Raw genomic sequence first — 57,671 nt, 5'->3', positions numbered from 1 at the left:
GTTCAGCATTGTCAATAGCTGTCCACCCCCCTGCTGGAGTGCTGTCTCATCACCATCTACCTTTAAATCGGAGAAGAGGAGTTCGATCTGATAGCCCTCGGCATTGGCTTCCTTCACATCGACATGCAGCTTACTTGTCACGTTGGCGGTCAGTGTTTTGCCTTGCATCATACTTGCCAAATCAATGTTTGCAGTATATTCATAGGTAGCTTTATCGCCCTTATTAAAGTTCGCTTTGATGAGCGTTTGCGCCTGTAAAGCTACTGCTGTGAATAAGAGAACGAATGTTAGAAATGTCTTTTTCATACGCTTTTGGTTTTTAGTGAATAGAATATTAATATTGTAAAAAGCAATTCTCTCCAACCCAAGAAGTTGATTCCTCGGATTGGAGACAATATTTTTTTAATATGATCTTGCGATGATAACGCGATATTTAGCAGGCTTTCCACTTACCATATCAACGCCCGGTGTCTGTTCAAACATGTATGGGACGCAACGGATAGTGGCTTGTGTATCCTCCTTGATCTTGGCTTCTGTCTCTTCAGTTCCATCCCAATGACAGAGGAAGAAACCGCCATCTTTCACCTTCTCCTTAAACTCTTCGTAGTTGTCGCATTCGTAGATATGCGAGTCACGGAACGCCTTTGCCTTATGGAAGATATTGTCTTGAATGTCTTCAAGAAGGGCTTTAACGCGCTCGACAATACCATCGAAACTAACGCTCTCCTTCTCTAATGTGTCACGACGCATGAGCTCGATTGTATTGTTCTCAAGGTCACGTCCACCCATTGCAAGGCGCACTGGAACACCTTTCAACTCATAGTCAGCGAACTTAAAGCCCGGTCGCTTGTTGTCAGTATCATCGTATTTAACAGTGATACCAAGCTCACGAAGACTATCAATGACGGGTTGTAGCTTTGCAGTTAACTCTTTCAACTGCTCTTCGCCTTTGAAGATTGGAACGATAACAACCTGTATTGGCGCAATCTTCGGTGGTAGAACGAGTCCGTTATCATCGGAGTGTGTCATAATGAGAGCACCGATCAAGCGTGTACTAACGCCCCATGAGGTAGCCCAAACATATTCTGGCTTGTTGTCTTTATTTAGGTAGGTAACATCGAAAGACTTAGCAAAGTTCTGACCAAGGAAGTGTGATGTACCACTCTGCAGGGCCTTTCCGTCTTGCATCATAGCCTCGATAGTGTAGGTGTCCAAAGCACCTGCAAAGCGTTCAGTCTCACTCTTTACACCCTGAACGACAGGCACGGCGAGCCACTTCTCAGCGAAGTCGGCATAGACATGAAGCATTGTTTGTGCCTCTTTCTCGGCCTCTTCACGGGTAGCGTGTGCCGTGTGTCCCTCTTGCCAAAGGAACTCGGATGTACGCAAGAAGGGGCGCGTGCGCATCTCCCAACGCATCACATTACACCACTGGTTACACATCAAGGGCAGGTCACGCCATGAGTGAATCCAGTTCTTATAGGTGTTCCAAATAATCGTTTCACTCGTTGGACGGATGATTAACTCCTCTTCCAACTTAGCATTAGGGTCAACTTCAACGGCATTACCATCGTCAGTTGCCTTCAAACGATAGTGTGTGACTACAGCGCACTCCTTAGCGAATCCCTTTACATGTTCAGCCTCTCTTGATAGGAAACTCTTAGGAATAAGGAGGGGGAAATAGGCATTCTGCACACCAGTCTCCTTGAACATCTTATCGAGTTGAGCCTGCATCTTCTCCCAAATAGCGTATCCGTAAGGCTTGATAACCATACATCCACGGACTGCAGATTGCTCTGCTAAGTCGGCTTTGATTACCAAGTCGTTGTACCATTGAGAGTAGTTTTCAGCTCTCTTGGTCATGTGTTTTAGTTCTTTTGCCATATATCTATAATCTTCAAAATGCTTGTTTTAGGGAAAAGCCACTTTCATTTAGGCATTTCCCCACCCTTTTAAGGAGTATAATGTCTATCTTTGTGCAAAATTACAAAAAATAGTTTGCAAAAGACCCAATACTGCAATAATTGTTTAACTTTGCATGGATTAAAGGAGAACTGACCATCAGATTAATTGCAGGAAAGGCAAAAGAGGATTATCACATTATAATATATATAGTTATGAAGAATATGAAAATGATGGCAGCAGGGCTGTGTGTGCTCTCTGTCGTAAGCTGTCAAACAAAGCAAGGAACAGGAACATTGATCGGTGGTGGTGCTGGTGCAGTACTCGGCGGCATCGTTGGTCAGATCATAGGAAAGAATGGTAAGAGTACAGCCATAGGTGCTGCTATTGGTGGCGCAGTAGGTGCTGGCGCTGGAGCTATCATCGGTCGCCACATGGATAAAGTGGCTCGTGAGGCTGCACAACAGCTTCCTAACGCCAGTGTTGACAAGGTTACGGATGCTAACGGACTTGAGTGTGTGAAGGTAACATTCGATTCTGGTATCCTATTCCCACTCAATGGTTCTGACTTGAATGCAGCTGCTAAGAACGATCTAACGAAGTTGGCAGGTCTTATGAAGCGTAATTCAAACTGTGACGTGGCTATCCAAGGTTACACAGATGCCTCTGGTAACGACAAGATTAACATCCCATTGTCTCAGCGTCGTGCGTCTTCTGTATCTTCTTACTTGCAGAATCAAGGTGTAACAAGCCGTCAGATTCGTTCGGTAGAAGGCTTCGGAAGCCAGAACCCTATCGAAAATAAAACTGTAAGTCAGAAGAACCGCCGTGTAGAAGTGTATCTATATGCATCCCAAGAGATGGTTCGCCAGGCAAACAACGGTACTCTGTAAATATTAAATCATTAGTTTGAACATAGGTTATTAGTGGTGGGAGCCATCACTAATAACCATTTTAAAACATAAACTATTCGATTAGAAAGCACCCGTTCGCAGGCGATTTCTATCGTTTTATAACCGATAGATAGGGCTTAGCTAATACGGAAGAATATCCTTTAAAAGAGTGATTTCCGATGTGAATAGCTAATAAAGCATAGTAGGAGAAGAACTGTTTTGTTCCCCTCCTACTTCTTTTCATTAAACCATTAAATAAGTAATGCGTCAGCTCTGGAAGCTGTAAATAATTAATACTATTAGATTCTAAACGATCTTATGGATTTTCCTTTAAGCGAAAGCAGTTACTTAAATATTTCTGTTGAAGTTATATAGGAAATCTATAATGAAACTACAATAAGTTTAAAAAACAGTTGCTGTCATTTTTAACACTTGATATAGTAGATTGATTTACAATAAGTTATAACATAAAAAGTGTGACGGGAGTGACAGCAAATAAAAAATAACTTGCGAAAGACTTGACAAGGGGTACTTCGGTTTTGTATCTTTGCAAGCAGATAACAGGAGGATAACGGCACGTCGGGTGTGAATTATTACAGACGGTCATCACTATCCTTTGTAACTTTAATTCTTTAAACTAATCTATGTATGTGTACAGATTTTTCTAACATGCCCAAAGATTGGGCAGTGTGCTTTATGCACGATTGTATTGTTAAAGAGCAGTGCCTGCGCTATCACACAGGTAAGGCTCTCCCGAGTGAATAACATGCAGCATTGACGATTCTCCCTGCCGCTCGTTCTGACAATAACTGTCAGGAGTTCCGTGCGATGAGAACGGAACAGTTAGCATGGGGCTTTTCTCATCTTTTCGACGATGTGAAGTGCGGTGACTATCGTCCTCTACGTCGCGCTCTGGAGGACTATTTCGGAAGTCGTTTTGTGTACTATCGTTATCATCGAGGCTTTAATAAATTGCATAAAGAAGAGCAACAATGGATAGACCAACTCTTCCAAAGTTATGGCTATTCTGCCCCACGTATGTATGAAAACTATCAAACGAGCTATGTGTTTGATGTATAGAAATAAGATGTGTTGAGCCTTGACACTACCTGTGTTTACTATGAACACTATTCGTTTTGAGGCATGACACAAGAGATTTCCTCGTAATTTGGAGTTGTAATTTAGTACTCTCTTTGTTAAACAAAATAATTATTATGAACTATGAAAAGTAAGAATCTTAAAAATGTAAAGGCTGAAAATCAGCGTAATCGAAAGGCGGATAAAATGAAACATGATGTTACCCGTCGGCTTCTTGACTATCTTGAGCGGAAGTATGAGATGCGATATAATACAGCTTTAGGATGTACTGAAATCCGAAAGGCTAACAGCAGCGAACCATTTGCGCCTGCTGATGATCGAGTACGCAATACTTTGGCTATCAAGGCACGCCTCGATGGTATTGATGTATGGGACAAGGATATACGAAGATACACAGAATCGAGATTTGTCAAGACTTTTAATCCCGTGGACGCCTTTCTCAAACGACTGAAAGGACAATGGGATGGGAAAGACCATATCGGTGCTTTGGCAGGCTGTGTGCCCAATGATAATGCACGATGGGGAGATTGGTTTCACACGTGGTTTCTTGCAATGGTAGCACAGTGGATGGGGCTGGACGCTACGCATGGGAACAGTGTGGCACTGCTACTCATCTCGCGACAGGGATATAAGAAGTCAACCTTCTGCAAACGTCTTCTACCTAAGGAGTTGCAGTGGGGATATAATGACAATCTTGTCATCAGTGAGAAACAGAATACGCTACGTGCTATGAGTCAGTCATTATTGATAAATATTGACGAATTTAATGCACTGTCTGCCAAGACGCAAGAGGGATTCTTGAAGAATATCATGCAGCTTGCAAACATCAAACTCCGCCAACCTTACCGTCAACAACAGGTTACGCTACCACGTGTTGCCTCTTTCATTGCTACAGCAAATGTCTCGGATGTCTTCAGTGATCCCAGTGGCTGCCGCCGTTTTATAGCCGTTACTTTGACAAGCCCTATTCGCCTGCCCGAGCATATAGACTATGAGCAGCTTTATGCACAGGCTGTTGCCGAACTGGAGAGTGGAATGCGGTATTGGTTTAATGCGGTTGATACCCAAGTAATTATGGAAAATAATGTACAGTATCAGCAACATACTCCTGTTGAAGCACTCTTTTTTGATAGTTTCACCATCCCTAAAGACCTTGCCAAGGGAGCTTATATGACTGCTTCTTCCATCTTCACCCTGCTTCGCCAGCGATATGGTAGTCAGTTAAGCCTAACGAGCCTTTCTCATTTTGGGCGTATGCTTGCCAATATTCCGAATCTCCACAGTAAACATTCTTCACACGGTACGGAGTATTTAGTGGCGATACGGGATAGTGCGAAGCTAACCTAAGGAGTGGGGAATGAATTTTGAAGTTGCTGTCACTGCTGTCATGTACTGTCACATTGTAAGTGGCTTATAATGTGGAGTTTACATGAAGTGTTAAAAGTGACAGCAACTAAAAACAAAACTAAAACTCTTCTATTGCTATCTGTGCAAAGTCTGATCATAGTCAATGTTCCGCAAGACAAGGCGGTGGCGAGCATTGTTAAAGTACGGAGAGATGAGATTTCGTTCTGCTTTATAGTCTTTTGTTTTTATTCCAGCTAAATAGAATAGTAGGTGCGGGAGGTCATCAGTCATAAACTTATTGTTTCGAGCTTGCAGAGTTTCTATGAAGATTTTATGATGTTTACGCCTGTAAGTTGTTGAGCACCATATCCAGAAGGGAATCTCAAACTCCTCGTGATACTTTTTGATATCGATTTGTTCGGCTTCAGTTAGTCTGCCTGCCATCTGCGCATCTTTACAATAACAATCTTCTCCATGGTCAGATAGATAGATAACAATAGCCTCCTTGTCTTTGAATAGTTCGATTATCTTACTTAATACATAATCATTGTAAAGGGTTGCATTATCGTAATCTGCAATGGTTTGTTTCTCTTCCTTTGTAAGATCAGTACGTGGGTAATCATTTGTTCCGAACCTCTTCATATTGCTTTTACAGCGTAATGAATATTGGAAATGCTGCCCTAAAAGATGAAAGATAATCAGTTGTGACTTCTCTTTAATACCTATGTTTTTATAGTCATTTAAGAGTTCCTCATCGTATTCATGGATATTAGTATTCCTGTAATCAAACATCTGCTTGTTCAGTTGTGGGTGGTTTAAGAAGAAGCCACCAGAAAGATTATTCGTCCAATCGGGTGTGTAGTTGATTCCATACGGGAATTGGTTTGATAAGAAACTGACGTGATAACCAGCTTTCTTAAATACTGCCGGGAAGAGAGTGTAGTTGCTCCAATCGCCTTTTACACCAACAGATTGTAAAGAAAATATCTGCTTGAATACTCTACTTGTTAGATTCCAAGGGGAGACAACATCGGTAAATACAGCTAATGAATCCTTTCCTTTCATCAGAGCAAGTTGGCGAGGTGTTGTTGAAAGAGGGTAGCCGTACAATTGAGAATGGTGCCGATTGGCACTCTCACCTATGATAAGTACGATGATGGGGGACGTAAATTCGCATGAATTTACCCTTATCTGTCTATTAGCCATAATCACTCCATCCACCTGCTTTGCTATTAAACGATTGGAGTAAAGCCCATATACAACGCGTTCAACAGGATGGTAAATGTGTGCAAAGCCGTTAGTTACAGCTGCTTCCAGTTCTGACAAGTTCTTAGAAGAATAGAGTTGTACTTTATCATAAACGCTTAGACATGCCCCTATTACAAGTGTTAACATCAAAGCTGAGGCGATGAAAGGTTGCTTTAGATAATAGATTGGAATCTTCACCTTCCTTATAACCATAACAGCATGGCAAACTGCGAGTAAGACGATTACGTCAGCTACAGAATATAACAGCTCTGGTTTAAGATATTGAGAGAAGAACTCTGTTGCCTCCCTACCAGTAGTTTCTTGAGCTAAAAGAACCATGGTCGGTGTAATAGGAGTATCGAAAAGGGTCTTGCAACAGGCATCTATTATGGCTATCACATAAACGATACAGCTCAACATTACCTGCAATCCGTGATGTAATACTCGTGGGGAAAGGTTCAACAAGAAGCAAATGAAATATACATCAGCCGTCAGTTCCACATAACCAAATATGTTACGATGGCTTACATTCATAATGGCTCCTACTAACAACATAAACACGAAGAAAAGAGAATTCCTTTCTATCGGCTTTATGAGATTATCTATTAAGGTGCGTTTCATACTTATTTTGCTTTGCTAAATCCCCTTATTATGATGCTCATATTGTTTACTAAGTGCAAAGGTACAAAATAGTAGCAGTATTTTCAAACAATCCGACGCCTCATCTATTTGCTTCAGAGGGATTTAGGGAGGCTTTGATCCGAACGTTGAAGGGTGTATTTTGAATTTAAAAAGAGCCTTAAAAAGAAAGGACACACTCGGTAGAATCTGAATGTATCCTTATTTTATTTAATTCCATTAAACGATGAGAAAGAGCTGGGAATATGATCTAAAGTAACAGTTGTACAAGCCAATAGAGCCTACAGTATAGCGCACCTCATCCTTAGCCATCCCATGGATGGTAGCATGGAGAGCGTCAGAACCTTTCTTCTTAGACGACTTCTCACGATAGAGAAAACGAGTAAATTAGCTCCCAATAATCATTGAGTTAAGCACCTATTAGCTTACTCGTTTGTCCTCTTCCATAGCCTTTAGGCATGCTGGACAGATTCCCTTATAATATAGTTGGGTATCGTCAATGCGGAAGCCTTTACCGATCTCACCCGTATAACGAGGCATTTCCATAGCTTCGAAGTCGAACACCTTTTCGCAACGCTTGCAGAAGAAGTGAGCATGAGGATCGGTCACTCCATCATAACAAACACGATGTTCATCGATGGTGATCATCGATGCGGCATGGCGTTCGGACAGCATACGAAGAGTATTGTAAACCGTTGTTCGACTTACAGTTGGGAGCTGCTTCTTCAACGCCAAGAACACATCTTCGACCGTAGGGTGTGTGTGATGAGCCTGCAAATACTTCATAATTGCAACGCGTTGGATAGATGGGCGAATGCCCAAAGCGATAAGTTTATTGTATGCAGAATCCACTTTCTTTGTCTTTATTAAATGATTATTAAATGAGAGGAAATCAGTCAGAAGCAATCTTTTTCATCGTCTCTTATAGTCTCCTATACGCTATTTGCAAAGGTAATAAAATTATCAGAACTGGCAAGCAATAGCATTGGAAAAGATACAAAATATAGTTTTCTATAACGTATATCATCGCTTATCTCCATTTCTTTTAATGCTTTTTTCACATCGAAGAGAGGCTTCCTTCAATATGAAGCAAGGCTCTTCTCGCATGGAGAAGAGCCTTGCTTTGATTTATAAGAATTATCCTATTAAATCATTAGAGGTTATTATTTTATCTATACTATACATGCTATATCGATTGAAAATAGGCATATATAATTTCTGATTGATAGGCTTATTTGAGCTAATTAGAAGCTATAACCAAGTCCAACGATTAGTCCATTAATGCCATAATGCTTAAAGGCTTGTCGATAAGCAATGTCCAGTTTGAAGCCAGCCCATTGTCCCCCAGCACCAAAGGTGAACGCATCCGACCCTTTGTCAGCATGCTGATAGCCTACACGGGCAGACACGATACGGTTGTAAGTGTACTCCAAACCAGTTCCCACGAGGGTTTCGTGCGCATCTTTCGGTGTGAAATAGCGATACGAGAGGGCGTAAGTAAGCGCATGTTTAGGTGCAACTCCTACGCTCCAATCGCCTCCTATGACAAGAGAAGTGGGCAGACTTTGAGGAATACCAGTGTTGTCAAACTTCACATCTTTGCCGAAGTCCATCAATCGTGCGCCCACTGTTAATTTCGTTGGCATATCCTTTGCGAGGTTGAAGTCCGTTTGATAAGCAGCTCCCACACTGAAAGCTAAAGCGTTAGCACTCGTTTCGGCATGGGTACGAGCATAGGTTGCTGTGGCATAGACAGCCACTTCCTTTGTTATAGGAAACGAATAACCGAGATCGAGCGCAAGGTCATAAGGCTTTATTTCTTTCAGTCCGCCCATTGCAGCTATCGGTTGTATGGTCAGTCCACCCATGTACCTCACACCCGCCATGAGTGCTGAATGGTTTTTAAACTGATACCCCGTAGCAAGGTTATATTGCATGAGTCGCCCCTCATCTGTCTTTGGCTGTCCTGCTATTGACGCATCAATGGAGAACTGCTTATCACCATAAGTGAAGGTAGCAGGGTTGGTATAAATGTGCATCTGGCTCGTGTTGCCAAGCAGTGCACCTCCCATCGCCTCCGTGCGAGCGTTCGGGTTGGATTCGAGTACAGGTATAATCCTACTCTGTGCGGCTGTCTTCATCGTCATACCCATACTCAAGACGAGAAGAACTATTGTTATCTTCTTCATAAGTTACCGATTATTTCTTTATAAAAACGTGCTTACTTGTTAGACGATCCGTCGTTAGCAAGAGGTAATAAGTACCCGGTGCGAGGCGGTCGATACCGATCGTTATTTCATGAGTTCGGCTATCCGGCGTCATCGTCTGATCGATGAGTTTCTGCCCATGAAGCGATGTTACGATGGCTTTAACCTTAGTTACATTACTGCGCATAAGGGCTTTGATGTAACTGTGTGCAGGGTTCGGATAGATGACGTGAACGTCCGGTGCGTTCTTATCAGTTACTCTCACGAGAGCCGAAGTGGTTGTTCGTCTGCCGCCATCAACGGCTGTGATGGTGAGTTTCGCAAGTCCTTTCTGTCCCGGGGTGACGGTTAACTTGGTTCCATTAACAGCCACCTTTGCCACTTGTTCATTGTCGGAAGTAACGGTGAAGTGCATTGCTTGTCCGCTTGAAGCAGTGAATACGTGAGCAAGATCAAGGTTGAGTGCTTCGCCATTCGCAAACAACGAGATGTCACCAATAGGTCTTGTAAGTTCGGGGGCAGTGTGAGCAACGATCTCATAAGCGATAGTTTGCGTTGTTTTACCACCCAGTTGATCGGTGAGCGTGATATCAAACTGATATTTACCCTGTGCTCCTACCTTGATGAGCAAGTCGAAAGTATCACCGATACGCTTTAGCTCTACGCCTTGAGGAAGTGCTGTTGTTGTGTACGTCCAAGTGTGCCCATCCTCATCTTTCACAGGTAACATCTTATGATAGAAAGCCTGTGTATCAAGTAAGCGAAGGTTCTTTTCAATCATATCTGTGAATATTGGAGCATGGTTCAGACGTGTTTTAAAGCTCGTTGATACCTCTGCCGAACGATTGTTGAAGCGGTCGCGAGCAATCATCTTAACGACATAATCCATGTCAGTCTCCAGTCCTGTAAACTCTTGCTGCATCTCTGTTCCGACAGACATGTTATAAGAGAAGCGTGTAAAAGACTGAACAGGAGTGCTCAAGTCTGACTTCTTGAAGAGTTGAATATCGTATGCAAAGGCTGTGTGCTCATCGTTTAGAGCATCATTATCAGCCGTCACATTCCATGCGATGTTAGCATCGTAATAACCCTTTGTAGCATGTGAAGAATAGTCGGTGACAGTGATAGTTGGAGCTTCAGGAGCCTCTGTCTCTGGGTCAGAAAGCGCATAGAGCGCATCGATGTAACCGAGCCCCATCTTTCCAGCTAAGTTCGCATCCGTCTTTACCTCATAGGGACTCTTGGCTTTAAGCGCACCTAAGATGCGACGCCGAAGATCCTCATTTGTGAAGTTAGGATTCGTCTTTCCGAACTTAGATACTACAAGAGCTGCAATGCCCGTAACGTGTGGTGTCGCCATAGATGTACCTTGCGCAAAGGCATACTTATGGTCAGAGGGCAGCGTAAAGTCAGTATTGGGATAAGGACCAGTCATGCCTGATTCATAGTCAATAGGCACCGTGCTCAATACGCCCTGATTGACTGATCCAGCATCAGTTGTACCACCGGGAGCAAGTACATCGACCCATGGTCCCTTGTTCATATAGGCTGTTGGCACACCGAGACTATTGATTGCTCCAACCGCTACTACACGATTATAAGAGGCCGGAATCATATCAATGTCATATTGAGAGTCATTACCCGAAGCAAAGAAGATGAGACCACCTTTCATATAAGCATCAGGTTTCTTCTTTCCGTCTTTATCGCATCCAGCAACGTCAGTAAAGTAATTGATGCCATCTTTCAGTAGGTCGAATTGATTCTTGAAGATGGTTTGGAAGTTCTCATTATTAAGGTATTTCTTACGGTCGAAAGCGTATCCCCAAGAACAGTTCATTACTGATGCACCATTCTCGGCAGCAAATTCAAACGCCTTAACAATGTACTTTGTCGTTGCAGTCTCCGTTGTTCCGTCATGCCCATAGATCTCACAACTCATCAAGCGGACGCCCGAATTGGCATCACCATTACCACCAGCAATACCGCAAACTCCGATTCCGTTGTTGTTGCGAGCGGCGATGGTACCAGCTACGTGGGTACCATGAGCACCTGCAATGATATGATTCGGATTGTCTTGACCGGTCTCTTCTGCCCAGAAGTTACGCCCATGGATGGTCTCTCCCGTTTTAGGGTCTTTACCTTGCCAAGCTGCTCCTTCAAGGTCTTCATGTGTGAAGTCTATACCCGAATCCATCACAGCTACGACTACATGTGGGTCTCCCGTTTCTTTCTGCCAAGCAGGGAAAAGGTCTATATCAGCCCCAGGTTGGAACATTTGATATTGTTCTATGGTCGTGCTGTAATGCCATTGATATTTCAAGTAAGGGTCACTGAAAGAGAGAGGACCTTGTCCGTCATTGGCATCACGAAGTCTTCTTGGATTGATAGGAGAGCGTGTAGCAGGAGTGTAAGTCACTTCTGAAGGGACAATAGGAATGCTTCCGTGTACCTTTTCAATTGCTGGGTCGCGCTTGAGTTCATTAATCACTTCGGCTACATCTTTATCTTTGTCGAACTTGACAACGAACCATCTATCCAAGCCACGAGCCCTCTTGAGGTTTGCATACTCATTCGTCATGTCAAACACCTGTTCGACTTTCACGGTTGCATCATCAAGTATGGCGGCACGTGTAACACTCTGAGTTGCTGTGCGTGTAGTGGGTGATACGCTTGCTTTTAACTTGATATAAGCCATGCCGGGTTCCCATGGGAAGCTGTCATCGGAGGGCTTTGTAGTTGTCTGTTGATTGCTTGACTCAAGCATATCATCGTGACAGGACGTACAGAGTCCAGCGATGAGAGCCATGCTAATAACCGTTAGATATATATTTCTAAACTTTTTCATTGTGCGTAAAGTCTAATAGTTAAGGTTCTTCTTAATTAAGTCTACATAGTGCTTACTCTTGTAGTAAGTGATGACAGTACGGCTCTCTTGCGGGCGAAGGTCTATCAGATTCTCACTGCCGCGATAGAAGGTTGCGAATCCACCACTTGCCTCTCTGAATAGGCTGTAACCCTTGTCTTCAACCGCACGGCGTGTGCTGAATGGTATAGAATATTCATACCAAGTATATACACCAGGCGTTCCTTGCTCCTCACGATTGTAGAAGACATCACCTCCCTGATAGAACACTTGACATGAACCAACAGTACCACTAAGGTCTTTATCTTTGACTAATCCAGCATCAATATCTTCTTCCGTGATACCTTGCCAATTAAAGAAGTAGATAACATAAGCTAATGTTCCGGGCTCGTAACTCTCGTTCTCTGGCACAAATATTAAGCGTGAGTAGCGACAGAGCGGATCCTCTGTTGTGGCTGTTACGTTCTCTGAATTAAACTGGTTGTTATAGTCTGGTTTCATACCACGTTGACGCTCGAACGCAACCACCTGATCGAGTTTGAACGCCTTATTATGTAGGTAATCAGAAGGGAAGACAGGGAATGTTTCGGCCTTACCATTACTATTGATTTTCAAGCTATTAGGCGTTTCGAGATACTTCATGCAGGCACTTCTAAAGATACCACCAGCCATCTTGAAGTTGTCAACAGAGTTATAAATCGTAATGAGACGAGTCTTATCTATCTCTTCATTAAAATACTGTGACTCTGTATCAAGGCGTTGCTTGTTACCTAATTTGAAGTTATTTTGCTTTAACCAAGGCTCGTATGAGTCTTGTTGGAATAGCTTACCTTTGGGTGCTTTAAGCCATGCGCAATACATATCCGTACCACTGTTCTTCTGCTGATAGAGGATGTGTGGAGCCTGTTCACCTGGTGAATGGAATACCGTAAACACCTTCTTTTGATCCTGATGATAGGGTAAGAGCGAGTCAATCTCAAATGCTTTATCACGGAGATTATGCCTTTCTGCCTCCATTGCTATTACCTTATTGATATCGAAGTTATCGAAATCCCACACTGGTAACTGGAACTGAACGTACCCATTCTGCATAATAGTTAACTCGTAATGCTTATTGCCATTGGATAGGAATAGCTTCTCACTTCGGCTGGTCTGTGCCCATTGGCTGTTACGCTCAATAGCGGTGAGGTTGAGTGTTAACTTGCGTTGCTTGAGGTCAACGTCATAGCTAAGCCAGTTGTTGGTAGCCTTGTCTAACTGTTCAACTGTCCAATTATCTGAATTGGAGATAACTTTTACCTCCACTCCTGTATGTGCCTCATGATTGAGGATCAGCGTACCATTACCGCCCTCAACAGCAATCGTTGGGTCTGTTCCGAATTGTGTCACAGTAATCGTCCGTTTGCTTGTTGGAGTCGCAATAGTAACCTCTGTGCGACGTTCGTCAGCATCATTATTGGCTGTAGCAGTTAACTCTAAGGTTGTTCCTCTTCGATTTGCTGTGAGCCAGGCATTGTGTGCCTCATTCTCAATCTGCCAATCATCGCCTAAAGAAGAGACATCAACAAGTTTCGTCTCACCCTCTTGTACAAGCGTTACTGCGGTTGATTCACCTAAGACAATACGCTCAGTCCCTCCTAAGACAAGATCCTTTTGGCATGCGACGGCTAAGACTGCTATTGCTAAGAATGCCCATATTTTTATTCTCTTATACATAGTGTTTCTTTTTTAATTATGCGTTATCTATTTATCTCCCCATCCTGGGTTAGGTAAGAGGTTGGTATTTATTAAGGTCTCATTCTTAGGTAATGGCCATACAAACATATAGTTGTCTGGTTGTATGTCGACCTTATATCCGCCTGCATAGAATGCTGCTGGTACCTTGTAATAATTCTCTCTTCCTTGGAAAGTACGCTTCTTTACGCCTTGTTTCCAGCGTCTCAAGTCCCAGAGGCGGAAGCCTTCATAAGCCAACTCACGTGCTCGCTCATTCTTTATCTCTTTATATAGAGCATCGCCAGTGAGGGTTGTTGGATCTAAACCACGTGATCTGCGCAATTGATTAAGATAGTTTTGTGCATCACTGATATTGCCTAAATCGTATGCAGCCTCAGCTACAATGAGATATTGTTCAGCAATTCGGAATGGCTTTGGAGCTTGATTCCCATTAGGCACATAACCACCCCAATGCGTGCTATTGAGTGTTGCGTAGTTAGGATTACCTTTAAACTTCGATATGACATAGAGCTGAGTTGAGGCATTCATATCATTGACTGTCGTATGGACGAACTCGAATAGAACCTGTGCACGGTGGTCGTTCTCGCCTGTAAAGAGATCGTTGATAACCTCCCGAGTTGGTACGTAGGCAGGCTTGTTGTAATCGCCTATCTTACTTGCATCATGTTGATTATCCCAATATGTGGCAGTAGACAAGTCAGCCCCGTAGAAACCTGTTGTTGTGGCAATCTCATTCTCTTTGTCCACGAAAGGTTGCCATATTTGTTCCATACCATTATCGTAGAACCACATCTGCGCAAAGGCATCTTTGCGTGGATCCACCTTATTGTTAGCATCCAATTGACCATAATAAGGAGTAATGAGAGGATATGTTCCGCGGTCGATTAGTTGCTTAGCCTCGGTATAAGCATTTGTCATGTCTCCCATATAAAGGTACACTCTTGCACGCAAAGCTTTAACTGCATCAGCACTAATCTCCGTATTTCCTTGTACAACGGCAACGTCATTTAGAAGAGAATCAGCCTTATGCAGGTCTGCAAGGATGAGCTTATAGGTATCTGCATTAGTAGCTCTTTTCGGTTTATCAATTGATCCAGGCTCTGTCTCCAATACCACTCCAAGATCCTTGTCAGCCGTATTTTTATCGTAAATCATACCCCAGCGTAAGGCTAAATTGAAGTGATAAAAGGCACGAGCAAAGTAGGCATCACCAAGAAAATGATTCCTTTGTACCTGTTCATCACTGCTCACCTCCATCTTTGGTAACAGCTTCAAGACAACGTTTGCATCGATGAGTGCTGCATAATAAGAGTGGTATAACTCCTGTAAAACAGCACTCTCTGGCTTGATAGTCCAGCCATGGAACTCACCATAAAGGTTGCCGAAAGCGGCGTGCGCATTAAGCATGTCTGCTTGAGCCTCTTGTGGAATAACATATCCACCACCGAACTTTCCACGTAGAGTTGAGTATATTCCATTATCCCACTTCTTGGCATCCTGCATGTTGCGATACGACTTTCCATAGTCTATGTAGTTAGCTGGATCACGATCCAAGTCGCATGCTTGCAACGTAAACAAGAGTGCGAATGCCCAAAATAATATCTTTGTTCTTTTCATATAGATACTCATTTTTTATGTTATTGTTAGAGACCAAGTTCCACTCCAACGCTCATCTGTTTTGTATTAGGGTTCACTCCATAAGAAACGTTGCGGTTTACTTCAGGGTCAATACCACGGAACTTCGTAAATGTTAATAGGTTACGACCTGTGAAGAATACCTTTGCTGAACGTATAACCTTTTGCTGTCCAAGTATTCTGCGAGGTAACTCATAGCCCAGAGTGAAGTTCTTTAAGCGCATGAAAGAAGCGTTTTCCAGCATCTTCGAGTCTAAATAAGTGCTCTGGTGTGAAGGGTCACGAACCCATGCAAGAGACGGAAATTCCGTCTTATCTCCTGGTTGTTTCCAATAGTCGAAGAGCCTTCTTGAACCATTGAAGTTATCTTTCTTGTCACGAACAAAGTAATCATTCTCATAGAACTGCTTATCCATTGAGATCATGTGTTTACCTAATGCAAAGAAGAAGTCAGCGTTCAGATAAAAGCCTTTCCAGTATGCAGAGATACCCCAACCACCAGTGAATGGAGTGTAAGCATCCACTCCAGTGTTCTGATTCAGCGAACTTGACCACTCGTTAACCACGTCCTTATCATCACGATGAGGCTTGTTTTTGTCTGCTCCCGGGCGATACCATTCAGGCACACCAGTATCAGGATTCACACCTTTATATAATGGTAAGACGAATTGAACAGGCTTTCCAACAACGTAAGAGAGCTGTCCACCTGGTTCTTGCCATGATTGCCTACCCTCGAAGAGTTCGAGAACTTTATCCTTATTATAGTTGAGGTTCGCATTAGCTGATACTCCCCAGTCGCGTCCACGTAGGATGTCTACATTCAACTGGAGGTCGATACCTTGGTTCAGATAGCGTCCTGCATTCTCGTAACGAGTAGGATAACCAGCACTACCAACTGTTAAACCAGATGTATAAGGTAGAGGAACTTCAAAGAGCATATCGCTTGTTACACGATTATAATACTCCACATTCAAGTCTAAACGATTGAGAATACGAGTCTTCACACCCACTGTGAACTTGCTTTGATGCTCCCATCCAAGGTCGGGATTACCCAGACTTATGAAGCCAAGACTCATGTCTCCCTTCTTCTGACCGACCTTTCCTGCATAAGCTGAAGTGCTATATGGCGGAATAGAAGAGTTACCTTGAGTACCGTAGCTCGCCTTTATGTCTAAGTCATTCAACCATGCCACATCTTGCAAGAACTTCTCTTTCTTTGCTTTCCATAACAATCCCAATGACCAGAAAAGACCGTTTCGCTTGTTCTTGCCGAAGCGTGAAGAGGCATCGTTACGTAGGACAAGATCAACGAAGTAACGCTCAGAGAAATCGTAAGATAACTGTGTGAAGAATGACAAGAAAGCGTATCCATTCGTGTCTTCACCGATATTCTTATTCTTAGTTGCATTGTTAAGCAAGTAGAGACGATCGTCCAGTATGCCTGAACCTGCAGCCGAGAAGCCATCATCCTTATAGTTGGTGTATTCATGTCCGAGCAGTGTTGTCAGGTGATGATCACCAAAGGTCATATTATACGAAGCCGTATTGGTGATGGTAATATTCGATGCCATTGAGAACGAACGTTCGGAACTTCCATTACCATAAGCACGATAATAGCTTGGAAGGGTACGTGAACGACTATTACCATAATCGAGCTCCAATCCTATTAAAGAGCGTAAGGTGAGGTTCTTAATAGGTGTAATAGTAAGATTACCATTGGTAGACAGGATGAAATTATTCGTCTTCGCAGGATTCGTAGAGATAACATGTGAAGGTGTGGCGATGTCTAATAAAGGAACGCGCACGAGTTCTTTGCCTGTATTAGGGTCGTAAGGTGAGGCAAAAGGAGCATTCATTGCTGCCAGTCCACCACCAACTGCATTGTTGTTACCAAAGGGAGATACGCGTGTAGCATCGTATGATACTTGGGTGTTAATATTGGCTCTTACCCAATCATTCAATTTCGCATCAAGGTTGATACGACCGAACACCTTTTTATAACTGGAGCCCATTCTCAAACCGTCCTGACTGAGTGCTCCACCTGAAAGATAGTATCTTACGCCCGTGTTTCCACCAGATACAGAGACATCAGCTGTGTACATTGGAGCTGATTGATAAACGTATTTATACCATTGAAAGTCGGTTTCTTTGAAGTATTTCTCTTTAAAGGTTGCAACCTCTTGAGGCGTATATATGCCTGTTTCTTCATAGTATCTTAGTAGTTCAGGTCCCGTCATCAACTGATCGAAGTAATCGGTATTTGCAAGTGAAGAGACCGCATATTGCGCACGAACATTTATACTGGGACGAGTCTCGGTGCGCCCTCTTTTCGTAGTTACATACATAACACCATTGGCAGCACGAGCACCATAGATAGAGGTTGCAGCAGCATCTTTGAGGAACTGCACGCTCTCGATATCATTAGGATTCATCGCTTGCAACACAGCCATACTGACCTGCATTCCATCCATGATAACCAATAGACCAGTACCCGCACCAAGCGATCCTTGCCCGTGAAGAGCCATAGATAAGCGTGCAGAAGGTTCACCAGAAGAGGAGAAGACTTGTAGTCCGCTCACCTTACCCTGCACGGCATCCAAGGGGTTAGCAACAGGTTTCATCTCAAGGTCTTTAGCACCAACTTTGATGACAGATGCCGATGTGTTTGCCACCTTCCGTTCCATGTAACCGACGACGACAACGTCATTCATCATTTGTTCAGTGGGCTCCATCTTGATATTCATTTGTGGAGCTGCGGTGCGTTCAACGCTGTTGTAGCCCACAAAACTGAATGTTAACTTCTCTCCACTACGCACGTTTAGGGTGAACGAACCGTCTATGTTCGACACAATACCCGACTTAGGTGCTGACTTAGGGATAATACTTACGCCCGGTAAGGCATCCCCATTCTCATCTACAATGTTACCCTTTACTGTTATAGACTGGGCTAAGGCAGAGCTTAATCCAGTGAACAGAAACAGGATAAACATCCACGTTCTTAGTTTCATAAATGTAATTATTCAGGTTGATTATTATCTTTGATACGACTTGGTTTGGCTATTAGAACGAGCTTAAAGCTTGCTTTCTTTGTGATATTGGATGGTTCTTAGTTTTCCTATGGAGGTTCATTACCACAGGTTAAACATGTTTGCAAATATAGGCATAATATTTGTTAAATAGGAAGTGAATGGTAATTTTTTTTTGATAAAACCGTATTTTTATTACTAATTGCATATATCTTTTATATATATACTTTATAGAAAGGATTTCAAAAAACCCCTATTTATTTTTAATTCAGTTTGCTGTCAGTTTTAACATTTACGTTATTTCATTCATTATCAATGGTTTATACACAGAAGCACAATGACAGTAGTGACAGCAAAAATAAAACTCCTCTCTATTCCGTAAACACTTTCTCATCCTGAGACTATTTCATCTTAACACTCTCCCCACTATCTTCCAGAATCTAAAATAACAGGAAAGAACCATGTGAGAAACCTCTATTCTACCTTTTTAAAGTTCTCTTTAGTATCAAAATAAACCAATAACAGCATAGCTCACAACTCTCAATAATAATCATAGCTATGGACTTTGAATGATGAATGATAAATTAATAATCTCCTTCTTGATGGTTATTATCATTAATTATTTATAACTTTGCAAATGATAGATATATAATGTTGAACAGATGATAACTATCTGGAGAAAGATAAAAAACAACTCTAACCAATTTTCAAGACCTATGAGAAAAGTCATTACTACCTTACTCCTCGCACTCTCCATGAGTACTGTTGCACAGGATTTCAACCATTACTTTGAGGATGCAACGCTGCGTTTGGATTACATCTTCGCTGGGAATGCGAAAGAGCAGACTATCGCTGTGGACGAACTATCACGTATCCCACATTGGTACGGCAAGCACGAACGACTCGCCGAAGTGCCTGTTGAGGGCAATGGACAGGTCATTGTGCGTGATCATCACACGCAGAAAGTGATCTATCGAAACTCTTTCTCCACCTTATTTCAGGAGTGGCTCACCTACGACGAGGCGCAGGGTGATAGCAAGAAATCGTTTGAGAATGTCTTTCTCGTACCTTATCCAAAGGACACGGCAGATGTAACTATCGAACTAAGGAACAACCGGCGCGAGGTTACTAACCGCATGACGCACACCGTTGCACCACGGGATATACTCATCCGGCACATCGGCGAGCGTAATGTCACACCTTATGAAACCTTGCAACAGGCTGCCGATCCTTCGCACTGCATACACATCGCATACATTGCGGAGGGTTACACCGAGACCGAGATGCCCACCTTTATAAAGGATTGTCGCATTGCGATGGAAGCCCTCTTCGCTCACGAGCCTTTCAAATCGCTGCGTTCTCGATTCAATATCGTGGCTGTCAAGGCCCCATCCGTTGATAGCGGGACGTCCGAACCATCGAAGGGTATATGGAAGAACACGGCTCTCCACTCACATTTCGACACTTTCTACAGCGACAGATACCTCACTACTCTCCACCTCAAAGACCTCCACAACTGGCTGGCGGGTACACCTTACGAGCACATCATCGTATTGGTAAACACGGAGAAGTACGGTGGTGGCGGTATTCTGAACTCTTACAACCTATCAATGACACATCACGCTTACTTTAAACCAGTGGTCGTTCATGAGTTTGGACACTCTTTTGCGGGTCTCGGCGATGAGTATGCTTATGCCAAAGAGGAGATTAACATGTATCCAAAAGACGTCGAACCGTGGGAACCGAACCTAACAACTCTGGTCGACTTCCACAACAAGTGGGAAGGAATGATCGATAAGAAGACTCCATTACCGACGCCCGAACCAACCGACTTAGATAAGCCGAACGCACGTAGAGATAAGTGGAAAGTGGGTGCATACGAGCCTGCTGGCTATGCTCAACACGGTGTTTACCGTGCTTACCCAGACTGTCGTATGCGCACAAATGCCCATCCCGAGTTCTGTCCGGCATGCACCCAAGCCATCACCCGATTGATTAAATTCTATACAGGAGAGGCTCCTCTTTAATTCAAAATTATGATCAGTTCTATTGTTGAAAAGCGTCAATAAGTTCTTTGCTGGGACATTTTTAACACGGAATACACGGATGGCACGAAGCCTAAAGGCGACACAGAGTTCCTTACGGAACACGAGATTCCACAGAAGCTCACGCCTACGTGTAATTCAAAATTCATAATTCACAATTCAAAATTATGATTAGGTAGAGTTGACGAGTGGACTGGTTGACAAGTAAACGAGTTGTTAGTTCTGTGGGAAATGGCACTATCTGCTCCCTCCTCTCCATTGGGAGAGGGGCGGGGGAGAGGCTTCACAGTAGGGACAGACGCCCTCGTCTGGAAACCCCACCCAGCCTCCCCCAAGGGGAGGAGTGCCTAATGGTAATCTATTTGAATGGTTCTTTCTATCCAAAGGGATGCCACAGAGTAGGGACAGACGCCCTCGTCTGTCCGTCAAAACACAGCTAATAAAAGCCTTCCCAAGCCCCTCCGACGGAGGGGATGTTGCTTAACGGGATGTCATGAAAGGGTAGATGGGCGGACAGACGAGGGCGTCTGTCCCTACTGTGTGGTATTATCTTTAATTAGCGGAACGCCCCTTTCAAAACGAAGGGGGCGTTTCTTTGTTTCGAAGGAAGCCTCTCTTGACAATGAAGAAACGCCCCCGTTGTCTGATGGTGAGTCTTCAAAGTAGGGACAGACGCCCTCGTCAGTCCGCATAAAGACAAGCAATAAAAGCCTTCCCCAACCCCTCCAAAGGAGGGGATGTCGCTTAATGGGATGTCATGAAAGAGTAGATGGGCGGACAGACGAGGGCGTCTGTCCCTACTCTGTGGCATTATCTTTAATTAAAGGAACGCCCCTTTCAAAACGAAGGGGGCGTTCCTTTGTTTCGAAGGAAGCCTCTCTTGACAATGAAGAAACGCCCCCGTTGTCTGATGGTGAGGCTTCAAAGTAGGGACAGACGCCCTCGTCTGTCCGCCAGAACACAGCTAATAAAAGCCTTCCCAAGCCTCTCAGAAGGAGGGGATGTCGCCTAACGGGATGTCATGAAAGGGTAGATGGGCAAGACAGACGAGGGCGTCTGTCCCTACAGGTTGGCATTATCTTTAATTAAAGAAACGCCCCTTTCAAAACAAAGAAGGCATTCCGTTGATACGAAGAGGGCGTTTCCTTGCAATGAAAAGGGCGTCTCTTCACATCGAAGAAACGCCCTCTTTGTTAGCAGATGGTACTATTCACGCCCCTCTCCATTCGGAGAGGGGACGGGGGAGAGGCTGTAGAGGGGACGTAGTGAGGCTCCTTGTACAGTCATACCAACCTCCATCAGCATTGCTAAAAACAAAAGAAGGTATGTCTCACGACATACCTTCTCTATTGTTCTTAGCCATTTTATCTATTCGAGCCTCTTGTCGGATTCGAACCAACGACCCCGAGATTACAAATCACGTGCTCTGGCCAACTGAGCTAAAGAGGCAGGTGGACAAGCGATTCCTATCGCACCGCTACAACCTTCTACCCTTGCTTTGTTCCCAACCTGGGGGATTTGAAGGGAGCTGGTCGTAGGAGACTTGTCCGTATGAAACGTTCTCCTTGCTTGGAGAAAGCGGTGCAAAGGTACACAATTAATTTATAACTACGAAAAGAAAGGACGCCTTTTTCGCATTTTAACAAATAATCTTAATTTTGATAAAGACGCACCTTTATATAATAAATAATCCGTAATTTTGCAGTATGACACACGATGAGATCAAACAGTTATCGGCGTATTCTCGATACGACGGGTTCTATCTTGCAATCCTTTGGGTTGCCAGTTTTGTTTGTTTGTTATATACGACTTACGTTCCTTTCCTAGGTCAGGTCTATACGATATTGCTCTTTTCTACACCTTTCTTCGTGGCTTATCGCTTTAAAAAGTTCCGTGAGGAAGGTCGCAATGGGGTAATTTCTTTTAAGCGCGGGTTGTTTTATTGCCTTCGAGTTCACTTCAATGCGGCGTTGATCTTCAGCCTTCTTCAATGGTTGTATATGAACTATGTTGACAACGGGAGACTGTTAGCTGTCTTCACAACCATCTATTCCACGCCCGAAGCAAAGCAGATGTACAGTCAGTTGAATGTATCTTACAACGATGTAATTCGGCTCCTTTCAATGATGACGGAACCGACTGTCTTGGCTGCAAATAGCTTTATAACAGCAGTGTTATCGGGCGTTGTTTTCTCATTAATCATTGCTGCGTTAATGATGAAGCAAGTACGCACCTCTAATTCAAAACAATATTAATTTGAACATACGCAATGGATATTTCCGTTATAGTTCCTCTATTCAATGAGGAAGAGAGTCTGCCTGAATTGCACGCATGGATACAACGCGTGATGAATGCCAACGGCTTTTCTTATGAAATAATATTTGTTAATGACGGTTCAACCGACAATAGTTGGGGAATCATCGAGGAGCTTCATCACAAGGACGAGCACGTTCACGGCATTAAATTCCGCCGTAACTATGGTAAGAGTCCAGCCCTTTATTGTGGCTTCAAAGCGGCTAAAGGCGATGTTGTCATTACAATGGATGCAGACCTGCAAGACTCTCCTGACGAGATACCAGGGCTTTACCAAATGATCACGGAGGATAAGTTTGACCTCGTAAGTGGCTATAAGCAGAAGCGGTACGACCCGTTATCTAAGACCTTGCCTACTAAACTTTTCAATGCCACGGCACGTAAGATCAGTGGTGTACATAACCTCCATGACTTTAATTGCGGACTGAAGGCTTACCGCCGGGATGTGGTGAAGAACATCGAAGTCTATGGTGAGATGCATCGCTATATACCTTATCTTGCCAAGGAAGCAGGCTTCGCTCGTATCGGAGAGAAGGTGGTTCACCATCAGGCACGCAAGTATGGTAAGTCGAAATTCGGTATTAATCGCTTCTTTAATGGCTATCTCGACCTACTCACCTTATGGTTCTTGACCAACTTTGGAAAGAAGCCTATGCACGTCTTCGGACTGCTTGGTTCATTCGTATTCTTCATTGGTTTCATCGCTCTTATTACTTTATTCGTCGAGAAGATGATAATGTTGTACAATGGAGAATATGGTGATCTCTTGTCGAATCATGCCTCTTTTTATATCGCTCTGACCGCTATTCTCTTGGGTACACAACTCTTCCTTGCAGGCTTCATAGGCGATTTGATCAGTCGGAGTAACCCTCGACGCAATGATTACCAGATAGAGAAAGAACTGTAAATAAGTAACTTATAAAGTGTAAATAATGACTAATAACGAATGATATGAGGCGTAAGACGATAAGCCGAAGAGGGCTGATAAAATATGTCTTAGGCGTTTTCAGCTGTTTTACCATAGGTTCACTCCTTGCTTTGACAGGCTGCTCTGACCTTGATTGTGGCGTTCACAATCCTGTAATGGCTAATTATGTCATACAGGGCGATAGTCTTCGTGATACTCTGACTATCAGTGCCATCCGTGGTAGCAAGCCCGACACTGTACTCGTCAACCGCCTTATTAAGACCACAAAATTCAGTCTGCCGATGAGCTACGGAGGTGCGCAAGACCGCCTGCGGTTCGTCCTCACCAATGCAGCTGGGCGTTCTGTCGTTGACACGATAACGATTAGTAAGACCAATGTGAGCCACTTTGAAAGTGTTGATTGTGCGCCCGCTTTCTTCCATAAACTCACTGCCGTGAGTACAACGGGACGCGGAATTAGTCAGATAAGTATCAACAATCCCAACGTAGACTACGATGGAACGAAAGAGAATATACACATTCGTATTACTCGCCCTTAGTCTTCTTCTGTTGCAGCCAACGGCTCTTCGGGCACAACAGAAGCGTAAGGCACAACCCGTACAGGCTGATACTGTATCGTTCTTCAGGGGCGTTGCAGTTGGAGTAGACGTCGTCGGACCCACTATGAAGGCTCTTTCTGCCTACGGACAATACGAAGCCTTATTGCGAGTGAACATCCGCGACAAGTATTATCCAGTGCTGGAACTCGGTGTGGGACAGGCTGATAAGACCGCTGATGAGACCTCGACACAGTATAAAACACGTGCCCCATACGGTCGTGTGGGTATGGACTTCAATGTACTCAAGGACAAGCACGATGTCTATCGCGTCTTGGTTGGCGGCAGGGTGGGCTATACCAGCTTCAAATATGACGTCAATGCGCCTGCCGTGAAAGACCCCATTTGGGGCGGATTAGTGCCCTTTGGCGGTACTGACGTGCGTTCGCACCTGCTTTGGTTAGAGGCTTCTTTCGGTGTAGATGCCAAAATCTGGGGACCAATACGTATGGGTTGGAGCGTGAGATATAAGATTCGTGCGCATCAGAAAAGCAATGACTTGGGCGAACCTTGGTATGTGCCGGGATACGGAAGGGGCGGTTCCTCAACGCTCGGAGCCACATTTAACGTTCTTCTCGAACTATAACCACTCATCTAACAAACATCCCTTTCCATCACTAAAATGACCAGATTACGATAATGAAGAATAAGAAACTCTATTGGCAAATACCCTTTCTTTTGGTGCTGCTCATTGGTTCTATCGCCATTGTGAGGTGTCAGCACGATATGCCGTATCAGCATAATACGGGCTTTATCTTCGGTACTGTCTATCACATCACGTACCAGAGTGATGAAGACCTGCAGCCCGAGATTGATGCAGAACTTAAACGCGTCAACCAGACCTTCTCTACTTTTGAGCCGTCATCGGTCATTTCGTTGATCAATCAGAACAAACCCGTCAAGGTGAATGAGATGTTTGATGAGGTGTTTACACTCGCTCAACAGGTATCGAAAGAGACCAATGGTGCGTTCGACATCACGGTTGCACCAATGGTAAACCTGTGGGGCTTCGGCTTCAAAACGGGTGTTCATCCATCGAAAGAGAAGATTGATAGCTTGCGACAAATCGTTGGTTTTAATAAGGTGAAACTGGTTGGTAACACCATTCGCAAGCAAGATCCGCGCGTTATGTTAGACTGTTCTGCGATTGCAAAGGGCTATGGTTCCGATTGCGTAGCACGTTTGCTGCAAAGCAAGGGAGTAACGAATTTCATGATAGAGATAGGTGGTGAGATCGTAACCAAGGGCAACAGCGAAAAGAGATTGCCCTGGCGTATTGGTGTGACAAAGCCTACGGACGACAGTGTGAACGTCAATCAAGATTATGAGGCGGTGCTGAATGTGACCGACCGAGCTATGGCGACGAGTGGAAACTATCGTAACTTCTATTATAAAGGAGGTAAGAAATATGCGCACACCATCAACCCTAAGACAGGATACCCCGTCCAACACTCCCTTCTTTCGGCTACTGTTCTTGCCAAGAACTGCGCCACTGCGGATGCATACGCCACCTCCTTCATGGTAATGGGCATAGAGAAAGCCAAGCAGTTACTCGATCGTCACCCCGAGTTGATGGCGTATTTTATTTATTCAGATAGCAAGGGGAAGCTAAGAGTTTGGTATAGTAAAGGCCTCACCCCCGCCCAATAAAAGCCTCACCCCCGCCCCCTCTCCGAATGGAGAGGGGAGTAGATAGTACTGTAAATGAAGATTAGGAAGTCTTGAACAAACCATTTTCTTTCTATCTATTCACTCCCCTCTCCATTCGGAGAGGGGGCGGGGGTGAGGCTTTTTTTTCGCTTATGTTACAACTTCACAACGACCTTCTCCGCCTCCCACTCTTCCTCGGAATAGGCACAGATGAGCTTTCCGAGATTGTTGGACACACCAAGTTTGGATTCCATAAACTGTCGGCAGGGCAGCTACTAGCGGCAGAAGGCGACCGATGTACACAACTCTTCTTTCTCATGGCAGGCTCACTGAGTGTGGAGAGTCATGCTGATAACCATCGATACAGTATCATCGAAGAGTTATCAGCACCAGCTGTCATACAACCAGAACACCTCTTCGGACTCATGTCGAGATACTCCCGTACATTCTCTGCAAAGACCGATTGCAGCTTACTGGCACTCAGTAAGGAGGAGATTCTCTGCCTCCTTGATTCCTACCTCATCTTCCGTTTGAATTTTCTCAACATCCTTTCCATGCAAGCGCAACGGCAGGGTCGCATTCCATGGAGGCAGAATCCGAGTGAAATTCGCCAACAATTCTTTGCCTTCTTACGCCTCCGTTGTATCACGCAAGCTGGTAAGAAAGTACTCAAAATAAAGATGGAAACACTCGGACATGAGCTTCATCAAAGTCGTCTGAACGTCTCCCGTATGCTCAACCAGCTACAGGCAGAAGGTATGATAACCATCAGTCGTGGTGTTATCATCGTCCCCCAGCTGGAGTTGTTGCGGTAGGGATAGCCCCTCCCAACCTCTCTGAATACCCCACCCAACCTCCCCCAAGGGGAGGAGTGCCTAACGGAAGTTATTTAGGAGATGCCTCACCCACACCATCTCTCCTATTGGAGAGGGGAGTGAATAGTACTATTTGCATACGAAGATAATACCTCACTGTAGGGACAGATGCCCTCGTCTGTCCGCCCATCTACCCTTTCATGACATCCTGTTAGGCAACATCCCCTCCTTCGGAGGGGCTTGGGAAGGCTTTTCTTAGCTGTGTTTTGACGGACAGACGAGGGCGTCTGTCCCTACTTGTGGATATGTCCTTCATTTAAAGAGGGCGTTCCTTCACATCGAAGAGACGCCCTTTTCATGATGAAGAAACGCCCTCTTCAAAACGAAGAGGGCGTTCCTTTATTTTTAGTTCTGCTGCTCCAGCTAACGAGGCATTGCCTCACTACACCCCGACTATACACCACTTTATAAGCAAACAACTCTGTTTACGCCCCTCTCCATTCTGAGAGGGGACGGGGGTGAGGCTTTATCTAACTGGCTCCCGTTAGGCACTCCTCCCCTTGGGGGAGGCTGGGTGGGGTTTTAACTACGCCCCACAGAAGAACAGCACGATGATTTGTGCGGTGAAAATACGCAAGAACATGCTTAAAGGATATACCGTTGAATAACCAATGGCAGGGGCTTCTCCATTACAGATGGAGTTCGCGTATGCCAGTGCTGGTGGGTCGGTATAGGTTCCGGCAAGCATTCCCATGATCGTAAAATAGTTGAATTTATACTTCATGCGAGCGATAGTACCAACGATGAGGATCGGTATGATCGTGATGAGGAAACCTGTATATACATACTTCAAACCGTCTCCCTGCACCACAGTATTCCAGAAACCTGCGCCTGCTTTAATGCCTACTGAAGCAAGAAACAAGGCTAATCCGAACTCGCGTAACATCATGTTTGCGGAGGTCGTGGTATAGGTGACGAGGTGCATGCGATAGCCAAATCGCCCAATGAGGATGGCTATGATCAATGGACCACCAGCCAAACCGAGCTTCAATGGCACGGGCATGTGTGGTATAGTGAATGGTAAGCTACCGAAGAGGATGCCCACGATAATGCCGATAAAAATGGTTGCGATATTCGGAGTATTTAGGCGTTTTTCAGAGTTACCCATTAGTTCGGCAACACGATTAACATTCTCTTCTGGACCTACAACCATAATGCGGTCGCCCACATTAAAGTGGTGGTTACGACTTGCGAAGAGGTCCATTCCCTGACGACTAATGCGCGTTACATTCACACCATACACTGAGCTGAAGTGCATCTTAGCCAGTGTTTTACCATTCATAGCACTGTTGGTGATGATAATACGCTTGCTGACCATCTTCTTGGGTTGGTCTTCTTCATGCCAATCAACCTCAATCTCCGGACCAATGAATGCCTGAATAGCCTTTGCATCGACCTCTGCTGAAACGATGATCACCTCATCGTCCAACTCAAGAATTGTATCACGAGTAGGCACAGAAATCACTCCGTTCTTCATAATACGTGTACAAACAATGTCGCGATTAAGGAACTCTGAGATCTCTTGCAATGTACGTCCTGCAATGTAAGCATTGGCTACCTTGAGTGACATAATGTGTGGTTTGGCATTCGGATTCTCCCCTTCTTCTTCCATCAACTTGTCGTTCTCCGCTTGAAGATTAACCTTGCAGATGTAGCGAACAGCGATAGTTGCACCGATGATACCCACTACTCCCAATGGATAAGCACATGCGTAACCATTGGCAATATCGAAGTTCATGTTATCTTTGAAGACACTATGCAAGGCTTCGGTGGCTGCACCAAGACCCGGGGTGTTGGTTACGGCACCATAAAGCGTACCTACCATCATAGGCAGATTGCTGCTGTTTGAGGTGTCAAAGAAGATGTAGTAGCATGCAAACATCATCAAGATGTTCAGCAGAATGGCTACTGACGAGAGGATATTAAGCTTCAATCCACCTTTACCGAAGCTCTCAAAGAATCCCGGACCAACCTGTAGACCAATCATAAAGACGAAGAGTATCAGTCCAAAGTCTTGTAGGAAGTTCAATACAGGGCGTGGTCCTGTGAAGTTAATGTGCCCTGCGAGGATGCCAACAAAGAGTACGAAGGTGACGCCGAGGGATATTCCTCCAATCTTAATCTTACCTAAGTAGACACCAAGAGCAATGACAATAGAATACAGTAACACGATGTGTGCTACCGAGTCTTGTGTTTGGAATAAATTTATTAACCAGTCCATAAGTATTAATATATCGCCTACAAAGTTAGACTTAATATTTTACTCCTGCAAATTTAATGCTTAGAAAAGGGAAAGAAGTAGCCTCACCCCCGTCCAACTACAGCCTCTCCCCCGGCCCCTCTCCGAATGGAGAGGGGTGTAAATAGAGTTGTTTGCTTATAAAGTGGTGTATAGTCGGGGTGTAGTGAGGCAATGCCTCGTTAGCAGGAGCAGCAGAACTAAAAACAAAGGAACGCCCTCTTCAAAATGAAGAGGGCGTTCCTTCATCATGAAAAGGGCGTCTCTTCGATGTGAAGGAACGCCCTCTTTAAATGAAGGACATATCCACAAGTAGGGACAGACGCCCTCGTCTGGAAACCCCTCCCAGCCTCCCCCAAGGGGAGGAGTGCCTAATGGTAATCTATTTGAATAGTTCTTTCTATCCAAAGGGATGCCACAAAGTAGGGACAGACGCCCTCGTCTGTCCGCCAAAACACAGCTAAGAAAAGCCTCCCCAAGCCCCTTCGGGGGATGGGATGTTGCCTAACGGGATGTCATGAAAGGATAGATGGGCGGACAGACGAGGGCGTCTGTCCCTACAGTGTGGCATTATCTTTAATGAAAGGAACACCCCTTTCAAAACGAAGAAGGCGTTCCGTTGATACGAAGAGGGCGTTTCCTTGCAATGAAAAGGGCGTCTCTTCACATCGAAGAAACGCCCTCTTTGAATTAAAGTAAGCTTTCCCTAACTGGCTTCCGTTAGGCACTCCTCTCCTTGGGGGAGGCAGGGTGGGGTTATTCCATTCGGAGAGGGGACGGGGGAGTGGCTGTAGATGGGATGTGGTGAGGCTGGTTGTGAGGTTTTGCTAGGCTTCCTTTTCTCCCTTCTTACCCAACAATCTCCTTGATCATAGCGATGAGTTTCTTCTCACCTAAGCCTGAACGCTCACCAGCGGAAGCAATAGTTGCCTTCTTGAGGATGAGCTTTCCGAGTGGAGAATTTAGCATTTTGAAAGGGGTGTAGCGTGCTGCAAGTTCCTTCTTCAGTGTCGGATAAGCTGCAAAAAGGTCTTTCAGCTGCGTCTCGGAAGTGATGGTAATAGGTTTCTTTGCCGTCTCTTCGGTTAAATTTGGGCTTTCATCAGGAGCGTTGGGGGTGTTTCCCTTTTTGTTACCAGTGGGTGATGTCTGCTCCTGATTAGCCCATGTAAGTAGTGTTTGCGAGCCTGTTAGCGAACGAATATGCGTACAATCCTGCATCATTTCGAGTACACCGCGGAAGTTACCGGCGTCATCGTGCACTGCAAAATAGACGATGTAGAGGAACACCTCAGGCTTGTTAATCCAAAATTCAGCCTTATCCTGCTCCCCATTACGGAACTTCTCGACAATCTCCTTAACGATATGCACACTCTTGCGAGGGTGACAGTTAGAGACCTCGCGACCAATGACATTCTTCGAACGAGGAAATATTCGATGGTCAGTGTCCGAATAGAATTTCACCAATTCATGCTCATCTACGAAAGAGATGTCTACTGGTAAGTGCTTATAAATAAGGTTGATTTGCTCCAAAGTGAGCTTTCCTGTAGTCACGTCTAACTCTTGATCGCTGCCAACGGAATAGCCATGTTTCTTCAAAAGAGCCTGTAAGTCAGCCGCAAATGAGCTATCATCAGCGGTGGACGTTGTGGCAGTCTTGGGCGTTTCTTCATGCTTAACATCGAAGAAAGCAAAGCCTATCTCTTGATCTCCTGACTTCATATCCTCAAATTCGGCAGGGCTGATTAATGCCAAGGAAGTGGGGTAGAGGATGCGTTCCTCCTTATCCATAAGGTCGCGCGCAAGGGCTATCATCTCCTTTTGAGCAGCTATAAACTCATCGTCCTTACCGTCTTCGAGGAGTTGATAACAGCGTTTGATCTCATCCCGAACGATGTCATCAAAGTTCCACATCGTTGTTGTTGGGCGATCAAAACCTTTCTTCTCCAATAGCGGATAGAGCTGGTTTTGCTTGCGATGATAGTGCTTTGGGTATTGACGGAACTGATCGTACAATTCGAGCCATTGGTTCTTTATGACGGGATATTGCACCAAGTCCTCCGCAGCGAGCAGCAGTTTGCGCATCTCATCATTCTCTTTATAATAATGTGTAAGCGGATGGTCGGCTGGTAACTCTGGTCGGCTCGTATCCATGAAGCCCTCCAGTAGCTCGTTCACCTTGCGCATATCCACACGTACACACTCATCTTCTGCACCATCTTTAAGCGTCTGCTCCATGTAAGCAATGTGATAGGGGCGAATCTTCCCCACCTTTGTTCGCATGATCTCGCGTGCTTCCTCAAGTGTTATCTTACCTGTTTCGTAACGCTCCTCAACGTCAAGAAGCGTCTTCATCTTATCCATTTCTATCTCTGGGAGATAGTCTTTCATCTTGTTAACCATAGCTTGTTACTGCTTAAAAATTCATCTGCTGCAAAGGTACTCATCGTTAGTTGCGCTTGAGATAACATTTGTTACCTAAGGATGTTAAATCCTTTTGGCTTTTGGTTAAATAATGTTTTAAATAATAGAAGCCACTACTTTGTAGTCGAAAAAACCAATGTTAGTATCGCTTAGAATGCCTCTCCCGTCAGAACCTCATCCACTTTTAAGTCCGTTGTTTCGGTTGGGATGTGTGCAAAGAACTGAAAGGAGAAGCAGACAGCGAGCTTATAAGCACGGCTTATCAGCGGTAGGAAGCGATCGTAATAGCCTCTTCCACGTCCGAGGCGATTACATTCAGCATCGAAAGCCATGCCCGGAATAAGGGCAAATTCAATGCTTTCATAATCATCGAAGTAGTTACCAGTGGGTTCCATGATTCCAAATGAACTGCATTCCATTGCTTCCCACCCCCGAAAGAGACGCAGTTCCATCTCCGTCGGACTCACTACTACGGGGAGCAGTATGCGCTTCCCGTCATCGTAGAGTTGCTGAATAAGCCCGTGTGTATTGACTTCGTCGGGCATTGAGGTATATAAGAAAATGGTATTAGCAACCCTTAATTGCGGATGAGCCTGCACCTTATTTATAATGAGGTGTGACTGTTCTGTGAGTTCTTCAGCCGTAAACTGCTGTTTGAGCAGTCGTACATAACGGCGCAACTCAGGCTTCGTTTTTCCCCTAACGTCCTCTTCCCATGTGGGAGAGGAGGGCTTAGGAGACAGGTTGTATGTCATTATTTTCTTACATTAGGACGGACTTGTCTGTGCGAAACAGACGTATCCCGTGCATGAGTTTGAGGTTTTAGAAGAAGGCTCTGGGGCATCTTGAAGACGCTTAAAGCCCGCTTTACGGTTTCGTCCGTGAGGTTAGCATACTCGTAAAGAGCCTGCTCGTCAAGGATATTATAGATGATTCTACTGTTGAGGTAATCCTCCAGTAGGGTGTGCGAACGCATGATCATGAGGTTACGACGGCGTAGCCCGTTGCGGTCGGCATAGTTAGCAAAATCGCTGACAAGGTTCTGCTTGCCCAGATAAGCAGCCAGTGGGCGCATCTCTGTGTAGGTACTTAACTTCTTACGATACTTGTCCGTGTAATTGAAGCAATACTGCATCATCAGTCCACTAAGCACCGCCTCTTTGAAATAAGACGTCACCTTCGATGTGTCTTCGGGCACGAATATATCAGGCGTAATGCCTCCTCCACCGTAAACGGTGCGCCCGTTATGAGTGTGATAGGCTGGTCCTTTATGCTTGATACTATCCTGTGAGAAGAATTCCCCATTCTTGTAACGTGTGAGGATGTCGTTCTCATAGTCGATGTTATCGCCTGGCTTGAATGGTTTCTGTATGCATCTGCCTGACGGAGTGTAGTATCTTGCTATTGTAAGGCGTATCATGCTGCCATCAGGGAACTGTATTTGCTGTTGTACAAGACCCTTTCCAAACGACCTGCGACCCACTATCAAGGCTCGATCATTGTCCTGCATTGCCCCCGCGAAGATCTCTGCTGCGGACGCAGAGTTCTCGTTTGTGAGTACAACCATTGGTATATGCTGATAGCTTCCACGCCCATCACTGCGGTAATCAACCCTTGGGCTCTTCCTTCCTTGTGTATATACAATGAGCCTATTCTTCGGTAGGAACTCATTAGCCATTTGTACGGCGGCATCAAGAATGCCCCCTCCATTGTCGCGAAGGTCGATTACCAGCTGCTTAGCTCCTTGTATATTCAATGACTGCAGAGCGGCAAGCATCTCCGCATAAGTGCGTTCGCCGAAGTTCTTAACACGTATATATCCAGTGGAGTCATTCAACATGTAAGCTGCTGAAATACTCTTAACTGAGATGTCACCACGCGTTACTGTGAACACTCTCGGTTGATGATCTCCATAGCGCAAAATGCCTATCTTGACCTTAGAGTCTTTAGGTCCTTTGAGCCTGCGCATGGCTTCTTCGTTCGTAGCCGACTTCCCCACGAAGGGCTTACCACCGATACTCACGACCTTATCACCAGCCAGAATGCCAGCCTTGTCGGCTGGTCCATTCTTGATAACGTTCTGTACTCTCAATGTGTCGTTACGTATGATAAACTCAATGCCAACGCCCGAGAACGATCCTTTTAAGTCATCTGTAGCAGCTTGAACATCCTTTGCGCTGATGTAAACAGAGTGTGGGTCAAGCTCCGAAAGGATCTCTGGTATAGCCTTTTCGACCAGTTCGTCGATGTTGACCGAATCGACATATTGATCGTCAATAATATGTAGTAAGTTGTTCAATCGATTGCTTCCACTGTTGATGATGTTCAATCGGTTACCCGAGAAGTGATTGGCATAAAAGGTGCCAATGAGGATTCCGACGACTACTGAAGCAGCCATCAACAATGGAACGAAACGATTTTTTCTATCTTGATTCATAAACATTTAAATTGTCAACGGGCATTCCTACACCTTATTATATTAGTCCTGTCCGTCCTCCAAAGCCTTATATTCAACCTTTACACCAGCCTTCTCCAGCAAGTCGACACCATCAGTTAGGCGATACTTCTCGGCATATACGACCCGACGGATGCCTGCTTGGATAATCAGTTTAGAGCATTCAATACATGGAGAAGCCGTCACGTAAAGTGTTGCACCATCACTGTTATTACTGCTTCTTGCCAGTTTCGTGATAGCGTTGGCCTCGGCATGCAAGACGTAAGGAAACGTCGTTCCGGACTCGTCCTCACAGATGTTTTCGAATCCACTTGGCGTACCATTGTACCCGTCACTAATGATCATCTTGTCCTTAACCACTAATGCCCCGACCTGTCGCCGACGGCAGTATGAGTTCTCCGCCCATATCCTCGCCATCCGTAGATAACGGTAGTCAAGAAGAGATTGCTTGGTGTTCATGCCTCGAGCTGCTTGTTGTTTTTAATGCCATCACGCTCCATCAGCGCCTTTATCGTTGGTTCTTGACCGCGGAAACGCTTATAGAGTTCCATTGGATGTTCCGTCCCTCCGCGAGAGAGAATATTGTCGCGGAAACGTTGCGCAGTGCTTTGGTTAAAGATTCCTTCGTGTTTGAACACACTGAAAGCATCGGCATCCAGCACCTCAGCCCACTTGTAGCTATAGTATCCGGCAGCGTATCCTCCCGCCATGATATGCGAGAATTGCACCGTCATACACGTGTCCTTGCGTTGTTCACCGATAATCGCCTTTGCCCAAGCCTGCTTCTCGAAAGGAATGATATCATCGGTAAACTCATCCTTTTGTGTATAGTACGCCATATCAAGCAAACCGAATGTAACTTGTCTTAAACAGGCTGTTGCAGCACCGAAGTTACGACTGGCAACGATCTTGTCAATCAGTTCATCGGGCATCGGTTCACCTGTTTGATAATGGAAAGCAAAGGTCTTTAGGAAGCCTTTCTCTACTGCGAAGTTCTCCATGAATTGCGAGGGTAGCTCCACAAAGTCCCACCAGACGTTGGTACCAGACATGCTTTCAAAGCGCGTGTTAGCGAACATTCCATGTAGAGAATGCCCAAACTCATGCAGGAAAGTCTCGACTTCTCCCAATCGAAGTAACGCTGGTTTGTCCTCCGTTGGCTTAGATAGGTTCATCACTAAAGACGCATGCGGGCGCACGTTCTTGCCGTCTTTATCGATCCACTGACCCTGAAACTCGGTCATCCAAGCACCATCCCTCTTGCCTTTACGAGGGTAGAAATCGACATAGAGAACCGCTAAGTAGCTGCCGTCCTTGTCGTAGACTTCGTATGGCTTAACGTCTGGATGATACACCGGAATTGCCTTATTCTCCTTGAAAGTAATACCATAAAGGCGAGTGGCAAGCCCGAATACACCTTTAATGACATTATTTACTTCAAAGTAGGGACGTAACATCTCGGGGTCAAGATCATACTTCTTCATCTTCAGCTTATGCGTATAATAAGCTGTATCCCATGGCTCCATCTTGAAGTCATCGCCCTCCATTTCCTTTGCCAAAGCCTCTACTTCCGCATGTTCAGATAGTGCAGTAGGCTTGTAAGCAGTTATGAGATCGTTAAGCAGTTTATAGACATTCTCCACCGAAGAAGCCATGCGATATTTCATGACATAATCAGCGTATGTATCGTAACCAAGCAACTGTGCCATCTCACGACGTAGGTTCACGAGACGCTTGCAGACCTCAAGATTATTCGTATCATTGTCCTTTATGCACAGAGTATTGCGTGCCATGTATAATTCCTGACGCAAGTCTCTTTGCGTACTGTACATCATGAATGGTCCATAACTCGGTGCATCGAGTGTGAACACCCACCCTTCAAGCTCGCGTTCTTTGGCTGCTTCGCGTGCTGCCTCACGTGCTGTATCAGGTAAACCATCGAGTTGCTGCTCGTCAATAATATGTAAGGTGTAAGCCTTATTCTCCTTGAGAAGGTTCTGCGAGAACTGCAATGAGAGCATAGAAGCCTCTTCGGTGAGTTGGCGGAGGCGGTTTTTTCCATCCTCATCAAGCAACGCACCACTACGAACAAAGCCGTCATAGCTATTCTCCAGTAGTCTGGCTTCCTCTGGTGTCAGCTCCCGATGGTGCTCATGCACACGTTTGATCCGTTCGAACACCTTAGGGTTCAGACTCACATCATTGCTATGCTTCGTGAGAATAGGGCTCATCTTCTGTGCCAGAGCATCCATCTCATCGTTCGTTTCAGCACTTAGCATATTAAAGAAAACAGCCTCCACACGATTCAACAAATCGTAGTAGTGCTTTCGTCCCTGTACATCATCTTCGGGTATGATAGTATTCTCGAAGGTTGGTTCTTCAGGGTTATTAACGATCTTCTCTATTTGTTCATCCTCACGACGAATGCCCTCCATCATAGCTTCCTCATAGTCTTCTATGCGAATGCGATCGAATGGCACCGTCTCATGCGGTGTATCGTATGGTAGAAAGAAAGGATTTTTGTGTGTCCCTTCTGTTGGTGTTTTATCTGTCATATTATATCTCTCAATCTTATCAATGTACAAAGGTAAACAAAAAAAAGGACTTTCCTCTTATTGAGGAGATAATTAACGGAAATTTTTAAAAAACCTTGTGTAATTTAAAATTGTGATTACTTCGAGTTGACGAGTTGACTGGTTGACAAGTAAACGGGTTGTTTGTTTTGTGGGAAATGGTACTATCTACTCCCCCTCTCCATCGGAGAGATGTTGGGGGTGAGACATATCTTTACACGGAATACATAGATGACACGAAGCCGCAAGGCGACACAGAGTTCCTAAAGAAACATGGGAATCCACAGAAGTTGACGCCCACGTGTAATTCAAAATTCAAAGTTCACAATTCAAAATTATGATTAGGTAGAGTTGACGAGTGGACTGGTTGACAAGTAAACGAGTTGTTAGTTCTGTGGGAAATGGTACTATCTACTCCCCTCTCCATTCGGAGAGGGGGTGGGGGTGAGGCTTCACAGTAGGGACAGACGCCCTCGTCTGTCCGCTCCAACATTCCACCTTACATAACAAGCAGCTTCCCCTATGCGGACAGACGAGGGCGTCTGTCCCTACAGGTTGGCATTATCATTAATTAAAGGAACGCCCCTTTCAAAACAAAGAAGGCGTTCCGTTGATACGAAGAGGGCGTTCCTTCGATGCAAGGAAAGCCTCTCTTCGATATGAAGAAACGCCCTTCTTTATTTGAGTAGGACGTTTCTTTCTTTTTGCCTTTTTGTCCCTTGCTAACAAGACACAGCCTCATTACACTGAAACTATATGATACAAGCATTTCAGCAAAGCCTTACTTCAAACAGAAGTAATCATAATTTTGAATTGTGAACTTTGAATTTTGAATTAAAGAAGAGGGGTGGGGGGAGTTTTTGGGGAGGCTGGATTGACTTCTGTTCATCTGTTACTCTGTCTTTAAAAACCTATTACTCTGTCTTACCAAACAGGTAAAAAATGTTTAAAAATAGCTTTTTAACATACAATCATTTGCTTTTTACTTTTATTTTGTCTATCTTTGTACATGTCATTTAACAACGATTCGACATACAATTTACTAATTAATCTAATTTACGGAGGTAATTACAATGAAAGAGATTAAGACCTTAGATTTCTTCGATGACTACAACTTCGAGAATCAGAGCAATCAGGAGAGCACCAATGCAGAGCATCTGCTTGGTGGTGAGATTTGGTATAATTAGTGTTAAGGTAATGTTTTGATTTTTATTAGGCGATTACTTTAATAATAAAGTAGCCCTGAGGGTTCTCTTAAGAGAACCCTCAGGGTTTTTCTTATTATCGATTGTTTCGATAAGAGAGGGATAATATTCTCATAGTCAGGTAATTGATAGACTGCTGTCGAAGAGACGCCCTCTTTAAATAGAGGAAACGCCTTTCTTGATGAAAAGAAAGGCTCTTCTTCAATCGAAGGGAGGCTTTCTTTAAAATTAAATTGTCGTGGTGGATAGGATTGGCGAGGCTTTTATAGGGCGATAGGGAAGTGCGCAGCCGAATGTGAAAAGGTCGTGATGAGAAAGGTGCGGAGTATTAGTTAACTGTGAAGATAATATCATAATGATTAATCTGAAATATATTTTATGCTTGAATGGTTGCTTTTCTCATATATTCTTGTTACTTTTGTGAAAGAAATCAGACTATTGAGTACATTTATCAAAGTCACATTATGAGAAAGGTTTTGACAATTCTTTGCCTATTGCTAACGTGTCAATGCATTCAAGCACAGTACTCCGATCGCAACTCGATGATGCGTAAAGAGTTCGTGAGTTACCATCGCAACGGACTGGGATACTATGAGGTTGTGACGAATAGGATGGTGCGTGAGGTCAATGATATCGTTGAGAACTATGCTTATGATAAATCGACTAATTGCCTATATGTGCTTACGAACAACAGTAATGTTGCTATTGTTTTGGAAAAGGAGTTCGCTAAGTATATCAGGAAAAGCAAGGATATCCCACATTTGTCGGGCTCTGCTCTGACGCAAGCCATCGATAAACGCAACCGACAGTTAGCTGATAAATATTATATGTTGAACCAACGTCGTGGTCAGGAGATTGCTGATTCCACAGCCAAAGCGCAACAGGACTCGCTTGATGAGGTATTGCGTCGACAAATGGCAGAGATTGATGAGGCTAATCAAAGGGAGCAGTATCGGCGCACCCATTCGGCTCATCGTGTGGATCTAAGCAATTATTCCTTGTCTTGTTCAATCTGCGATGAGTTGATAGACGGCTTGAATGTGACGGAAGTAATCGGTATTAAAAACGATTCCATCTACTTCTTTACGGAAGAGGAGGGCGATCTCGGCTTAGAATATAAGGTGCCACATCAGGCAGAGATAACCGAAGATATGCGTGAAGACTCCGCTTTCATGTATCATTGGAAAGCCTTTCAGCGAGAGCTTGCAATGAATGAGCAGAAGGGAGTTAATGCCATGGCAGACTTTGCGGATAGGTATGCGAGTTATATCACAAGACTCCGTGAGATTGCACCTTACGGCTACGTGAAGGATTGGGATTGGGATGATAAGGACGGAAAGATCACTATGAGCCTTTCATTTGTCAATACCCGCAAGAGTACAATACGCTATATTCACTTCCATTTCGTTGTTTTGAATGATGTTGGTGATGTATGTTCTCAAGGTGTATTTAGGGCTACTGGTCCTGTAGAAGAGTTCGAATCGGGTTCGTGGGAGTGGAACAACTCTTATTATTATACGTATGGCGATGCAACGACAATGAAGTTTACTAAGATCGTAATAACCTATATGAATGGCACTCAAAAGGTGCTTATGGGTGGGAACGTTGTCATAGATGATTAAGAATATATCGTTGATTCCCACCTACTTTCCTATTTAATGAGAGTCCACCAGACCTCCGAAAGCCTTCCTCAACTCCTCCGAAAGGAGGGGAGAGAGTCTAACGGAAACCAGTAAGGATAAGACATCCTTAATACAAAGAGGGCGTTTCTTCACATCGAAGAAACGCCCTTTTCATTGCAAGGAAACGCCCTCTTCGTATCAACGGAACGCCTTCTTTGTTTTGAAAGGGGCGTTCCTTTAATTAAAGATAATGCCAACCTGTAGGGACAGACGCCCTCGTCTGTCCGCCAGAACACAGGAAATAGGAAGCCTCCCCAAGCCTCTCCCAAGGAGGGGATGTTGCCTAACGGGGTGTTACAAAGGGCTTGAAAGGCGGACAGACGAGGGCGTCTGTCCCTACTTAAGAAGCCTCACCCCCGACCCCTCTCCAAATGGAGAGGGGAGTAGATAGTATTGTTTCCCACAGAACAAACAACTCGTCAACTCGTTAACCCATCCACTCGTCAACTCTACCTAATCATAATTTTGAATTATGAACTTTGAATTTTGAATTACACGAGGGCGTCAGCTTCTGTGGATTCCCATGTTCCGTAAGGAACTCTGTGTCGCCTTGCGGCTTCGTGCCATCCGTGTCATCCGTGTTAAAAATGCTATAGCAAAGAACTTATTGACGCTTTTCAACAACGGAACTAATCACTCGTCAACTTGTCAACCAGCTAACTCATCAACTCTACCTAATCATAATTTTGAATTATGAATTGTGCATTTTGAATTAAGCAAGGGCTCTTCTCCTTTTCTCGGAACCGATTACAACCTTTTTTATTGAGGCTCTTTGTTATGTCAAAGGTTTGTATTATCTTTGTAAAATAATGATTGACAGACCAACAGTAGATCGAATAATGGATGCTACGAATATCGTTGAAGTCATCAGCGATTTCGTATCTCTTCGCAAGGCAGGAACGAGCTTTAAGGGGTTATGTCCATTCCATGACGACCGCACACCATCGTTTTCTGTAAGCCCCGTAAAGGGAGTTTACAAGTGTTTCGCATGTGGGGCGGCGGGCAATGCAGTGAAGTTTATCATGGAGCATGAGCAGATGACCTATGTAGAAGCATTGAAGTGGCTTGCGAATAAATACCATATTGAAGTACACGAACGCGAACTCTCTGCTGAAGAAAAGCAACAGGAGAACGAGCGCGAATCGATGTTTCTGGTAAACGAGTGGGCAGCGAAGTATTTTGAAAACATCCTCCACAATGACGTGGATGGTACTGCTATAGGCTTGCAGTACTTTCGTAGCCGTGGTTTCAGGGATGATATCATCCGCAAGTTCAAGTTAGGTTTCTGCCTATCACGCCGCAATGCCTTCTCTGAAGCAGCCTTGCAAGCTGGGTACAAACGTGAGTTTCTGGTGAAGACGGGACTTTGTTTTGAACGAGAGAATGGCGAATTGATTGATAGATTCAATGGTCGTGTGATGTTCCCATGGGTTGGCGTGAGTGGAAAAGTAACCGCTTTCGGTGGTAGACTATTGGATGAACGCACCAAGGGAGTGGCTCAGAAGTATGTAAACTCGCCCGATAGCATTATATACCACAAGGAGCGTGAGCTTTACGGGATATTCCAATCGAAGAAAGCAATAGCCAAACACGACCTTGTCTACATGGTGGAAGGATACACGGATGTGCTTTCTATGCACCAATCAGGCATTGAGAACGTTGTAGCTAACAGTGGTACAGCATTGTCGGTGTACCAGATTCGTATGTTACACCGCTTTACTTCGAACATAGTTCTGCTCTATGACGGTGACGCCGCAGGTCAACATGCAGCCTTGCGAGGTACTGATATGCTGCTTGCCGAGCGTATGAACGTGAAGGTTCTGCTGCTTCCTGACGGGAAAGACCCCGATGAGTTCGCCCGAACTCATAGTGCGGAGGCATTCAGACAATATGTTGAAGAGAACCAAACAGACTTCATTGTCTTTAAAATTAACCTCCTGCTTAAAGGCGTAACAGACCCTATTAAACGTTCGGAAGCCATCAGCTCCATCGTTCAGAGTATATCGGTGATCAAAGACCCTATACTCCGTGACACTTATATTCGTGAGTGTTCCAATCGCACGGGAGTGTCCGAACGCACGTTGATGGAGCAGATGAACCGCAATATACATCAGTATCGTGAGCAGCAGACACGCGAACAGCAAATCCAAAAGGAGGCTGCTATTCGTGAGCAACAAGCCGTTGCGCAACCTGCTGCGAGCACTGTTTTGCAGGTGTCGAAGGTGGAACGAATGATCATGCAAACCATTGTGAAAGATGGAGATAAGATCATTTTGCGTGACATCAAAGATGAGTCTACGGGGCAATTACTCAATATTACAGTGGCTCAATATATAGCTTATACATTGATGGAGAACGGTCTTTCGCTTACCAATCCACTGTATGTTAAGATGCTGCAAGAGGCTGTTGAACATTGTGCCGACCCACAGTTCAAAGCCGAAGAATACTTCACTCAACATGTGGACATCGATATTGCCAATGAAGCGGTACGCCTAAGTGTTGACCGATTCCAGCTCTCTGAGAGTCTACAAGTTAAGGAAACGGAGCACAGTCTGCGTGAGCGTGTGTTGCACATTATGACCGATTACCTGTTAGACTACTATGACTCGCATCTCAAAGAACTTGTTGCAAGGATGAAGCAAACCAAAGATACGGACGAGATGATGGGTATGTTGAAGGAAATTAACGCTATGCAAAACAAGAGGAATATCCTCGCTAAACGCTTAGGAAGCGATATTTTGATATGATTGAGAAGATAAAACGACTCTTTACACAGCCCCTCTCACTGGGCGATATTACCTCCGATACTAACAAACAGATGGTGACTAAGGCGCTCAAGGAGCTTAATTGTGAGGTGGAATGGACTCAAGAAAAGTCTGGAGTGCGGTTCGTTCAGTACGACTTCCAGCGTGGGCACTTCGGAATCCACCTCTTTCCGGGTACGAAGATGATAGAGTTAACCTATCTCTATATCGCTGATACAGATTTAGCTAACGTGCATCTTGTTCGCCAACTGTGTAATGAGATGAACATAAACTCTGATGGTCCGCGCTTCTGTTACACGCTGAATGAAGCGAAGAACAACGTTGATATTCACCTATTCTTTGACCTTCTCTTAGACAGCGATCGTGCGAAAGATATTCTGTCGACGGCTATGTCGAATCTATTTGGGAGTCAGAACGCTTTCTGCCAACGCTTTAATACGGTGGAAAAGGAGGCTAAAGAGAACGAAACAGACGACTTGGAAGCTGCAAAAAGCGATGTGGAGAGAAGCTGTTACATGATTCGTGAACAAGAGCTAACGCATCAGAAGATTGCACCGGGATGGCGACAGAATGATAATAAACCTGCTTCTCTAATACAGTGGATGGATGTCGCCTTTGGCATGGCAAACTTTGTTCCGTCTGAATTAACCATTGTCACGAATGAAATTCATCACTTGGCTGATAGGCAGGCGATCGAAGTGTTCGACCTCTCCACACCACTGATTGAAGGTGGAAAGTTCGTGCGACAACATGCGATGTTAGACCTGATTTTCTTCCTTCCATCGGCTCCTGACACCCGACAACGCATGACTATCAGCTTGCAACAAGTAGGGAAAGCGAAGGACATATTATATTACAGGATTACAGGAACGCTGCTCCCATTGCCTGCAACGCCCTCTCGTTCATTGTCATCTGTCGAAACCAACGTTCGCATGGAGAGTGCTCTTGTAGCTTACGACTTGCGTACAGACAAGCAACTCAACGATGAGTTCATCTACACATGGAAAGAGGCTCAAAGCAAACTCGCCAATAGTCAGGAGGGAGAACTTACTGATGAAGAACGCTTACTGGCTACTGTTCTGTTGCAACCAGTGGCTTCTTATCTCTATCGAGGGCGTCGGCTCTATCTTCAAAAGCGTTACGTGGAGGCGATACCACACTTGTTTAATGCGTTCTATCGGCTCTTTTACGACTTTACAACGCTGAATAACAGTGCCAAAGAGACGTTCCTTGAAATCTGTTTTATGCTCGGTTCCTGTCACATGGAGATGCTGCAATATGACAGGGCATTCTTCTTTCTATCGTTCACAGTGGGTCGGAATAGCATAAGATACGCCGAAACGTATATCAACTGCTTAGTGAATATGAATGATTTTCGTGCTCTTGTGACTATTGAGGATATGCTGAATGACGTGTATAACAGCCTCCGTGATATCGAAGATGACCAAGTGGAAGAGCCCTTGCAGGGCTTTCGTCGCTTCTTATTACGCCGTAAGTCGTATGTTCTCATTGGTCTGCAACGACTCAATGAGGCTGAAAAACTACTGCGAGAGATGCTGAAGAATCAAGAAGATATGGAATACGCGAAACAGGAACTGGCATATATTCAATACTTGCGAACTGCTAACCAGAATGAAAAAAAGGCATCTGACACATCGCAGGAGGCACCTATATAATAAGGTGAAAAATAACGTTAAGAGGCGAAACGATGCTGAATACAAAAAGATAATACAACGATGATATACGTACACTGGCTCTTCCTCGTAGCTTACTCCATCATTGTTATCATGGCAATGGTTCGAGTTCTAATGGACAACCGGCAGCCTGCCAAGACCATGGCATGGATGTTGGTGCTGATGTTCGTACCCCTTTTAGGAATCGTTCTGTATATCTTCTTCGGTCAGAATACACGCAAGGAACGCAAGATATGGCAGCAGAGTCTCGACCAGTTAACGAAGCGTTCTATGCTGGAGTTCGTCGAACAGAAGGACTTCAATATACCTGAAGAATACCGCAACATCAGTAACCTCTTTATGAATCAAAGCCTCGCCTTGCCCTTCAAGAACAATGAGGTTGAGATCTACACAAGCGGTTATGACTTCTTTCCCTCACTACTGATGGAGATTGGAAAAGCCGAACATCACATCCATCTCGATACGTTTATTATCTCTGACGACCCACTCGGTCGAATCGTTGCCGATGCTCTTATCGACAAAGCAAGACAAGGAGTTGAGGTGCGACTCATCTATGATGACGTAGGTTCATGGCGTACCCCTAACAGCTTCTTCACACGTATGCGCAACGAAGGAGTGGAGGTTTATGCCTTTATGCCAGTGCGTTTTCCTGCCTTCACAAGTAGAGTGAATTATCGAAACCATCGTAAGATTTGTGTCATTGATGGAGAGGTTGGCTTCATCGGAGGTATGAACATCGCCCGACGATACGTCCAAGGGACTGTGCGACAGCCGTGGCGTGATACGCATGTGAAGATCACGGGTTCCGCAGTCTACGGTCTGCAACGTGCCTTCTTGGTAGACTGGTACTTCGTATCGAAGATTCTTATCACCGAACGGAGCTATTATCCGGAGATCATCATAGGGCAGAATGACAACTTGGTGCAGGTGGTTACGAGTAGTCCAACAAGTCTTTGGCCAGAGATCGAACAAGGGTATGTGCGCATACTAACCAATGCGAAGCATTATGTCTACATGCAAACGCCTTACTTCCTACCAACAAATCCCATCCTCTTTGCCATGCGTGTGGCAGCGTTGTCGGGTGTTGATGTGCGCCTGATGATACCTTATGAGACCGATACAAAGGTTGTTGAGTGGGCATCGAGGTCGTATGTTATGGAGGCAGCAAAGGCTGGTGTGAAAATACTTCTGTATCGCGAGGGCTTTAATCATTCGAAACTTCTGGTCTCAGATGACGCCATGGCGACCATAGGATCTACCAACGTCGACTTCAGGAGCTTTGAGAATGACTTTGAGGCAAACGCTTTCTTCTATGATAAAGAGATCGCTCTGCGTGTGAAAGAAGTATTTTTAAAGGATCAATCCGGCAGCCTTGACTTAGAAGATGTGCGCCGTTTGATCAAGAGACCTTTCTTGCAACGATTGTGGGAGTCGGTTGTTCGCCTGCTTAGTCCGCTGTTGTAAAACCCCTCCCAGCCTCCCCCAAGGGGGGGAGTGCCTAACGGAAGCAAGTTAGGGGAGGCTTTTCTTTAATTCAAAATTCAAAGTTCACAATTCAAAATTATGATTAGGTAGAGTGGATAAGTAGACTGGTTAACAAGTTGACGAGTTGCTTGTTCTGTGGAAAACAATACTATTTACTCCCCTCTCCATTCGGAGAGGGGGCGGGGGAGAGGCTTTCCTTAACACGGAATACATGGATGACACGAAGCCGCAAGGCGACACAGAGTTCCTAAAGGAACATTGGAATCCACAGAAGCTGACGCCCAAGTGTAATTCAAAATTATGATTAGTTCGAGTTGACGAGTTGATAGTTGACAAGTAAACGAGTTGTTTGTTCTGTGCTATAGATCACCACAAAGTAGGGACAGACGCCCTCGTCTGTCCGCTCCAACATTCCACCTTACATAACAAGCAGCTTCCCCTATGCGGACAGACGAGGGCGTCTGTTCCTACAGTGTGGCATTATCTTTAATTAAAGGAACGCCCCTTTCAAAACAAAGAAACGCCTTCTTCGCTTTGAAGAGGGCGTTTCCTTGCAATGAAAAGGGCGTCTCTTCACATCGAAGAAACGCCCTCTTTGAATTAAAGAGACTTTTCCCTAACTAACTCCCGCTAGGCACTCCCCTCCTTGGGAGGGGTGGGGGGAGGTTTTAACATTCGGAGAGGGGCTGGGGGTGAGGCTGGTTGTGGTTAGGGGTGAGGCTCCTTTTCTCCCCTTGGGGGAGGCTAGGTAGAGTCTAAAAATTACTTACGATCGCCTAACTTGCTATCGATGTGTGCAATAGCATGGCTTGACAAGTGAGAGAAGGAATCGAGTATGTCTTGTACATTACGCTCCTCTTCAACCTGCTCATCGATGTATTTTGCGATGAAGTTCTGCGATGCGCGATCCTTTTCCTCATCTGCTACATCAGCCAAGCGATTGATAGATTCAGTTACTTTCTGCTCATGTGCCAATGTGTCAACGAATACTTCTTTAGGATCAGACCAGCTTGTCTTGACTGCATCTATCGCTGTCAACACAACCTCACCACCACGATGTAGAACGAACTGAGCCATGTCCATGGCATGTGAACGCTCCTCTTCTGCCTGCTTGTACATCCAACTGGAGAAGCCCTTCCAGCCCTCTTTACGGAACCAGCAAGCCATCTGGAGATAAAGATTAGATGAATAGAGTTCTGCTATGATCTGCGTGTTGAACGCATCTTGCATCTTACTTGTAATACTCATTGTAATGCCTTTCTTTATTATAAATAAACTTTGTTTGTGTCAGTCTTTACAATAATTCCATCTGCAAAAGTACCACTTTATCACCACAACACCAAATATTTTATATACTAAATGTTGCTTACGATGGATCCTATCAATAGACTGATTATATTCTAAAAACGCCCTCTTGCTTACTCAATAACGACGGTTGTCCATCCATGTTTGTCTTCGATCGTACCATATTGTATGCCACGAAGGGTCTCATAGAGCTTCTTTGACCATGGTCCCGGTTGATCTCCAAAGTTGTAAACCTTACCTGTCTCCAAGTCATCAAGGTGTGAAATAGGTGAGATAACAGCTGCAGTACCACACGCGCCAGCCTCTTCGAAGCTGTCTAACTCATCCTCCGCAACAGGTCGGCGTTCGACTTTCATGCCCAAGTCTTCGGCTATCTGCATGAGACTCTTATTAGTGATTGAAGGCAAGATAGACGTTGACTTCGGCGTAACATAGGTGTTATTCTTGATTCCGAAGAAGTTAGCTGCACCGCACTCATCAACATATTTCTTCTCTTTAGCATCCAGATAGAACTCCGAAGCATACCCTTTTTCATGCGCCATCTTATTGGCTCTCAATGAAGCGGCATAGTTTCCTCCCACCTTAAACATGCCTGTTCCCAGTGGAGCAGCACGATCCACGTCACGCACAATGACGTATGGATTGGAAGAGAAACCACCTTTGAAGTAAGGACCTACTGGTGTGGCAAAGATCAAGAAACAATATTCTGTTGCCGGACGAACGCCCACGCCTGCTGTAATACCAAATAGTAACGGGCGCAGATAGAGCGTTGCTCCACTCTCATAAGGTGGGATGTACTCTTGATTGAGGCGTACCACCTTCTTCACCATATCAACGAATAGCTCGGTCGGAACCTCTGGCATGACAATACCACGGGCTGTGCTCTGTAATCGGGCAGCGTTTTCTTCTGCTCGGAAGACGCGTACCTTGCCATCAGGACAGCGGTAAGCCTTTAGTCCCTCGAATGCTTCTTGACCATAGTGGAGGCACGTTGCAGCCATGTGTAACTTCAAGTACTCATCCGAACAGACCTCTACTTCGCCCCACTTACCGTCTCGGTAATAACAACGAACATTGTAGTCGGTGCGTAGATAACCGAATGTCAAACTCTTCCAATCTATATCTTTCATATCATATAAGTATTTAATTGCATCCTGCCATAGCCTAATGCAAAAGTAAACAAATTTATCTTTCCCTGCAACCCATCGTTCGCTTTATTGCTACTGATTGGCTAACAGCTTCTGAATCTCATCGTCGGTGTGCTTGAGCTTCTGCTTACACAGCTTCACAAGAGCCTGTGCTTGCTTCAGTTGAGCAGCCATTGAATCAACATCGAGTTCGCCTCGTTCCATCTTGTCAACTATGCTCTCGAGTTGCTGAACGGCGTCTTCATATTTCATTTCTTTCATCTTCTTGATTGTATTAAAGGGTTTAAAGGGTTCCTTCGAGCTATTTCCTTACCACACTCTCCACCTCTCCTTGCTCAAAGCGAGTGGTGATAACGTCTCCAGCCTTCAGTTGTGAGGCATTGCGAACAGCCTTCCCATTGTGTAAGGTAATGCTATATCCTCGACTTAAAAGCAGCTTCGGATCCATCAGTTGGGCACGTTGAGCGAGCATATCTATGCGACGTTGCTCGTTAGAAAGGCATCCTACAAGGGTAGGAATAGCATATCGCATCATCGAATCAAGGTCGTAACGGGCTTTAGAAAGCCTTTCCTTCATCCTATTCACCAACCTTTGTGCAAGACTATCGAGCCGTGCTTCCTGTTGAGTACGCACCACAGAAAAGAGCATAGGAATGTGAGTTGCAATGTGTTGTATGTGCATCTTCTCCCGTTCTAACCTACGTTGAACAGCCTCAACAATGCTTGCTTGTGCGTTCTCAACCCTTGCCAGCGTTGCAGCCAACTGATTGATGAGGTAAGCGGCAGCTGCTGTTGGGGTTTTCACACGCATGAATGAAACCATATCCAGCACACTCTCGTCACGTTCGTGACCAATTCCTGTGATTATCGGGAGTGGGAAGTTAGCCACATTCTCCGCCAGATTCAAGGTGTCAAAACCACTTAAATCGGCTGTCGCACCGCCTCCTCGGATGATAACAACGCAATCGAAATCCTCTTCCCGTTCGTTAATTAGATTCAAAGCATTGATAATGCTCTGTTCAACCCGGTCTCCTTGCATCACTGCGGGGAACAGCTCTACATGAAAGGCAAGCCCAAACTCGTTATGAAGTAACTGATTGCAAAAGTCGCCATAACCTGCTGCTGTCTCGGAGGAGATGACGGCTATGCGTTGAGCAAACATCGACAAGCACAATTCGCGTTGCAAGTCATAGACGCCTTCTGCCTTTAGCTGTCGGATAATCTCCTGTCGTTTGCGCATCATGTCGCCCATGGTAAACTCGGGATTGATGTCATCTACAATCCAAGAAAACCCATATTGAGGATGGAACTGAGCGTGCACAAGCAACATAACTTTCATACCTGCATGGATCGTCTGACCCGTTATCTTGATGAAAGAAGGCTGTATCTCCGCCCACACGTTATGCCAACACTTGGCTTGAGCACGTGCAATGGGAACATTGCCACGAGCGTCCTTCTCGATCAGTTCCATATAACAGTGTCCACGGCTCTCACGTGCTTCGGACAATTCAGCCTCAACCCAGTAAGAACGCGATAAGGTGCTACTGATAACATCCGATACCAATGCGTTCAGTTCATAGAGGGTGAGTGCTTTTGTCGTCATGTGTGCTTCTATATATATAAAAGGTGTAAATTACATTACTTATCCTTAGGCAATACCACTTGGCGATACGCCTCCATGAAATCGGGAACACCATAACCCATGATGTTATTAGGCTTCAGATGATTATCAGATGTCTGCCGAATCACCTTTATCAAGTCCTTTGCACACGTGTTAGGAGCGGCTTGCCACAAGCAAGCAACCATCCCTGCCACCAACGGACAGGCAAAGGATGTACCCGTATCGGGCGTTATATATCCCCTACCCGATACCACATTTGTTGGACAACCATACGCCATTACGTCTGGTTTCACTCGATTATCTGCCGTTGGACCAATCGATGAGAAAGCAGCATTAATGCCGTCTGGTGCAATCGCACCTACCGTGAGTATGTCATGCGCATCGGCTGGTACATTGATCTTCTTCCACGGTCCCATGCCATCATTCCCCGCACTGTTGACAAGGATAATGCCTTTGGATGCAAGCAGGGAAGCCGCCTTTGAGATGGGTGCCGTCAGTCCATTGAGGTCGGAATAATGATAGTTTAGACTCTTATCATCGAAGCCGTGATAGCCTAAAGACGAACTAATGACATCGACACCGACGGAGTCAGCAAACTCAGCAGCGGCTATCCAGTAGTCTTCCTCCGCCGAACTCTCTGTAAGATAATCCTCCGAACGCAACAACCAAAAGCTCGCTTTCGGTGCAGAACCTACGAAGGTAGAGGGCTGATTGACTGCTATAACGGATAAAGTCTTCGTTCCGTGATCCATTTCCTTGTACACATCGGCATCATAACCAGCAACGAAATTATGCGTTCCAACGATGTTGACATTCTTAAAAGCAGGCATTTTATCCACGTTCATGAAGCCTGCATCAAGCACAGCGATGGTCATTCCCTGTCCTTGGAAGCCCATGTTGTGCAACTTCCGACCATTGAGATTCTCCAACTGTGCCTTTCCCATACCATAATAATCATGTATGGTGGAGTCGAGTACTTGCAAGTCTGGACGATAGCGAACGCGCTGTGACAACGGACGGATCGAGTCGGGAGAGGTGAAAACGAGCTTGCTGTCTCTCACAAAAGGCAACACCTTGAGATCTTCTAACGTCTGTCTGTTATTGCCACGCACTAAGACAGAGTTGTTCCACTTGCTTATTGCGACCACATTCCCACCTTCTTTGCGTATCTTCTGAATGTATGTTGGCGACACAGGGAGGTCAGTTGAGTCAAGTTGAAGGTGCTGCCTCTCACGCCGTTTCAGTGCAGCTTCGGATAAGAAAAGCCTCGGTTTATCCAAAGAATAAGGCGATTCAGCCTTGTCGCGAAGCGTTACTCGAAACATATAACACTTCCCGCCAGGATAACTAATGAAGCTTTTCCCATCATTACTGGCTCCTACTACTGCCGTAATAAGGGTGAATAAGCATATAAGATATATCTTTCTGAGGTTCTGTTTCATAATATGCAAACTTACACAAAATAATTGAATTATAGATTGCATGATGCCCTTTTTCTATAAATTAATCTCTTTCTACATTGTAGGATGGTATTCCCCTTGATACCAAGGAACGCCCTCTTTGACACCAAGAGATGCCCTCTTTCTATCAAGGAAACGCCTTCTTTGACACCAAGAAACGCCTTCTTTCTATCAAGGAAACGCCCTCTCAAATTTAAAAGGTTTTCCCTAACGATCTTCCGTTAGACTTTCCCATAGTCTGTCAGACTATGTTTGAGGAAGCATTCAAATTATTTTTGCTGTCATTACTGTCACAAATTAACTGAGATTAAACTTCTGATAATAAACGAGTTATGGTAATTGTTAAAAGTGACAGCAAGTTGAATTAAAAATAAATTAGGTTTTTAAGGGGATAAACGGAGACGATTATGTTGTAAAATCATACGACAAAACAGATGGAATCAAAGTGGATGTATATCAAAAGAGTATATGGATATAGGAAATAAAATATCCTAAAACTCTGTGATAATATGAATAGTTAAAGGTAAATTACATATAAATACTGGACGTAATAATTCTTAAAAAAGAGCGGGGAAATAGTTGTAGGTTTATGAAACAAGTATTACCTTTGTCTCTATAAAACGAAAGAAGGTGAGTTGCCCCACCTTGTTTGTTTTCACAACGGAATAATCCTTATTGTGACTTGCTTGAAAATATCTGAGTGCAAATATAGGAATTAAATAACTAAAAACCAAACAAAACAAGAAGAAAATGACAACAATTCTTGGTTTAGACTTGGGAACCAATAGTATTGGTTGGGCTAAAGTCTGCGTTGATGACAACGGTAATTACTTGAGAGACATTAAACTTGGTAGTCGTATTATCCCTATGAGCCAAGATGTTCTTGGTAATTTTGATAAGGGTGTGACGGAGTCTCAGACCTCGGTGCGTACTGGGTTTCGTGGAGTACGAAGGATAAGAGAACGCTCTTTGCTACGCCGTGAGCGTTTACATAGGGTCTTGCATGTCCTTGGATATCTACCTCCTCACTATGATAGTGCCATAGGTTGGAATAAGAATGAGCCTTCGACTTATGGTAAGTTTTTGAATCATGGTGAACCAAAGTTGGCTTGGGAGCGCAAAGAGGATGGGTCTATGCGTTTCCTTTTTATGGAATCTTTCCATGAGATGATGGCAGACTTTGCTAAAAGTCAACCATCATTGGTTTCTGATGGGAAGAAGATTCCACTCGACTGGACTATTTATTATCTTCGTAAGAAAGCCCTTAGCCAGCCTATTCGGAAAGAAGAACTTGCATGGATACTACTAAATTTCAATCAGAAACGTGGTTATTATCAATTGCGTGGAGAGGAAGATGATGATAACCCTACGAAGTGTGAGGAGTATTATGAGTTAAAAGTCGTAGGTGTAGAGGCTGATGAAGAGGGTAAGAATGGGAATACTTGGTACAATGTTAAGTTAGAGAATGGTTGGATCTATCGTCGTCAGAGTAAGATTCCGTTGGATGATTGGGTTGGTAAGATCAGAGAGTTTATTGTCACGACTGAATATGAAAAAGATGGAATAACTCTCAAAAAGGATAAGAATGGAGATGTCAAACGATCTTTCCGCTCTCCAAGTGAGGATGATTGGGGACTTCGAAAAAAACGAACGGAAAAGCTGTTGGATTCTTCTAAAATGACAGTGGGGGCTTTTGTATATGATCATCTCTTGGCAGAACCATCTGATAAGATTCGTGGAAAGTTTATTCGTACGATAGAACGTAAATATTATAAGAAAGAACTATATGCGATTCTTTGTGAGCAAAGTAAATATCATGAAGAATTACGTAGCGGAGATTATTTGAATAAATGTGCTCAAGAATTATATAAGAATAATCAACCTCATCGCAATAGTCTGTTGACAAAGGATCTTGCCTATCTACTTTTGGAAGACCTCATCTTCTATCAGAGACCATTAAAGACAAAGAAATCATTGATAGCAGAATGTCCATACGAAGCCTATAAATATGTAGATAAAGAGACAGGGGAGATAAAACGACAGGGAATTAAGTGTATTGCGAAGTCGAATCCTTATTATCAAGAATTCCGTTTGTGGCAGTTTATATCCAATCTCCGTCTCTTTAACAAAGCTGATGACAAGGAAGTCACAGCTGATTATCTTCCTACTCAGGATCATTATGTGAGTTTGTTTGCCTATCTTAATGACCGAAAGGAAATAAATCAAGAAACATTACTGAAAGAGTTCTTCAAGTTGAAGAAGATAACAGTTAATTCGGAGAAAGTTTTCCCTATTCGCTGGAACTATATAGAAGACAAAGAGAAGAAATATCCTTGTAATGAAACACGGCATGAATTACTGCTTGCTCTTGATAGAGCAAGAATCGATCATTCTTGGTTAGAGAAGCCTGGACAAGAATATCGGTTATGGCATTTACTTTATTCAGTTGAGTCGAAAGAGGAGACAAAGGAGGCATTGCGCAAGCTAAAAGATGATGATGCGTTTGTTGAATCCTTCTTGAAAGTTAAGCCTTTCAAGAGAGAGTATGGTGCTTACTCAGAAAAGGCAATAAAGAAACTCTTAGCTGTTATGCGAATGGGAAGCCTTTGGCGAGAAACAGATATTTGTGATACAACAAAGGGGAATATCACTAAGATACTGCAAGGAGATATAGATGAGAAACTTAAAGAGAAGATAAGTGCTTCTGTTTCTTCATATAATCAATTGTCAGATTTCCAAGGGTTACCAGTATGGTTGGCTTGTTATGTTGTATATGGACGTCATTCAGAGGCTGCAGAAATACAACATTGGGAAACTCCTGAAAGTCTTTTGGCATATATCAATGGCTTTAAACAGCATTCTCTTCGTAATCCGATAGTTGAACAGTGTATTTTAGAGACGCTTCGAACAGTACACGATATTTGGAAAGAAGCAGGACATATAGATGAGATTCATGTGGAATTAGGTCGAAATATGAAGAGCACTGCCGACCAACGTGCCCGTATCTCTGAGAATGTTCTGCGTAATGAGAATACGAATCTCCGAATTAAAAGTCTACTATTGGAGTTGAAAAATGATCCTAATATTAAAGATGTGCGCCCTTATTCCCCAATGCAACAGGAGAAGTTGCGTATCTATGAAGAGGGAGTTTTACAGGAATTGACCAAGGATGATAAGGACTTTACAGAGATAACAAAGATATCAACCATGGCTCAACCTTCTGCGAAGGAACTCCAACGATATAAGTTATGGCTTGAACAGAAGTATCGTTCGCCTTATACAGGTAAGTCGATTTCTCTTACAAAGCTTTTTACTTCAGCATATCAAATAGAACATGTTATTCCACAAAGTCGTTATTTTGATGACTCCTTTAGTAATAAAGTTATTTGTGAATCAGAGGTAAATAGTCTGAAAGATAACATGTTAGGATATGAATTCATAAAGAATCATGGTGGAGAGATCATTCATTGCACAATGTTGGGTGATGTAAAGGTTCTCAGTGAAAGTGAATATAAGGCTTTTGTAAACGACCATTATGCGCACAATAAACGTAAAAGAGAGAATCTTCTACTGGAGGATATACCACAAGAATTCCTTAATCGTCAGATGAATGACAGTAGATATATAAGTAAGGTGGTAAAGGCTTTGCTCTCTAATATTGTTCGTGCAGAAGGAGAAGAAGAAGCTACATCAAAGTTTGTCGTGTCTTGTTCGGGAGGTATTACAGATAGATTGAAGAAAGACTGGGGATTAAATGATGTTTGGAACAAAATAGTATATCCTCGTTTTGAGCGTTTAAATAGACTTACGGGTACGGAGGCTTTTGGACAATGGGAGAATAAGGATGGTAAAAGAGTCTTCCAAACAGCCGTTCCATTAGAGCTACAACGTGGGTTTAATAAGAAACGTATCGATCACCGTCATCATGCAATGGATGCGCTTGTAATTGCGTGTACCTCTCGCAACATAATAAACTATCTAAATAATGAGTCTGCAAACAATCCTAAGAAGCGTGAGGACTTGCGGCAAAAACTTTGTGATAAGAACAGAACTATTCGTAAACCGTGGAAAACATTCACACAAGATGCTACTGCTGCATTAGAAGATGTGATAGTTAGTTTCAAGAATTATGTTCGTATTATTAATAAAGCAACGAATTATTATGAGCGATATGATGTAGAAGGAAAGAAGGTTATAGCAGAGCAGAGAGGCGATGATATGTGGGCAATAAGGAAGCCTATGCATAAAGAGACAGTCTTTGGACATGTCAATCTTCGTCGTAAAGTTACTGTGAAGTTGAAAGATGCTTTAGAGAATATTCCTGCTATTTGTGATAAGGATCTGCGTGACTATATTAATAAATTGGTAAAGAAAAATTTTAATACTCGGCAATTGCTTGCTCACTTTAAGAGTATCAATTACCGATTGAATATGCAGAAGATAGAAAAAGTTGAAGTATGGCAGTTTAGTGATGAAAAAGAACAATTAGTTGCGACAAGGAAATCTTTAGATACGTCATTTGATAGCAAACATATTGATAGTATTACCGATACAGGCATTCAAAAGATATTGAAAAACTATCTTCAGGCAAAAGGTGGAGATCCTAACGTTGCTTTTACACCAGAAGGTATAATGGAGATGAATCAGAACATTTCTCTTTATAATGATGGGAAGCAGCATCAGCCAATTCTTAAAGTACGATTGTTTGAGCCGATGGGTGCGAAGTATCCTGTCGGACAAAGTGGCAATAAGTCTGCTAAATATGTTGAGGCTCAAAAGGGAACAAATCTTTATTTTGCAATCTATGAAGATGAAGAAGGAAAACGTAGTTATAAAACGATCCCTCTAAATGAAGTCGTTGAACGCTTGAAGCAAGGACTTAGTCCTGTTCCAGAGAAGAATGATAAAGGAATACTTTTGAAGTTCTACCTGTCACCAAATGATTTGGTATATGTACCGATGGAAGAAGAAATACATTCTGATATATGTTCTTTAGATAAAGAAAGAATTTATAAAATGGTTAGTTCTACTGGGATTCAATGTATGTTTATTCCTTCTCGGGTCGCAATTAGTATTGTGAATAAAATGGAATATTCCTCTCTTAATAAGATGGAGAAAGCAATAACAGGTGAGATGATCAAGGCTGTCTGCTTGAAACTTGAGGTAGATCGCTTAGGGAACGTCATCAAAGTTATTTAGTAACAATCTTATTTGCTTATGATAAAGAAAACGCTTTGTTTCAGTAACCCTATCTATCTGAGTCTCCGTAATGAGCAGTTAGTATTGCATCTACCAGAAGTAGAAGTTAACGGAAATTTGCCCGAAGTTATGAAGAAGGAAGCTGAGCGCACCATCCCGATAGAAGATATCGGGGTGGTGATACTTGATAATCGTCGTATAACAGTTACTTCTGGTGTACTTGATGCGCTTTTAGAAAATAATTGTGCCGTCATAACATGCGATCCCAAAAGTATGCCTGTTGGATTACTACTTCCTTTATGTGGTCATAAAACTCAAAATGAACGATTCCGTTCCCAACTTGACTCTTCACTTCCATTGCGTAAACAGTTATGGCAACAGACTGTGAAGCAGAAGATCCTTAATCAAGAATGTGTCTTAAGGTCTAATACCGATAAAGAGACACGTTGCATGTGTGTATGGTCAAATGATGTACGTAGTGGTGATCCCGACAATCTTGAAGCAAGAGCAGCCGCTTATTACTGGCGTAATCTTTTCCTTGACTTTCCTGATTTTGTACGTGATAGAGAGGGGACTCCACCCAATAACCTCTTGAATTACGGGTATGCCATTCTACGGGCTGTTATTGCAAGGTCTTTAGTTGGGAGTGGATTATTACCGACTCTGGGTATACACCATCATAATCGTTACAATGCTTATTGTCTTGCTGATGATATTATGGAGCCCTACCGTCCTTATGTTGATCAACTGGTTATTGATATTCTTCATCGATTTGACAATGTCTCTTCTCTTTCAAAAGAGTTAAAGATGGAGTTATTGAGTATCCCAATGATAGATGTTGTCGTGAATGGTAAACGTAGCCCATTGATGATAGCAGCTCAGCAAACTACAGCTTCGCTTGCTAAATGCTTTTCTGGGGAGACTCGTCGTATTAGTTATCCAGAGATGTAACATTTATTTATTATGGTCAGCTTTTACCGCTTTAGTGAATATCGAATTATGTGGATTCTCGTATTCTTCGATTTACCAACAGAAACAAAGAAAGAAAAGAAAGCATATATTGACTTCCGTAAATCATTGATGAAAGATGGTTTTACAATGTTTCAGTTCTCCATTTATGTCCGTCATTGTGCAAGTGTGGAGAATGCAGAGGTGCATATAAAGCGTGTGAAAGCTTGCCTCCCTAAACACGGAAAAGTCGGAATATTGTGTATTACTGATAAGCAATTTGCTAATATCCAACTTTTCTATGGTGAGAAGCCTAAACCACCCAATGCTCCAGGACAACAGCTAGAACTATTCTAATACAGAATTTATAGAAAACGAAAATCCCACTCTACACGAGTGGGATTTTGTTTAGTGGTATTACTTTTATTTTCTTCTAACAACTAACGATCTTATTGATATTCAGAAA

General features: G+C 44.0%; 37 protein-coding genes, 1 tRNA gene and 1 other RNA gene (1 of these 39 running past the window's edge). 17 read left to right on the top strand and 22 right to left on the bottom strand.

Annotation, left to right across the window (positions count from 1 at the left end; genetic code table 11):
* Both D464_RS0109895 and proS read right to left on the bottom strand, forming a co-directional pair.
* Positions 1 to 306: the start of a hypothetical protein gene (locus tag D464_RS0109895; protein WP_018911265.1), read on the bottom strand. It extends 630 nt beyond the left edge of the window; the window shows 306 of its 936 coding nt (coding positions 1-306); it begins with the start codon at positions 304 to 306; its stop codon lies off the left edge, out of view.
* A 96-nt stretch (positions 307 to 402) separates the two neighbouring features.
* Positions 403 to 1,884: a proline--tRNA ligase gene (gene proS, locus D464_RS0109890; RefSeq protein WP_018911264.1), complete on the bottom strand. Its 1,482-nt coding sequence runs from the start codon at positions 1,882 to 1,884 to the stop codon at positions 403 to 405.
* A gap of 233 nt (positions 1,885 to 2,117) precedes the next feature.
* Here proS and D464_RS0109885 point away from each other — a divergent pair, with 233 nt between their 5' ends.
* The 3 genes from D464_RS0109885 to D464_RS0109875 all read left to right on the top strand — a co-directional run bounded on the left by D464_RS0109885 (position 2,118) and on the right by D464_RS0109875 (position 5,240).
* The gene (locus D464_RS0109885; protein ID WP_026284683.1) at positions 2,118 to 2,795 is read left to right on the top strand and encodes an OmpA family protein; all 678 of its coding nucleotides are present in this window, start codon (positions 2,118 to 2,120) and stop codon (positions 2,793 to 2,795) included.
* A gap of 774 nt (positions 2,796 to 3,569) precedes the next feature.
* The gene (locus D464_RS12675) at positions 3,570 to 3,875 is read left to right on the top strand and encodes a DUF6078 family protein (RefSeq protein ID WP_018911263.1); all 306 of its coding nucleotides are present in this window, start codon (positions 3,570 to 3,572) and stop codon (positions 3,873 to 3,875) included.
* Positions 3,876 to 4,016: 141 nt separating this feature from the next.
* Positions 4,017 to 5,240, top strand: a complete 1,224-nt coding sequence (locus tag D464_RS0109875; protein WP_018911262.1) for a VapE domain-containing protein — start codon at positions 4,017 to 4,019, stop codon at positions 5,238 to 5,240.
* A gap of 135 nt (positions 5,241 to 5,375) precedes the next feature.
* On the opposite strand, the gene D464_RS0109870 is transcribed toward D464_RS0109875, so the two are convergent.
* The 7 genes from D464_RS0109870 to D464_RS0109840 form a co-directional block, all read right to left on the bottom strand.
* Positions 5,376 to 7,109, bottom strand: coding sequence for a phosphoethanolamine transferase (locus D464_RS0109870; protein WP_018911261.1), 1,734 nt, complete (start codon positions 7,107 to 7,109; stop codon positions 5,376 to 5,378).
* Positions 7,110 to 7,547: 438 nt separating this feature from the next.
* On the bottom strand, positions 7,548 to 7,979 hold the full coding sequence (locus D464_RS0109865) for a Fur family transcriptional regulator (RefSeq protein ID WP_018911260.1): 432 nt from the start codon (positions 7,977 to 7,979) through the stop codon (positions 7,548 to 7,550).
* Between the two features lie 392 nt (positions 7,980 to 8,371).
* On the bottom strand, positions 8,372 to 9,316 hold the full coding sequence (locus D464_RS0109860; RefSeq protein ID WP_018911258.1) for a PorV/PorQ family protein: 945 nt from the start codon (positions 9,314 to 9,316) through the stop codon (positions 8,372 to 8,374).
* Positions 9,317 to 9,326: 10 nt separating this feature from the next.
* The gene (locus tag D464_RS14105) at positions 9,327 to 12,179 is read right to left on the bottom strand and encodes a S8 family serine peptidase (RefSeq protein ID WP_018911257.1); all 2,853 of its coding nucleotides are present in this window, start codon (positions 12,177 to 12,179) and stop codon (positions 9,327 to 9,329) included.
* Positions 12,180 to 12,191: 12 nt separating this feature from the next.
* Positions 12,192 to 13,913 carry a BACON domain-containing protein gene (locus D464_RS0109850; RefSeq protein ID WP_018911256.1) on the bottom strand — a complete coding sequence of 574 codons (1,722 nt, stop codon included), beginning with the start codon at positions 13,911 to 13,913 and terminating at the stop codon, positions 12,192 to 12,194.
* 27 nt (positions 13,914 to 13,940) lie between these two features.
* Positions 13,941 to 15,563: a RagB/SusD family nutrient uptake outer membrane protein gene (locus tag D464_RS0109845; RefSeq protein ID WP_018911255.1), complete on the bottom strand. Its 1,623-nt coding sequence runs from the start codon at positions 15,561 to 15,563 to the stop codon at positions 13,941 to 13,943.
* A gap of 14 nt (positions 15,564 to 15,577) precedes the next feature.
* Positions 15,578 to 18,577 (bottom strand): SusC/RagA family TonB-linked outer membrane protein, encoded by a 3,000-nt coding sequence (locus D464_RS0109840; RefSeq protein WP_024985832.1) that lies wholly within the window; start codon positions 18,575 to 18,577, stop codon positions 15,578 to 15,580.
* A gap of 734 nt (positions 18,578 to 19,311) precedes the next feature.
* Here D464_RS0109840 and D464_RS0109835 point away from each other — a divergent pair.
* Positions 19,312 to 20,622, top strand: a complete 1,311-nt coding sequence (locus D464_RS0109835) for a M64 family metallopeptidase (protein ID WP_024985833.1) — start codon at positions 19,312 to 19,314, stop codon at positions 20,620 to 20,622.
* Between the two features lie 1,393 nt (positions 20,623 to 22,015).
* Here the strand turns inward: D464_RS0109835 and D464_RS0109830 are convergent.
* Together D464_RS0109830 and ffs are read right to left on the bottom strand one after the other, a co-directional pair.
* A tRNA-Thr gene (locus tag D464_RS0109830) sits at positions 22,016 to 22,089 on the bottom strand.
* A gap of 3 nt (positions 22,090 to 22,092) precedes the next feature.
* Positions 22,093 to 22,189: signal recognition particle sRNA small type (gene ffs, locus D464_RS13390), an RNA gene on the bottom strand.
* 157 nt (positions 22,190 to 22,346) lie between these two features.
* Here ffs and D464_RS0109825 point away from each other — a divergent pair.
* From D464_RS0109825 to D464_RS0109800, 6 genes are all read left to right on the top strand, one after another.
* Positions 22,347 to 22,895: a DUF4199 domain-containing protein gene (locus tag D464_RS0109825; RefSeq protein ID WP_018911252.1), complete on the top strand. Its 549-nt coding sequence runs from the start codon at positions 22,347 to 22,349 to the stop codon at positions 22,893 to 22,895.
* A gap of 14 nt (positions 22,896 to 22,909) precedes the next feature.
* Entirely contained in the window at positions 22,910 to 23,860 is a 951-nt protein-coding gene (locus tag D464_RS0109820) for a glycosyltransferase family 2 protein (RefSeq protein WP_018911251.1), read from the top strand.
* Between the two features lie 44 nt (positions 23,861 to 23,904).
* Entirely contained in the window at positions 23,905 to 24,420 is a 516-nt protein-coding gene (locus tag D464_RS0109815; RefSeq protein ID WP_024985834.1) for a DUF6452 family protein, read from the top strand.
* The gene (locus D464_RS0109810; protein WP_024985835.1) at positions 24,377 to 25,063 is read left to right on the top strand and encodes a DUF6048 family protein; all 687 of its coding nucleotides are present in this window, start codon (positions 24,377 to 24,379) and stop codon (positions 25,061 to 25,063) included. The genes D464_RS0109815 and D464_RS0109810 overlap by 44 nt, the downstream gene beginning before the upstream one ends.
* 53 nt (positions 25,064 to 25,116) lie before the next feature.
* On the top strand, positions 25,117 to 26,127 hold the full coding sequence (locus D464_RS0109805) for an FAD:protein FMN transferase (protein ID WP_018911248.1): 1,011 nt from the start codon (positions 25,117 to 25,119) through the stop codon (positions 26,125 to 26,127).
* Positions 26,128 to 26,279: 152 nt separating this feature from the next.
* The gene (locus D464_RS0109800; protein WP_018911247.1) at positions 26,280 to 26,942 is read left to right on the top strand and encodes a Crp/Fnr family transcriptional regulator; all 663 of its coding nucleotides are present in this window, start codon (positions 26,280 to 26,282) and stop codon (positions 26,940 to 26,942) included.
* A 586-nt stretch (positions 26,943 to 27,528) separates the two neighbouring features.
* On the opposite strand, the gene D464_RS0109795 is transcribed toward D464_RS0109800, so the two are convergent.
* The 6 genes from D464_RS0109795 to D464_RS0109770 form a co-directional block, all read right to left on the bottom strand.
* A complete protein-coding gene (locus tag D464_RS0109795) occupies positions 27,529 to 29,223 on the bottom strand; it encodes a putative transporter (RefSeq protein ID WP_018911246.1) in 1,695 nt (564 codons plus the stop codon).
* An 867-nt stretch (positions 29,224 to 30,090) separates the two neighbouring features.
* Positions 30,091 to 31,644, bottom strand: a complete 1,554-nt coding sequence (locus D464_RS0109790) for a DUF438 domain-containing protein (protein ID WP_018911245.1) — start codon at positions 31,642 to 31,644, stop codon at positions 30,091 to 30,093.
* A 170-nt stretch (positions 31,645 to 31,814) separates the two neighbouring features.
* Entirely contained in the window at positions 31,815 to 32,420 is a 606-nt protein-coding gene (locus tag D464_RS0109785; RefSeq protein ID WP_018911244.1) for a 5-formyltetrahydrofolate cyclo-ligase, read from the bottom strand.
* On the bottom strand, positions 32,420 to 34,102 hold the full coding sequence (locus D464_RS0109780) for a S41 family peptidase (RefSeq protein WP_024985836.1): 1,683 nt from the start codon (positions 34,100 to 34,102) through the stop codon (positions 32,420 to 32,422). Before D464_RS0109780 ends, D464_RS0109785 begins: the two co-directional genes overlap by 1 nt.
* A 42-nt stretch (positions 34,103 to 34,144) precedes the next feature.
* Positions 34,145 to 34,579 (bottom strand): deoxycytidylate deaminase, encoded by a 435-nt coding sequence (locus D464_RS0109775; protein ID WP_018911242.1) that lies wholly within the window; start codon positions 34,577 to 34,579, stop codon positions 34,145 to 34,147.
* Positions 34,576 to 36,675: a M3 family metallopeptidase gene (locus D464_RS0109770; RefSeq protein WP_018911241.1), complete on the bottom strand. Its 2,100-nt coding sequence runs from the start codon at positions 36,673 to 36,675 to the stop codon at positions 34,576 to 34,578. Before D464_RS0109770 ends, D464_RS0109775 begins: the two co-directional genes overlap by 4 nt.
* Before the next feature lie 1,687 nt (positions 36,676 to 38,362).
* Here D464_RS0109770 and D464_RS0109760 point away from each other — a divergent pair.
* The 4 genes from D464_RS0109760 (at position 38,363) to cls (ending at position 45,503) form a co-directional block, all read left to right on the top strand.
* Positions 38,363 to 39,520: a hypothetical protein gene (locus tag D464_RS0109760; RefSeq protein WP_244264092.1), complete on the top strand. Its 1,158-nt coding sequence runs from the start codon at positions 38,363 to 38,365 to the stop codon at positions 39,518 to 39,520.
* 869 nt (positions 39,521 to 40,389) lie between these two features.
* Complete coding sequence (gene dnaG, locus D464_RS0109755; RefSeq protein ID WP_026284682.1) at positions 40,390 to 42,327, top strand: DNA primase; 1,938 nt, start codon at positions 40,390 to 40,392, stop codon at positions 42,325 to 42,327.
* Positions 42,324 to 44,021 (top strand): hypothetical protein, encoded by a 1,698-nt coding sequence (locus tag D464_RS0109750; protein ID WP_018911236.1) that lies wholly within the window; start codon positions 42,324 to 42,326, stop codon positions 44,019 to 44,021. The genes dnaG and D464_RS0109750 overlap by 4 nt, the downstream gene beginning before the upstream one ends.
* A gap of 60 nt (positions 44,022 to 44,081) precedes the next feature.
* The gene (gene cls, locus D464_RS0109745) at positions 44,082 to 45,503 is read left to right on the top strand and encodes a cardiolipin synthase (protein WP_018911235.1); all 1,422 of its coding nucleotides are present in this window, start codon (positions 44,082 to 44,084) and stop codon (positions 45,501 to 45,503) included.
* Positions 45,504 to 46,286: 783 nt separating this feature from the next.
* Here the strand turns inward: cls and D464_RS0109740 are convergent.
* The 5 genes from D464_RS0109740 to D464_RS0109720 all read right to left on the bottom strand — a co-directional run bounded on the left by D464_RS0109740 (position 46,287) and on the right by D464_RS0109720 (position 51,040).
* On the bottom strand, positions 46,287 to 46,772 hold the full coding sequence (locus D464_RS0109740; RefSeq protein ID WP_004383230.1) for a ferritin: 486 nt from the start codon (positions 46,770 to 46,772) through the stop codon (positions 46,287 to 46,289).
* A gap of 170 nt (positions 46,773 to 46,942) precedes the next feature.
* Positions 46,943 to 47,959, bottom strand: a complete 1,017-nt coding sequence (locus tag D464_RS0109735) for a branched-chain amino acid aminotransferase (RefSeq protein ID WP_018911234.1) — start codon at positions 47,957 to 47,959, stop codon at positions 46,943 to 46,945.
* Positions 47,960 to 48,049: 90 nt separating this feature from the next.
* Positions 48,050 to 48,238, bottom strand: a complete 189-nt coding sequence (gene xseB, locus D464_RS0109730; protein ID WP_004383232.1) for an exodeoxyribonuclease VII small subunit — start codon at positions 48,236 to 48,238, stop codon at positions 48,050 to 48,052.
* 40 nt (positions 48,239 to 48,278) lie between these two features.
* Positions 48,279 to 49,580: an exodeoxyribonuclease VII large subunit gene (gene xseA / locus D464_RS0109725; RefSeq protein WP_018911233.1), complete on the bottom strand. Its 1,302-nt coding sequence runs from the start codon at positions 49,578 to 49,580 to the stop codon at positions 48,279 to 48,281.
* A 35-nt stretch (positions 49,581 to 49,615) separates the two neighbouring features.
* Positions 49,616 to 51,040, bottom strand: coding sequence for a S8 family peptidase (locus D464_RS0109720; RefSeq protein WP_018911232.1), 1,425 nt, complete (start codon positions 51,038 to 51,040; stop codon positions 49,616 to 49,618).
* A gap of 768 nt (positions 51,041 to 51,808) precedes the next feature.
* Here D464_RS0109720 and cas9 point away from each other — a divergent pair.
* From cas9 to cas2, 3 genes are read left to right on the top strand one after another with little or no spacing between them, the layout of a single operon-like run.
* On the top strand, positions 51,809 to 56,257 hold the full coding sequence (gene cas9, locus D464_RS0109715; protein ID WP_018911231.1) for a type II CRISPR RNA-guided endonuclease Cas9: 4,449 nt from the start codon (positions 51,809 to 51,811) through the stop codon (positions 56,255 to 56,257).
* Between the two features lie 18 nt (positions 56,258 to 56,275).
* Positions 56,276 to 57,208: a type II CRISPR-associated endonuclease Cas1 gene (gene cas1, locus D464_RS0109710; protein WP_018911230.1), complete on the top strand. Its 933-nt coding sequence runs from the start codon at positions 56,276 to 56,278 to the stop codon at positions 57,206 to 57,208.
* 12 nt (positions 57,209 to 57,220) lie between these two features.
* Complete coding sequence (gene cas2 / locus D464_RS0109705) at positions 57,221 to 57,562, top strand: CRISPR-associated endonuclease Cas2 (RefSeq protein ID WP_024985837.1); 342 nt, start codon at positions 57,221 to 57,223, stop codon at positions 57,560 to 57,562.
* Positions 57,563 to 57,671 lie beyond the last annotated feature (109 nt).

It is taken from the genome of Prevotella veroralis DSM 19559 = JCM 6290 (assembly GCF_000377625.1).
GTDB classification, from domain to species: domain Bacteria; phylum Bacteroidota; class Bacteroidia; order Bacteroidales; family Bacteroidaceae; genus Prevotella; species Prevotella veroralis.
The sequence above is the reverse complement of the archived record's forward strand: the minus strand, read 5'-3'. Positions and strand labels throughout refer to the sequence as shown.

What these genes read in the sequence shown, in the direction of transcription:
- D464_RS0109805 (WP_018911248.1), top strand. Translation starts at nt 25,117, where the DNA reads ATGAAGAATAAGAAACTCTATTGGCAAATACCCTTTCTTTTGGTGCTG.
- D464_RS0109760 (WP_244264092.1), top strand. Translation starts at nt 38,363, where the DNA reads ATGAGAAAGGTTTTGACAATTCTTTGCCTATTGCTAACGTGTCAATGC.
- xseA (WP_018911233.1), bottom strand. Translation starts at nt 49,580, where the DNA reads ATGACGACAAAAGCACTCACCCTCTATGAACTGAACGCATTGGTATCG.
- D464_RS0109850 (WP_018911256.1), bottom strand. Translation starts at nt 13,913, where the DNA reads ATGTATAAGAGAATAAAAATATGGGCATTCTTAGCAATAGCAGTCTTA.
- D464_RS0109770 (WP_018911241.1), bottom strand. Translation starts at nt 36,675, where the DNA reads ATGACAGATAAAACACCAACAGAAGGGACACACAAAAATCCTTTCTTT.
- D464_RS0109720 (WP_018911232.1), bottom strand. Translation starts at nt 51,040, where the DNA reads ATGAAACAGAACCTCAGAAAGATATATCTTATATGCTTATTCACCCTT.
- cas2 (WP_024985837.1), top strand. Translation starts at nt 57,221, where the DNA reads ATGGTCAGCTTTTACCGCTTTAGTGAATATCGAATTATGTGGATTCTC.
- D464_RS0109820 (WP_018911251.1), top strand. Translation starts at nt 22,910, where the DNA reads ATGGATATTTCCGTTATAGTTCCTCTATTCAATGAGGAAGAGAGTCTG.
- cas9 (WP_018911231.1), top strand. Translation starts at nt 51,809, where the DNA reads ATGACAACAATTCTTGGTTTAGACTTGGGAACCAATAGTATTGGTTGG.
- D464_RS0109785 (WP_018911244.1), bottom strand. Translation starts at nt 32,420, where the DNA reads ATGACATACAACCTGTCTCCTAAGCCCTCCTCTCCCACATGGGAAGAG.
- D464_RS0109835 (WP_024985833.1), top strand. Translation starts at nt 19,312, where the DNA reads ATGAGAAAAGTCATTACTACCTTACTCCTCGCACTCTCCATGAGTACT.
- D464_RS0109875 (WP_018911262.1), top strand. Translation starts at nt 4,017, where the DNA reads ATGAAAAGTAAGAATCTTAAAAATGTAAAGGCTGAAAATCAGCGTAAT.
- D464_RS0109800 (WP_018911247.1), top strand. Translation starts at nt 26,280, where the DNA reads ATGTTACAACTTCACAACGACCTTCTCCGCCTCCCACTCTTCCTCGGA.
- D464_RS0109840 (WP_024985832.1), bottom strand. Translation starts at nt 18,577, where the DNA reads ATGAAACTAAGAACGTGGATGTTTATCCTGTTTCTGTTCACTGGATTA.
- D464_RS0109815 (WP_024985834.1), top strand. Translation starts at nt 23,905, where the DNA reads ATGAGGCGTAAGACGATAAGCCGAAGAGGGCTGATAAAATATGTCTTA.
- proS (WP_018911264.1), bottom strand. Translation starts at nt 1,884, where the DNA reads ATGGCAAAAGAACTAAAACACATGACCAAGAGAGCTGAAAACTACTCT.
- D464_RS0109750 (WP_018911236.1), top strand. Translation starts at nt 42,324, where the DNA reads ATGATTGAGAAGATAAAACGACTCTTTACACAGCCCCTCTCACTGGGC.
- D464_RS0109735 (WP_018911234.1), bottom strand. Translation starts at nt 47,959, where the DNA reads ATGAAAGATATAGATTGGAAGAGTTTGACATTCGGTTATCTACGCACC.
- xseB (WP_004383232.1), bottom strand. Translation starts at nt 48,238, where the DNA reads ATGAAAGAAATGAAATATGAAGACGCCGTTCAGCAACTCGAGAGCATA.
- D464_RS0109775 (WP_018911242.1), bottom strand. Translation starts at nt 34,579, where the DNA reads ATGAACACCAAGCAATCTCTTCTTGACTACCGTTATCTACGGATGGCG.
- D464_RS0109885 (WP_026284683.1), top strand. Translation starts at nt 2,118, where the DNA reads ATGAAGAATATGAAAATGATGGCAGCAGGGCTGTGTGTGCTCTCTGTC.
- dnaG (WP_026284682.1), top strand. Translation starts at nt 40,390, where the DNA reads ATGATTGACAGACCAACAGTAGATCGAATAATGGATGCTACGAATATC.
- D464_RS0109860 (WP_018911258.1), bottom strand. Translation starts at nt 9,316, where the DNA reads ATGAAGAAGATAACAATAGTTCTTCTCGTCTTGAGTATGGGTATGACG.
- D464_RS0109845 (WP_018911255.1), bottom strand. Translation starts at nt 15,563, where the DNA reads ATGAGTATCTATATGAAAAGAACAAAGATATTATTTTGGGCATTCGCA.
- D464_RS0109740 (WP_004383230.1), bottom strand. Translation starts at nt 46,772, where the DNA reads ATGAGTATTACAAGTAAGATGCAAGATGCGTTCAACACGCAGATCATA.
- D464_RS0109870 (WP_018911261.1), bottom strand. Translation starts at nt 7,109, where the DNA reads ATGAAACGCACCTTAATAGATAATCTCATAAAGCCGATAGAAAGGAAT.
- D464_RS0109790 (WP_018911245.1), bottom strand. Translation starts at nt 31,644, where the DNA reads ATGGTTAACAAGATGAAAGACTATCTCCCAGAGATAGAAATGGATAAG.
- D464_RS0109795 (WP_018911246.1), bottom strand. Translation starts at nt 29,223, where the DNA reads ATGGACTGGTTAATAAATTTATTCCAAACACAAGACTCGGTAGCACAC.
- D464_RS0109825 (WP_018911252.1), top strand. Translation starts at nt 22,347, where the DNA reads ATGACACACGATGAGATCAAACAGTTATCGGCGTATTCTCGATACGAC.
- D464_RS0109780 (WP_024985836.1), bottom strand. Translation starts at nt 34,102, where the DNA reads ATGAATCAAGATAGAAAAAATCGTTTCGTTCCATTGTTGATGGCTGCT.
- cas1 (WP_018911230.1), top strand. Translation starts at nt 56,276, where the DNA reads ATGATAAAGAAAACGCTTTGTTTCAGTAACCCTATCTATCTGAGTCTC.
- D464_RS14105 (WP_018911257.1), bottom strand. Translation starts at nt 12,179, where the DNA reads ATGAAAAAGTTTAGAAATATATATCTAACGGTTATTAGCATGGCTCTC.
- D464_RS0109810 (WP_024985835.1), top strand. Translation starts at nt 24,377, where the DNA reads ATGGAACGAAAGAGAATATACACATTCGTATTACTCGCCCTTAGTCTT.
- cls (WP_018911235.1), top strand. Translation starts at nt 44,082, where the DNA reads ATGATATACGTACACTGGCTCTTCCTCGTAGCTTACTCCATCATTGTT.